Annotated in this window: 33 protein-coding genes and 2 pseudogenes (2 of these 35 running past the window's edge); 15 read left to right on the plus strand and 20 right to left on the minus strand. The window is 43.7% G+C overall.

The features are described from left to right. From ABIX36_RS03080 to ABIX36_RS03100, 5 genes are all read left to right on the plus strand, one after another. A protein-coding gene (locus ABIX36_RS03080) for a Gfo/Idh/MocA family oxidoreductase (RefSeq protein ID WP_348080694.1) crosses the window boundary here: on the plus strand, positions 1–765 show its 3' portion. Its footprint begins 438 nt before the window's first position; 765 of the gene's 1203 nt are visible here — the last part of the coding sequence; its start codon lies off the left edge, out of view; its stop codon occupies positions 763–765. Positions 766–815: 50 nt separating this feature from the next. Further along, positions 816–1718 carry a sugar phosphate isomerase/epimerase gene (locus ABIX36_RS03085; protein WP_348080695.1) on the plus strand — a complete coding sequence of 301 codons (903 nt, stop codon included), beginning with the start codon at positions 816–818 and terminating at the stop codon, positions 1716–1718. Between the two features lie 103 nt (positions 1719–1821). Further along, positions 1822–3453, plus strand: a complete 1632-nt coding sequence (locus tag ABIX36_RS03090) for a GMC family oxidoreductase (RefSeq protein WP_348080743.1) — start codon at positions 1822–1824, stop codon at positions 3451–3453. Positions 3454–3504: 51 nt separating this feature from the next. Further along, on the plus strand, positions 3505–5784 hold the full coding sequence (locus ABIX36_RS03095) for a hypothetical protein (RefSeq protein WP_348080696.1): 2280 nt from the start codon (positions 3505–3507) through the stop codon (positions 5782–5784). 523 nt (positions 5785–6307) lie between these two features. Then, positions 6308–6538 carry a hypothetical protein gene (locus ABIX36_RS03100; RefSeq protein ID WP_348080697.1) on the plus strand — a complete coding sequence of 77 codons (231 nt, stop codon included), beginning with the start codon at positions 6308–6310 and terminating at the stop codon, positions 6536–6538. A gap of 23 nt (positions 6539–6561) precedes the next feature. Here the strand turns inward: ABIX36_RS03100 and ABIX36_RS03105 are convergent, their stop codons facing one another. Then, the gene (locus tag ABIX36_RS03105) at positions 6562–7461 is read right to left on the minus strand and encodes an AraC family transcriptional regulator (RefSeq protein ID WP_348080698.1); all 900 of its coding nucleotides are present in this window, start codon (positions 7459–7461) and stop codon (positions 6562–6564) included. Positions 7462–7780: 319 nt separating this feature from the next. Between ABIX36_RS03105 and ABIX36_RS03110 the strand changes: the two genes are divergently transcribed. The 9 genes from ABIX36_RS03110 to ABIX36_RS03150 all read left to right on the plus strand — a co-directional run bounded on the left by ABIX36_RS03110 (position 7781) and on the right by ABIX36_RS03150 (position 24742). Then, positions 7781–8794 carry a LacI family DNA-binding transcriptional regulator gene (locus ABIX36_RS03110; RefSeq protein ID WP_348080699.1) on the plus strand — a complete coding sequence of 338 codons (1014 nt, stop codon included), beginning with the start codon at positions 7781–7783 and terminating at the stop codon, positions 8792–8794. A gap of 199 nt (positions 8795–8993) precedes the next feature. Beyond that, the gene (locus ABIX36_RS03115) at positions 8994–12077 is read left to right on the plus strand and encodes a TonB-dependent receptor (RefSeq protein WP_348080700.1); all 3084 of its coding nucleotides are present in this window, start codon (positions 8994–8996) and stop codon (positions 12075–12077) included. Positions 12078–12100: 23 nt separating this feature from the next. After that, positions 12101–13804: a RagB/SusD family nutrient uptake outer membrane protein gene (locus ABIX36_RS03120; protein ID WP_348080701.1), complete on the plus strand. Its 1704-nt coding sequence runs from the start codon at positions 12101–12103 to the stop codon at positions 13802–13804. An 81-nt stretch (positions 13805–13885) separates the two neighbouring features. Next, positions 13886–15403: a glycosyl hydrolase family 28 protein gene (locus ABIX36_RS03125; protein WP_348080702.1), complete on the plus strand. Its 1518-nt coding sequence runs from the start codon at positions 13886–13888 to the stop codon at positions 15401–15403. A gap of 143 nt (positions 15404–15546) precedes the next feature. Then, positions 15547–15843 (plus strand): inositol oxygenase family protein, encoded by a 297-nt coding sequence (locus tag ABIX36_RS03130; RefSeq protein ID WP_348080703.1) that lies wholly within the window; start codon positions 15547–15549, stop codon positions 15841–15843. Positions 15844–15851: 8 nt separating this feature from the next. Next, positions 15852–18524, plus strand: coding sequence for a GH92 family glycosyl hydrolase (locus ABIX36_RS03135; RefSeq protein ID WP_348080704.1), 2673 nt, complete (start codon positions 15852–15854; stop codon positions 18522–18524). Between the two features lie 49 nt (positions 18525–18573). Further along, positions 18574–20475: a glycoside hydrolase family 97 catalytic domain-containing protein gene (locus tag ABIX36_RS03140; protein WP_348080705.1), complete on the plus strand. Its 1902-nt coding sequence runs from the start codon at positions 18574–18576 to the stop codon at positions 20473–20475. Positions 20476–20521: 46 nt separating this feature from the next. Continuing rightward, positions 20522–23029 carry a glycosyl hydrolase gene (locus ABIX36_RS03145; protein ID WP_348080706.1) on the plus strand — a complete coding sequence of 836 codons (2508 nt, stop codon included), beginning with the start codon at positions 20522–20524 and terminating at the stop codon, positions 23027–23029. A 15-nt stretch (positions 23030–23044) separates the two neighbouring features. Further along, positions 23045–24742 carry an alpha-L-fucosidase gene (locus ABIX36_RS03150; protein ID WP_348080707.1) on the plus strand — a complete coding sequence of 566 codons (1698 nt, stop codon included), beginning with the start codon at positions 23045–23047 and terminating at the stop codon, positions 24740–24742. A 143-nt stretch (positions 24743–24885) separates the two neighbouring features. Here ABIX36_RS03150 and ABIX36_RS03155 read toward each other — a convergent pair whose 3' ends face one another. From ABIX36_RS03155 to ABIX36_RS03230, 16 genes and pseudogenes are all read right to left on the minus strand, one after another. Next, a complete protein-coding gene (locus tag ABIX36_RS03155) occupies positions 24886–27645 on the minus strand; it encodes a family 78 glycoside hydrolase catalytic domain (protein WP_348080708.1) in 2760 nt (919 codons plus the stop codon). Positions 27646–27725: 80 nt separating this feature from the next. Further along, positions 27726–29195 carry a RagB/SusD family nutrient uptake outer membrane protein gene (locus ABIX36_RS03160; protein WP_348080709.1) on the minus strand — a complete coding sequence of 490 codons (1470 nt, stop codon included), beginning with the start codon at positions 29193–29195 and terminating at the stop codon, positions 27726–27728. Positions 29196–29214: 19 nt separating this feature from the next. Continuing rightward, a complete protein-coding gene (locus ABIX36_RS03165) occupies positions 29215–32355 on the minus strand; it encodes a TonB-dependent receptor (protein ID WP_348080710.1) in 3141 nt (1046 codons plus the stop codon). Positions 32356–32743: 388 nt separating this feature from the next. Next, positions 32744–34174 (minus strand): arabinose isomerase, encoded by a 1431-nt coding sequence (locus ABIX36_RS03170; RefSeq protein ID WP_348080711.1) that lies wholly within the window; start codon positions 34172–34174, stop codon positions 32744–32746. A 60-nt stretch (positions 34175–34234) separates the two neighbouring features. Beyond that, positions 34235–36628 carry an alpha-L-rhamnosidase C-terminal domain-containing protein gene (locus tag ABIX36_RS03175; protein ID WP_348080712.1) on the minus strand — a complete coding sequence of 798 codons (2394 nt, stop codon included), beginning with the start codon at positions 36626–36628 and terminating at the stop codon, positions 34235–34237. 531 nt (positions 36629–37159) lie between these two features. Next, positions 37160–37516: an alpha-L-rhamnosidase C-terminal domain-containing protein gene (locus tag ABIX36_RS03180; protein ID WP_348080713.1), complete on the minus strand. Its 357-nt coding sequence runs from the start codon at positions 37514–37516 to the stop codon at positions 37160–37162. After that, positions 37498–37824, minus strand: a pseudogene (locus ABIX36_RS03185) (hypothetical protein). The gene ABIX36_RS03180 and the pseudogene ABIX36_RS03185 overlap by 19 nt, the downstream one beginning before the upstream one ends. After that, the gene (locus ABIX36_RS03190; RefSeq protein WP_348080714.1) at positions 37797–39893 is read right to left on the minus strand and encodes a family 78 glycoside hydrolase catalytic domain; all 2097 of its coding nucleotides are present in this window, start codon (positions 39891–39893) and stop codon (positions 37797–37799) included. Before ABIX36_RS03190 ends, ABIX36_RS03185 begins: the two are co-directional and overlap by 28 nt. Beyond that, positions 39802–40305, minus strand: a complete 504-nt coding sequence (locus ABIX36_RS03195; RefSeq protein ID WP_348080715.1) for a hypothetical protein — start codon at positions 40303–40305, stop codon at positions 39802–39804. Before ABIX36_RS03195 ends, ABIX36_RS03190 begins: the two co-directional genes overlap by 92 nt. Positions 40306–40513: 208 nt before the next feature. Next, positions 40514–41416, minus strand: a complete 903-nt coding sequence (locus tag ABIX36_RS03200) for a glycoside hydrolase family 43 protein (protein ID WP_348080716.1) — start codon at positions 41414–41416, stop codon at positions 40514–40516. A 173-nt stretch (positions 41417–41589) separates the two neighbouring features. Next, positions 41590–42801 carry a DUF4998 domain-containing protein gene (locus ABIX36_RS03205; RefSeq protein WP_348080717.1) on the minus strand — a complete coding sequence of 404 codons (1212 nt, stop codon included), beginning with the start codon at positions 42799–42801 and terminating at the stop codon, positions 41590–41592. Between the two features lie 40 nt (positions 42802–42841). Next, a complete protein-coding gene (locus ABIX36_RS03210) occupies positions 42842–44020 on the minus strand; it encodes a DUF5000 domain-containing lipoprotein (protein ID WP_348080718.1) in 1179 nt (392 codons plus the stop codon). 16 nt (positions 44021–44036) lie between these two features. After that, positions 44037–45932, minus strand: a complete 1896-nt coding sequence (locus ABIX36_RS03215; protein WP_348080719.1) for a RagB/SusD family nutrient uptake outer membrane protein — start codon at positions 45930–45932, stop codon at positions 44037–44039. A gap of 6 nt (positions 45933–45938) precedes the next feature. Then, positions 45939–49391 (minus strand): TonB-dependent receptor, encoded by a 3453-nt coding sequence (locus tag ABIX36_RS03220; RefSeq protein WP_348080720.1) that lies wholly within the window; start codon positions 49389–49391, stop codon positions 45939–45941. A 185-nt stretch (positions 49392–49576) separates the two neighbouring features. Then, positions 49577–50584, minus strand: a complete 1008-nt coding sequence (locus ABIX36_RS03225; RefSeq protein WP_348080721.1) for a FecR domain-containing protein — start codon at positions 50582–50584, stop codon at positions 49577–49579. A gap of 142 nt (positions 50585–50726) precedes the next feature. Continuing rightward, on the minus strand, positions 50727–51308 hold the full coding sequence (locus ABIX36_RS03230) for an RNA polymerase sigma-70 factor (protein ID WP_348080722.1): 582 nt from the start codon (positions 51306–51308) through the stop codon (positions 50727–50729). Between the two features lie 1621 nt (positions 51309–52929). On the opposite strand from ABIX36_RS03230, the gene ABIX36_RS03235 reads away from it, so the two are divergent. After that, complete coding sequence (locus ABIX36_RS03235) at positions 52930–53640, plus strand: recombinase zinc beta ribbon domain-containing protein (RefSeq protein ID WP_348080723.1); 711 nt, start codon at positions 52930–52932, stop codon at positions 53638–53640. 44 nt (positions 53641–53684) lie between these two features. On the opposite strand, the pseudogene ABIX36_RS03240 reads toward ABIX36_RS03235, so the two are convergent. From ABIX36_RS03240 to ABIX36_RS03250, 3 genes and pseudogenes are all read right to left on the minus strand, one after another. Beyond that, positions 53685–54077, minus strand: a pseudogene (locus ABIX36_RS03240) (glycoside hydrolase family 92 protein); the annotation flags it as partial. A gap of 26 nt (positions 54078–54103) precedes the next feature. Continuing rightward, on the minus strand, positions 54104–55354 hold the full coding sequence (locus ABIX36_RS03245; RefSeq protein ID WP_348080724.1) for a PQQ-dependent sugar dehydrogenase: 1251 nt from the start codon (positions 55352–55354) through the stop codon (positions 54104–54106). A 219-nt stretch (positions 55355–55573) separates the two neighbouring features. Then, positions 55574–57671: the 3' portion of a glycoside hydrolase family 2 TIM barrel-domain containing protein gene (locus ABIX36_RS03250; protein WP_348080725.1), read on the minus strand. Its footprint extends 1115 nt past the window's final position; only the last 2098 of its 3213 coding nucleotides appear in the window; its start codon lies off the right edge, out of view — the gene reads right to left on this strand; its stop codon occupies positions 55574–55576.

Consider the following 57671-nt stretch of genomic DNA (forward strand, 5'->3'; position numbering starts at 1 on the left):
GCAAAATCAAGAGAAGCGCATCCCGGCCCGCACAGCGACTGGTTTTGGGATAAGGAAAAATCGGGCGGTGGCGCTATTATCGACCTGGGCTGCCATTGTATTGAGATCGCCAGGAATTTTATTGGTAAAGGCGTTAAGCCGGTTGAGGTAATGTGCTGGGCAGCTACCCAGGTGCACCCCATAGCCGCCGAAGACCATGCCATCGGGTTAGTGAAATACGCTAATGGTGCAATAGGCCAGTTTGAAGTAAGCTGGTGTTTTCGCGGTGGAATGGATCTGAGAGACGAAGTGATGGGAACGGAAGGCACCATTTGGCTGAACAGCTTTTTACGTACCGGGTTCGAAATGTTCAGCACTGGTAAAGGTACAGGATATGTAGCCGAAAAAGCCGAATCGAATAGCGGCTGGCTTTTTCCGGTAGGCGATGAAGTGCACGAATTAGGCTACAGCCACATGTTTACTGACATGTTTGAAGCTATCGAAAACCACCGCGAACCTTCAGAAACTTTTTATGACGGGTACGTGGTTAATTGCCTTATTGATGCAGCCTACAAATCTGCAGCATCGGGCACCTGGGAGCCTGTTAATTTGCCCGTGTGGCGTGGTACGGAAGCAGAAGCACATTCGATAAGCTACCATAACTATGACGAGCATCATTACCTGATCAAAGAAGAGATATTACCCGACGGAAACATCAGCCGCATCCTCAAGGATAAGGCAACAGGGATTGTCAGCAAAATTAGCATCGTTACTTCAGAAGTTTAACTCCTTTAGCGAATGGCTTTAAGCCTTTCATCAAATTATTAACAAAGTATATGAATCAATCACGTCGCCGCTTTATAAAAAACTCATCCGCCCTGCTTGCTGGTGCGGCATTAACACAAACTGCCTTCGCCGGCAACTTTAAAAGACCTGTGCCTGTTAGCGGCCACCTATGGATTTACGCCAGCAAATATTCGCCTGAGAGCGGCTATGATTGCACACCGGTGCTCGAAACTATTTTCAGCGATTTTAAATATGCAGGTATAGATGGTTTGGAATTGATGGAAGCTATTTTAAGGCATGATGACGCAGTGCAAAAATTGCTCGACCTGAGTGGCAAATACGGCGTGCCGGTAACCGGCAGCAGCTACAACGGAGAAATGTGGAATAAAAACAGGCATACCCAAATACTGGAAGATGTAGACCTTGTAACCCAAAGATTGCATCAGGCCGGCGGCAAAACCTTCGGCATATCAGTGGGTGATGCGCGCCATAAAAAAACCGAAAACGAATTGGATGCCCAGGCCGAAGTTTTAAAAGAAATATGGAAGGTTTGTGATAAAAACAAAATTCAGCCTAACCTGCATAACCATACCTACGAGGTTGAAAATGACATGCATGATTTGAAAGGCACCATAGCACGTATTCCCGGCATAGCGCTGGGGCCCGACCTTAACTGGCTGGTAAGAGCGGGTATTGATCCGGTTAATTTTATTCATACTTACGGCCATCAAATGGTGTATATGCACATTCGCGATCAGAAAGCTGATGGTAAATGGACGGAAACAGTTGGAGACGGCATGATCGACTTCAGGGCTATAGCTGATGCTTTAAAAAAGATAAATTTCAAAGGTAGGGCAGCTATTGAACTTGCCTTCGACGCACCGCCCGTTAACCCCATAAAGGATGACTGGAAGAAAAGCAGGACATATGTAAGAGACACTTTTGGTTGGTAACTGGTATAATCATTAAAAGAAATTGGTCAATAATACTACGCCGAACATTAATAAAAAAGGCACCGAACAACACACCTTTGACGCCATAGTTGTAGGCTCTGGCATGAGTGGAGGCTGGGCTGCAAAGGAACTTTGCGAAAAAGGGCTTAAAACGCTGGTTTTAGAGCGTGGCAGGAATATCGAACACATAAAAGACTATCCTACCGCCACCACGGCACCTTGGGAATTTGAGCATCATAACAATCTTACGCTAAAGGATAAAGAAGAAAACCCCATTGTTTCCAGGTGCTACGCTTATACCGAAGCAACCAGGCATTTTTTTGTAAAAGACAAGGAGCACCCCTACATTCAAATTAAACCTTTCGACTGGATTAAAGCCTACCAGATTGGCGGCAAATCATTGTTGTGGGGCAGATGGACCCAACGCTGGAGCGACCTGGACTTTGAAGCTAATTTGAAAGAAGGCATAGCGATTGACTGGCCCATTAGGTACAAAGATATAGCACCCTGGTACTCTTACGTTGAAAAATTCGTAGGCATTAGCGGCAATCGCGATGGTATACCGCACTTGCCTGATGGAGAATTTCAACCGCCCATGGAAATGAATGTGCTTGAGAAGCATTTTAAGCAAGCTGTGGAAACCAACTATCCTGAAAGGCATGTTATTATCTCAAGAACGGCAAACCTTACAAAAGGGTTGAACGGCAGAGGGCCCTGCCAGTACCGGGATATGTGTTTTAGGGGATGCCCATTTGCGGGTTATTTCAGTAGCGTATCTGCTACTTTGCCGGCTGCAAAAGCCAGCGGTAATTTGATTTTAAGGCCTTTTTCAGTAGTACATTCCATTATTTACGATGAGAAAAAGCAAAAAGCGACAGGGGTAAGAGTAATTGACGCAAATACGCACCAAATGACCGAATATTTTGCGAAGATCATATTCGTAAATGCAGGAACATTGAATACAACCCTGATATTGAAAAACTCAATATCTGCTTCATTTCCAAACGGGTTGGGAAACCATAGCGGTGTATTGGGTCACTTCCTGATGGATCATAATTACCGGGGCAGTGTAACCGCCGAATATGAAGGATTGCAAGATAAATATACTTATGGCAGAAGGCCTACCGGTATATACGTACCGCGCTTTACCAACCTAAACGGTGATAAGCGCGCGGAATATATCCGTGGCTTTGCCTTTGCTGGCAGCGGTTCCAGAGTAACCGGGAATGTGCAGGAACAAAGTATAGGAGCCGGGTACAAAGAAGCGCTCACAGAACCCGGCAACTGGCAGATGCATATGGTGGGCATGGGCGAATGTTTGCCCTATCATGATAATAAAGTAACGCTTAGCGGAGACAAACACGATTCATGGGGTATGCCCTTATTGGAAATTGACTGCTCTTATAAAGAAAACGAGCTTAAAATGCTTCAGGATATCCTAAGCATTGGGCAGGAAATGCTGGCAACAGCAGGTTTCAAAAATATAACTATTAAAGATTCTGAACAGGCACCAGGTTTAGGCATCCACGAAATGGGAACAGCCCGCATGGGCAATGATATAAACACTTCTGTACTGAATGAGCATAACCAGGTTTGGGGTGCCCCCAATGTATTTGTAACGGATGGTGCTTGCATGACTTCCACCGCTTGCCAAAACCCTTCGTTAACCTATATGGCTTTAACTGCGCGGGCGGTTGATTATGCGGTAGCAGAATTAAAAAGAAACAATATTTGATAATGCGCTTACTTGCTTTAGCGGTTTGCATAACTACATAAACCGCAGAAAATGCTTAGAAAAAACATCTTATTCCTTTTAGTTTTTATTGTCTGGTTTTTGCCCGGAAATGCCCTTTTCGCACAGGTTATAGGTTCCTGGTCGTTTACCAAAGCGGGGATGCCGTGCTATGAATTTACAGGCAGATTACCCTTCATAGCTGCTGACAAGAACGGCAAAGATGCCGACCAGCCCGAAGATCCGTTCTTTTTGCTTGGAAATTATCGGATGGCGCTGATCACCCACGCCAGCGGTGTTTATCAGTTTATCACCGCAGAACGTGCCTGGGCCAGGATCAATGGCTCCGGCCAGACAAATTATGGTGCTAACGAGGCTGATGTAACGATCAGTAATTCCGGAGGAGCAAAAAAGATCCGGTTAACCGGCATCAGCTCTATTGCATCGGACAGTGTGCTTACCCATAAATATTTTGGTGTTGGGTTCGCTCGTTACACTTATCAATTGGATGATGGCTTGACCTGCACACGTGTACTATCCGTTAAGCCTTCTCAATATATCAATACCGGCAACCCTTCGTTCGTTATAACCGTTACTTTAAAAAATAATGGTAACGCAGCACAGCGCTTAACCTACCGGGAACGGATGCGGGTAAATTACGTGATGAACGGGTTACAATATACCGATCCGGGAAAATGGCCGATTGTTTACCCAACTGATATGAAGGTTGACCAGGCAGGGCAGATTGGCCTGGCCGTAATAACTGCCAAAAAGAACAGCTTTTTGCCTGTACCCGGCAAAAATGAGCGTTTTATTTATGACGTAGCACCACCGGCAGTTTTCATGTATGCCAGAAATCTCAACAGTTCGTATCATTCTGAAGTAAAAGCCTCGAAAGACACCTTATCTTCGGTGGTAACTACATCCCTCAAACCCGGGGAAAGCAAAATATTCCAGGTAGTAATTGGGTTAGCCGATGGCAAATCCTACGCGGATATAAGTAAACAAGTAAATGAATTGCTGCTTGGCACTGACCAAAAAAATCCGGAAAATGGATTATACGCAAATCAATGGAAAAGCCGGTTGCCTGATTTATCCTTAGAAAAAAACGAAATTTTAAAGCGTGAGATGCTTTGGAATGCCCACATGATGGAAGCTTCGGCTAAATACAACAGCTATTACAAAGAAACGTTTATACCACAGGGGACGGTATATAGTTACTACTTCGGCGATAATATTTCGAACAGGGATCATTTGGCGGCAATATTGCCTCTCTGTTATACCAACCCCGAACTGGCGCGCTCAGCTATACGGTATGTGATGGCGCACACTGAATCGGATGGCGAACTCAAGCGTGGTAATACAGGCTACGGCTATTCACAACCATCTTTTTTTAAAGAAAGCGACGAGCAGCTATACTTTTTTAATACCCTGGCCGAATATCTGCTTATAACCAAAAACTATTCATTTTTAAATGAGCGGGTAACGCTATATCCAGCTGAGACCGGCCATAAAGAAGTAGTGCTTAATGTTGTAAAGAAATACTTCATTTATTTAAGGGACGAGATAGGCCAAGGGCCCAACGGGTTGGTTAGAATGTTGAATTCAGATTGGAGCGATAGCTTTTTTCATAAATATTCGCCAAATGTATACGGTGGGTCTGCCGAATCGCACCTTAACAGTGCGATGCTACTCGCGGTTTTTCCAAAACTAATCGACGCATTGAAACTTTCAGGGAACCCGGCAGCGAAGGATTTGATCATAGCCATGGAAAAGTACCGGCTCACAGTAAGCGAAGCCTTCATGAAGGACCTGGGCAACCGGAAATTTACAGCCAGGGCTTACTTGAGCAGAGATCTGAAATTTGGCCTGGACAACGTGTGTATAGAACCGCAAGGTTATTTACTTCAGATACCCGATTTGTCCGCGGAGCGAAAAAAACAGATTTACGAATATGTAAAAAGTAAATTACTAACACCGGAAAAGATTGGTATAAGAACACGGGAGAAACCACTTTGGAGTGGCAATCCCGACGGAGAAGACGGCGGGATATGGTACTCGCTTGAATACCCTGTTCTATTGGGTGTCGCTACTTTTGATAAAGTGGAAGCCCGGTCTTTGTTATTGAAATTTTCCTTCGACAACTTCGCTAAACAATACCCCAACTACTGGGTAGGGCAATGGACCGCACCCGATGAAATGAACTCAACGTTATACAGGGAAGGTCTATATGCCTTCTGGGTACCCTCACCTGACCGTAAAAGGGCCTTTCAGGGATATTGTTCTCATCCGCATACCTGGCCATTGTTCTGTTATTTTAAGTTGAAAAATTAGCAAATCAACATATGTACAACTGAATGAATTTGGAAAACCTTCGCCTTCGTTCTCAATAACATGGTAATAGCTACCGGTAGTTTTATCAGGAAACTTGAAAAAGTCGGTTGATTACGTTAGCAGTTTTTACTAAAGTAACATTTTTGATCTGGTGCCTGCATGAGGTACGGAATCGAATTCCTAACTTAATAGTAAAGCTGCTAAATTAATCTAATCTTCTGTAAATGAGTTGATAAGTACACATTTGGAAGTACTTAAGTGTGCTCAAAAGCAAGGCAAGGTATATCTCGTGCTTTATCAACACTATGTGAAGAAAATCTTATAGTTTTATAGGAGCTAATTAATCCAAGTGTTAAATTTTCAATTCATTAACTTGTTCATAAAGTAACCAGCACTTTCAAGTTTTCAAAAAAACACTTCGATTTTAGTCCAGCTCTAGCCACCTTGCACGGAGCTCTTAGAGGAATCCACCCTCTTCCTAAGCAACTTGTAAATCGTTCAGAATCTTCAATTGTTCCACCCAATGGTTCGAATTATGTCCAGTCTGGGGAGCGAGAATGGGCAAGCACCAAAAAGTGATTTTTGGGGGTACATCGAACCAATTATAGGTGACACGAGCCATAAAAAACGGCTTGATAAAATCCGAAACTACATTACCAACCGCGTTCCGTTAGAAGAGGTAAGCAGCAATTTTGAAAGCTGGTTAAACCCGGCCAACGGTGTGAAAAGCGATGGTAACAATCGCGAGCAATAATAAAGACCTTATAATATCGCCTATCATGAAATCGCGTCATATTTCTTTAAACCAACATTTCTATATTCTTGCGGTGTTAAGCCGGTTTTAATTTTAAAGAGCTTAGAAAAATAAGGTACCGATTCGAAATTTAAAAGATAGGCAACACTTTTTACGGAATTTTCCGGGATCAACAACAACTCCTTAGAATGTTGAATCTTTAACTGTATGAGGTATTGATTCGGAGCAAGCCCCGTGTATTTTTTAAACTGTTTTCTAAACCAGGAATAACCCACCTGTAACTCGTTAGCAATATGCTCAGGGGTTGCGTTTTGGTTCATGTGATCGCGCAGTAAAAACCGGGCTTTCTCTATGATAAGCTGTATGTTGCTTTCGCCCTCAAATGAAGCCTGGGCCAGTTCTGAATAAATGATCCCTAATAAATGAACCGCTGCGCCCGAAATAAGGGGCTGATAACCGGGCCTTTCACTTTTTGTCTTTTCGATAATATCCGAAAACAGGTTAAGTATTGAATCTTTAAGGCCTATATCAAGCACAGGTTTTTGTACACTAAAAAACTTGTTAGCTATAAAATTATCAAAAATAGGCCCGTTCAGCCCTATCCAATGTTCATGCCAGCCGGTGTTTGCATCAGGCTTATACCGGTGGCGCTCGTTAGGAAATAATATAATTATAGAACCCTCTTTAACGCGCCTTAACTTACAATGTTCCGACTCAAACTCACCTTCGCCCTGGGTAATGTATATAATTTGATATTCGTGCAGCACCCTGCCGTTTTTCCAGGTGAAGTAATAACTTTTAGGATGTTCTCTGCTTGGGTAACTGCTGGATTTTAAAATATGCGTATAGCCGGCATTGAGGATGGTTAAACCCCAAGCTTCATCATCCTGGTTTACAGGCAGGTATTTACAATAATCCCTCATGCTTATAATTGGCTCCAAAAGCAGCAACGCTGGCAGCTGATCTCAGTAAAAATAAAGCTTAATTCTAAGTTTATCAAACAAGTCCTCTTTTATGTCATAAAGTATAATTCATATATCAAAATGGATATTCTCTTTGCAGCGCTTTGTATTAGATTTGATATATAAACTAAAAATGCTTTGAATTTCTGTTCATAGCAAACCTAATTTGATCATATTAAAATTGTTGAAGATTTTGGACCGGGCAATCATCCCGATTAAATTCTCGCTAAAAAAGCATGAATTTATAATTAATAAGTCCTGCATAAAACTCGTTAATTAAATGGGAGAAATTACAATAAGGCACCTGGCAGAAACCCTCAACGTTTCCACAGCCACTATATCAAAAGCTTTAAATGATAGCCATGATATAAGTGACGCTACCAAGGGGCGCGTTTTTGAACTGGCCAGATCATTAAACTATCGTCCGAATCCGTTTGCGAGCGGCTTACGCAAACATAAAAGTAAAACCATCGCCGTAATCTTACCGGAAATAGCTGATAATTTTTTTGCACAGGCCGTAAACGGCATCGAAGAAATAGCCCGGGAAAAGGGTTATCATTTGCTGATCTACCTAAGCCACGATTCGTCTGAAACAGAGGCCTTCTTCATCAATGATCTATTGGGCCGTTGTGTAGATGGGCTACTGATCTCGGTATCTTTTGATGGCATAGATTTTACGCACCTTGATGAAATACAAGGGAAACTGCCAACCGTTTTTTTTGACCGCACCTACAGCGGCAGTTTATTACACGTTACCAACAACGATTTTGAAAGTGCTTACCAGGCAACAAAACATCTGTATGAGTGCGGCTGCCGGCAGATATCTTTTTTATCGATATTACAAGGGCTGGAAGTTGGAAATCAACGATTACAGGGACATTTATGCGCGCTGCAGGACTGCGGCCTTCCGTTCAACCCATCGCTGGTTATCAATTGCAGCAATAACAAGGAGGATAACGAGGCCAAATTGTACCATTTGATGAAGACGGTAAAACCCGATGGTATTGTTTCCTCGGTTGAAAAGTTGGCCAAATTGTGTTATCACACCTGCAACGATCTGGGCATCGCCATCCCGGAAGATGTAAAGATAGTGAGCTTTTCAAACCTCGATAGTGCCTCACTCCTCAACCCATCGTTAACAACCATTACACAACCCGCGTACGACATTGGGAAACAGGCCGCGACCATGCTTTTTAAAGTACTTAAGTACAGCAATTACGAGGCGGAGAGCATGGTAATGAACTCAGAGCTGATAAAAAGGCAATCGACAAATGTATCGGTATCTTCAACTTAAAGCCCCCGTTTCCTGTTTATTTACTTAACCGATTAAGTAAATAAACTCAGGTGTTTTTACAAATCGATATATGATATTATTCAAATTAGCAACTATAAATCAGCACGTTTACGTTCAAAAGTTTAACTGTCAATAAGACAATAAAACCATAAAACTACAACCGCTGTAACCAATTAAATAACCAACCAAATAACCAATTATGAGTAAACTTAGACTAATTTTTCTGAGGGGTAAATTGCTTTGCACTTTTCTCTCATTGCTAACCTTCCTTTGCTTTACCGATGTGCAAGCCCAATCCCCGGTAAACGGGGTTGTAAAGGACGTAAACGGCGCCCCAATTCCCGGTGTAACGGTAGTAATTAAGGGTAGCCAAATAGCCGTAGCTACAAATGTCGATGGCAAGTTTACCATTAACGCAGGTGCCACCGCCACCTTAAAAATCAGCATGATCGGCTTCGAAACCAGGGAAATAACCGTTGGCAACCAACAGCAGATCAACGTTATTTTAAAACAAAGCAGCCAGGGCTTGCAGGAAGTAGTTGTGATAGGATACGGTACCAAAAAGAAGATAGACTTAACTGGAACTGTAAACTCGCTGCAGGCAGACGAAATTGTTAAAGCCAGGGCTACCGGTACACAGGAGGCTATGCAGGGCAGGTTGCCAGGTGTAGATATCAAGAGAACATCAGGAAAACCAGGTTCTGATTTTAATATCGAGATCCGGGGTGCCAACTCCATTACGGGGAGCACGCAGCCTTTGTATGTTATTGATGGAATAGCAGTGGCGCAAAACGGCGGGGCAACCAACCCCGTAAACGACCTGAATCCAGCCGATATCGAACGTATCGACGTGCTTAAGGACGCCTCCTCTACCGCCATTTATGGATCGCGCGGTGCAAACGGCGTAATATTGATAACAACCAAGCGCGGCAGCAAAGGCAATGTTAAAATTACGTATGACGGCTATACCGGCATTGTAAATGCTTACAACCTGCCCCCGGATATGAACGGGCCTGCATTTGTAGATTACGCCCGCGACTTTTATAATGAACTGGCACAGGCCACCGCTTTACGCAATGGTACGCCCTTACCAACAACATCTGTTACCGACGATAAAATATTTTCGGCTACGGAATTGGCCAACATTGCCGCAGGGAAGTATACTGATTGGATCGAACTTATCAAGAAGAACGGCGTATCAAGTAATCATAATTTATCCATATCCGGCGGCGATGAAAAAACAACCTATTTTATAGGTGCCGGTTACCAGCAGTATGACGGTACTATAGAGGGCGCAAGCACCAAAAAGTACACATTGAAAGCGGGTTTAGATAAAAACATCAACAACACCTTTAAAGTTGGAGGATCGGTATACTCAACTTTTGCTCACATTCGCCCGGGTAGCGCAGAAATCTTCAGAAGTGCCTACCGTTTAAGGCCCACCGGTAGCGCCTACAACGCCGACGGCAGTAAACGCTTTTTCACCTACGAAGGCGAAACACAGATAACAAACCCGCTATTTGAGCCCGAAAACGAAATTAGGCAACAGCAATATTTGCATTTGCTGCCTAATGTGTATGCCGAAGCCAACATTATCAAAGGCCTCCGGCTGCGTAGTTCGTTCAGCCCGGATCTTACCTTCCAACGCCAGGGGCAGTACAATGATATGCTCTCTAAACAACAGCTGGGTACACGGCCAAACAGTGCATCTACAGCTTCAAATCAATGGGTTAACTACACCTGGGATAATTTGCTCTCGTACGCTAACGAAATTGGCAAGCACAAATTCGATATAACACTTGGTAATACCTTTGAATACCACCAGCAGGATTTCAGCTCCAATTCAGTTCAGGGTTTACCGTTCCGTTCGTTGTGGTATAATTTACAATCGGCAACTACTGTTAATGGCATAGCGCCTATTATTACAGTAGCCAGCGGCTATAGCAAACAAACTATCGCATCTTATTACGGCAGGGTAAATTACACGTTTAATAACCGCTATTTGCTTACCGGTACCTTACGTACCGATGCCAACTCACTGTTTGCGCCGGGCAATCAAAGGGGTTGGTTCCCTTCAGCCGCTGCCGCATGGATCGTAAGCGAAGAAGAATTTTTAAAGGGCATAAGCGCTATAAACCTGCTGAAATTAAGATTTACCTACGGTAAATCGGGTAACGCAGCCATAAGCCAATTTTTGCAGCCTTATGGCACACAGTCTACCCTAAATCAAACGTTTTATGACTTCAATGGAGCCGGTGCCAATGGCTTCTCTCCAAATTTTGGTAACCAAAATCTGACGTGGGAAAAAACCGACGAGTATAACCTGGGCCTTGATCTGCAAATGTTTGGCGGCCGCATTGGTTTACAGTTAGACCTTTATAACAAAAAATCAAAAGGCAGTATATTATCTCAACAAATTCCTGCTGCCAATGGCTATGGAGCTACCACTACCAATTTAGGCTCGGTGGGCAACAAAGGTATTGAGGTAGGTTTAAACACTATTAACCTGCGTGGCCGGGGCTTTAATTGGACCACCAACGTCAATTTTGCCGTAAACAAAAACCAAATTCTGGAGCTTTATGGTGATGGTAAAGACGACATCGGTAATGCCCGTTTTATTGGCCAAAAAACAAGGGTAATTTACCGTTATAAGATCATCGGCGTTTGGCAAAATGATGAGGCCGACCAGGCGAAAACTTTCAACAGGATCCCGGGGCAATATAAGATCCAGGACTTTAGCGGGCCCGCTGGTAAACCTGATGGTAAAATAGACTCTTATGACAGGCAGATACTGGGTAGCGATATCCCTAACTGGTTTGGCGGCCTTACTAATACCGTTACTTTCTCCAACGTGGATTTTAGCTTTACGCTTTACACCCGTCAGGGGGCCTTTCAAAACAGCGTGTTCTTAGAGCAGGTGATGAATGGCGATCAGGGCCGCGCGCGCTTCGGAGCTTTTGACAGAAGCTACTGGACCCCAACAAACCCCAGCAATACCTGGGCCAATACTGCCCGCGAAACCGATGGCGATGCCAGGGCATCAGCGCAGTTCCAAAATGCTTCTTATACCAAAGTGAGCAATATTACATTGGGTTATACAGTGCCCAAACGATTGTTGAGTAAGGTAAAAATACAAGGGCTTAGGGTTTATGCAAACGCCTTTAATCCATTCATATTTACCAAATTCATTGGTTGGGATCCGGAAAACCCTGATGGCAACTCTTTTCTTAACCAGGACTTTCGCACCCGCACATTTACCCTGGGTGTTAACTTAACCTTATAATTAAATCACTTTAGGACATCAACATGAAATTTTTCAATAAAACATATATTATCATCGGCCTTAGCATGCTACTGGCCGGTGTTACAAGCTGTAAAAAGTTTACCGATGAGTACAATCCCGGTAATCGTACGGCAGAGACTTATTATAACCTCAACGCTGGTTTTCAGGATCTGGCGAAATCAAACTATACAACATTACGCGGGCTGGTCAATTTTCCACAATTCTTTAACATCGGTACAGATGTATACAGCACACCGGGCATAAACGATAACAATGCCCTCAATTTATACAATAGCCAGCTTAATTCCTCTTTGGGGGATGCCGATAGCTTTTATAAGCAATTGTATAACGCTATTAATATTGCCAATAACACCATGTACTGGGCTACCCAGGTAACAGATGGCGATGTAACCGTGATAAACACGCGCGTAGCCGAAGCAAAAGCGCTGCGCGCATGGTATTATTTTTTACTTACCGAAACATTTGGTGATGTGCCGCTGGTAACAACGCGCACTACAAGCGTAACATTAGCTTATACACGTACGCCCGAAAAGGACATTTACGCGCAGGTAATACAGGACTTAAATGATGCTATTAGCGCCTTACCGGCAACTACGCCAGATTTTGGCCGTATTACTAAAGGTTTTGCCCAGCATTTGCTTGCTAAAGTTTATTTAACCCGCGGGTATAAAAGCTATGCCGCTCCAAACGACTTTCAGCAGGCTGCAACCGTGGCAGATGCCGTTATCAGCTCCGGCATGTATGCGCTTAAAGCAAAATATTCCGACTTGTTCGACCCTGCTATAAGCGGCTTTCAGGCCAATAGCGAGGTTATATTTTCTGTACAATATAGCACAAATGCTTTAACTAACGGCTTGGGGAATAGTTTGCACCAGTGGTTTTTATGGGATACGCAAAATACGCCTCTGGTTGGCCGCAGCACCTTCTATGGTAAAACATTGAACGCCATATCGCCCAATCCTTATTTTTTCAGCCTGTTTAACCGCACAAGCGACAGCAGGTTTTCCGCTACTGTGTTTGATGGCGTAATTACACAGGTTGCCGGTTCATTTGCCGGTAAAAACTATGCTGTTGGCGATACACTTATCTATTACCCGGCGGTGGCATTTACAGCCGAGCAAAAAGCAGCGCGTAAATACATCGTTATCAACCCGGATGAGTATCGCAACTCACCATTCCTTGCCGGGGCGCGTAACTATCCCCAATTTAAAAAATTCAGGGATCCGTTTGTAACTACCTATGCAGAGAATGCCGGCGCGAGAGACACCTACGTTTTCCGCCTTGCAGAAACCTATCTTATAGCTGCGGAAGCATACGTTAAGTTAGGCAACCAGGGCTTGGCGCTCACCAGGTTCAATACCATACGTACACGTGCCGCCAAAGCAGGCACCAACCCCGCTACAGGTTTGGCATACAGTGCAGACCTGCTATACGCGGGAACCTTAACGCTTGATGCCATACTGGACGAACGCGCCCGCGAACTGGCAGGTGAGGAGTTTAGATGGTATGAACTTAAACGCGTTTACGAAACAGCTGGCAACGTTGCCAGCAATAAATTACTTACGCGGCCATTGATCTACAATGACGAATTGAAAGCAGCCTCTGCTGGCAAAACTGCTTTAGATGCTAAGTTCCTGTTAAGGCCTATACCACAATCGCAAGTTGATTTAAACAGAGGGCCTTTTGCCCAAAACCCAGGCTATTAAATTGTATTTACCTTCCGGAGACGTTTCTCCGGAAGGTATTATCATTTTACCGAGGTCATCGGCAGCGGCTCAATTATAACTATGAAAAAACACTTCGTGATCATAGCCCTCGGGTTATTAACAGCAACAGTATCGGCGCAGCAAAAAACATATACTATTACTGCTTTTGGTGCTAAAGCGAATAAGAACTTTAAAAACACAATTGCTATACAAGCGGCAATTGATGCCGCGCATAAGGCCGGTGGTGGGCTTGTTTTAATCCCTGATGGTAATTACATAAGCGGCCCGGTTGTTTTGAGATCAAATGTAGAACTCCATCTTACCGACAACGCCATACTCTTGGGTTCATCAAACCGGCTGGACTACCCCACCAAAGGCACCCTTGCCTTAATTTCTGCAACCGGTCAGCAGAATATTGCCATCACTGGTAGTGGCGTTATTGACGGCCAGGGACGGGAACTGGTAGAAAACGTACTTTACCTTTTAAATAAAGGGCTCATTACCGATCCGCAGTGGAAGGTTAAACGGCCAACAGAAAAAAACAGGCCATTGATCCTCTCCTTTGACAATTGCACATCAATCAAAATAACAGGTATTACACTGAAGGACGCCGCAGGATGGGTGCAAAATTATAACAAGTGCAGCAACATATTAATTGATAGTATGCGGGTAGAAAGCACCGCTTACTGGAACAACGACGGCATAGACCTTACCGATTCTAAAGACGTTAGGATAACCAACAGCACATTTAATGTAACCGATGATGCCATCTGCCTAAAATCGGAGGATGAGCATTCGGCATGTGAAAATGTAACGGTAGAAAATTGCGTGCTTCGTTCAAGCGCCAGCGGCTTTAAGTTGGGGACCGGCTCCGTAGGCGGGTTTAAACATATCCGCGTAAATAACCTTACCGTTTACAACACCTACCGCTCTGCAATAGCGCTGGAAAGTGTGGATGGAGCCATACTTGAGGATATTGATATCCGCAATGTAGTAGCAACAAATGTGGGCAACGCCATCTTTTTGCGCTTAGGCCATCGCAACACCAACAATAGATACGGTACACTTAAACATGTTTACATTGGTAACGTTAAGGCCAGTATCCCTTCAGGAAAACCAGATATAGGATATCCCGTGGAAGGCCCTCCCCCAAAGGTTCCGCCGCATAACGTAGTCCCGTCATCAATAACCGGTGTTCCCGGCCACCCTGTTGAGGATGTGATTTTGGAAAATATAGAAATTACCTACGCCGGCGGGGCAAGCAAAGATATTGCCGAGGTAAAAACAGACAATCTCGCTTCTGTTACAGAAAATGCCGCCGGATACCCCGAATTTACCATGTTTGGCGAACTCCCTGCATGGGGTTTTTATGTACGTCATGCTAAAGGCATTATCATTAAAAATCTAAAGCTTACCGTGGCGCAGGATGATTTTAGGCCCGCTATGGTATTTGATAATGTTGCCGGTTTAAAAATGGTGGAGACAGCTATTCCTTCGGTAAATAGAACACCGGCTATCATATTAAACAAGGTTACCAATCATTCAATAGAAAAACTGCTTATACCCGGAGATGTGCCGACGATGGTAAAACAGCAATGATCTATGTAAACGTTTACGTAAAAAAACTGCAGCTATAATTATTATATACGCAGCTTTTTTTTAATTCTAATAAAAATTCTTCGCCCCCAAAAACACGACTCTTATAGTGATTTAACCAATTAACACTACATAAAACATCTGTTATGAAAAACGTAAAACAGGAAGAAATGTCTCCTTTATCAAGCATTGAGGAATGGGAAGATGATGTATCGAAACAAGCTTTGTATATGATCCGTTACCATTGGTTTTATTCGCAACACCGCGAAAACGCATACGATTATTTGCTGAATGCACACGACCATGAGATGTTTAAGTGGGTGGATAAATTTAACCGGTATGATTTGTACTCAAAAAGCCCGAAACCTCCGGTGGTATCCGAGTTAAAGCCTTATTATGAGGATCTGATAGCCAAACAACTACCTCCAACAGTTAAATTATAGATAAATTAATGCTATTAAGACGCCTAATTCTCCTTTTTGCTTTGCTATGCGCAAGCTTTAACACATACGCACAGCAAAGCGATTTGGTAAAATACGTTAACACGCTTGCCGGTACAGCAACAAGCACTACAAATTCGGCATTAAAGCACGGCTCGGTAGAAGCTAACTTCGCTAACACCATACCATCTGTATCTACCCCATTTGCCATGACACAGTGGACGGCGCAAACACAGGCTACCGAGCGTAAATGCATCCCTCCCTATTATTATAAAGATGATCAATTTTCCGGCTTCCGCGGCTCGCATTGGATCAGCGGTTCCTGTATGCAGGATTACGGCAGTTTAACCGTAATGCCCCTTACCGGAAAGCTTGATATAACCACTAAAACAACAACCTTTAGCCATAAAAACGAACTGGCCACTCCCTATTTATACCGTTTAGATTTACCGAAATCAAAATTACAGTCGGCGGTAACTGCTACCCCCCGGTGCAGTATAATGGAATTTACCGTCAATACAGCCGATAGCCTTTATTTGCTGATAACACCCAACAGCGACTTTGGGCAGGGCTACATCAAAGTAGATGAAAAACGCGGCGAGATTTATGGTTACAATCCCGTACACCGCATATACCAGGGCTGGGGCGACCCCGCGGGTTTTGGCGGCTACTTTGTGATAAAAATAAATAGGGCCATCAACAGTTTCGGCACATTCACCGGCAATAAGATCAACACCGGCAATACCGTTTCATCGCAAAAAAACATCGGTGTATATCTTGGCTTTAAAATGCGCAGAAACGAAAAGCTGAACGTGCGCACAGGTACATCTTTTAGCAGTATTGATGGCGCACGAAAAAACCTGGAGGCAGAGATCCCGGGCTTCGACTTTAGCAAAACGGTTTCACAGTGCAAAACTGCATGGCAACAAACCCTAAAACAGGTGGTAGTTAATACCGCCAATGAAAAGGATAAGCGCATTTTTTACACATCTTTTTACCATGTATTACAACATCCGCGCTTGTATAACGATATTGATGGCACCTACCCTTTGTTTGCGTCCAGCAACAGGCTGGGCAAATTAAGCACAGGGAATTATTACGACGATTTTTCGCTGTGGGATATTTACCGGGCGCAAATCCCTTTGTTGGAAATATTGAATCCCAAACTGGTTGATGATTTCGTACAATCATTAATGTTGAAAGGCACACAAGGCGGTTGGTTACCTATTTTCCCTTGCTGGAACAGTTATACCTCCGAAATGATTGGCGATCACACCACTTCCATCATCACATCAGCATACTTAAAGGGCATCAGCACATCTAATCAAACTTTAGCTTACAAGCTGATGCGACAAAATGCCTTTGAGCTGCCTGCGAAAAGGGAAGATTATATAGAAGGAAAAGGCCGCCGCGCGCTGGATAGCTATCTAAAGTACGGTTACGTTCCCCAGGAAGACAGCGTTAAGGATGCCTTCCACAAAGCGGAGCAGGTAAGCCGCACGCTGGAATACGCTTACGATGATTACGCCTTATCCCTGATGGCAAAAAAAATGCAGCACAACTCAGACTACCTGGTGTTGCAAAAACGGGCGAAGAATTATACTAATGTATTTGATTCGTCGGTAAACTCGGTTAGGGCACGCATGAAAAACGGCGACTGGATAAAACCTTTCAATGCCGACCTGAAGCAAAGCTACATTACCGAGGGAACACCCAGGCAATATACCTTTTATGTACCACAGGATATACCGGGCCTTGCCGGGTTAATGGGCGGGCGGGATAAACTGGAACAAGCTTTAGACAGCATATTTCTTAAAAACGAGTACTGGCATGGTAACGAACCTGGGCATCAGATCCCATTTATGTATAACTATACCGGAAACAGCTGGAAAACAACAAAGGAAGTAAGAACTATATTGGCCAACGAATATAGCGATGGCCCCGGCGGATTGGGCGGTAACGACGATGCCGGGCAAATGTCGGCCTGGTATATGTTTGCCACAATGGGGTTCTACCCGCTAAACCCCGTTTCGGGCGAATATTTGCTATCCGCCCCGCTTTTTGATAAGGTTACTATCAACTTACCGGGTGCCAAACAACTGGAAACAACCTGTCATAAACAGTCCTCCAAATCCATATACATTTATAAAGTTACATGGAATGGCAGGCTTTACACCCAAAATTACCTACAGTACAATAACATTGTGCGCGGTGGTAAATTAGATATTTTCCTGCAGGACAAACCTGATAAATTATGGGGAAATTTCCCTTCGGATCAACCCCAGGGCCTCTCTATTGATTTGCCTCCGGGGGAAAAGGCAGGCAAAGTGGGCGAGGTGAAAAACATCTATTTCAGCAATATTAAATGCCAGAGCGAGAATGGGGTATACATCAGCGGCGAATCTTCAGACAAGATCAACGGTATTTATTTTGATAATGTAGACGTACGCATCAATAAAACAACCAACATACCCGGCGGCATTTATGACCAGCGGCCGGCAAATGCCGGCTTTTACCTGGACAACGCCACCAACATTGTAATCAGCAACAGCTCGGTAACGTGGGGAATAAATCGTCCTCCATTTTTTGCGCATGTGTTACAAAGCCACAACGTTATCAATTTAAAAACAGAAAAACTTGAAGGCGAACCCGCGTCCCCTGGCGTATTAAAAATAGCACAATGATAGGCATCTATTTAAATAAGTATCCTATTGAATTTTAACTACAGTAACTATGAGTAAATTTTACACCACACCAATTACCGCTTGTTTTTTTAGGCTGATGACGTTTTGTTTTATTACATCGGCGCTATTTAACACCACATACCTGCATGCGCAGGGAAGTAAAACCACCCTGGTATCAAGCCCGGACGGGCAAATAAAAATAAAGATTTCCGTAGCCAATAAAATGCTCACCTACGCGGTTACTTATAAAAATACGCCGGTCATCCTCCCCTCCGTTATGGGATTGATGGTGAACGGAAAAACTTTTGGCCGCGCCGAACGATTGGGAACAGCAAAAAGCTATGTAATCAACCAAACCTATACCATTAATGGCGTGCATAACACTGCTATTGACCATTGCAATGGCAAAAAAATTCAAATCGTTTCAAGTGAAAAGCCGTTAACACTGGATGTACGGGCCTATAATAACGGCGTGGCTTTTAAATATGCTATTGCTAACAAGGGCGATGCCGTTATCAGTAAAGATATTACGCAATTTAATATCCCTGCCGGTACCGATGTTTGGTCGCAATCAAACATCCAATATTACGAAGGCCTTTACAAGAAGAAAGGAATTGCAGCCTTTAAAGCAGGAGAATTGGCCGGCCCGCCAGCAACGCTGGAACTTGCCGACAGCAAAGGCTATGCAGCGATAACAGAAGGCGGCCTGATCGATTTCGCTGGCATGTCGCTCACAGCCTCGGGCAATAATGGCTTTACGGCCAACCTAACAGGCGACACTAAAAAAACCGGTGCTTTTGATTCGCCATGGAGGATCATCGAAATTGGTGCCGATCTAAACACACTGGTTAACTGCGATATCGTAACCAATGTTTCCAATGCTCCAGATCCAATCTTATTTCCACAGGGTAATCTTACTCCCTGGGTAAAACCAGGCAGAAGCGTTTGGTCATGGCTGGCAGAAAAACAAGCTATCACCCTGGATAATATGAAGCACTTTAGCGACCTGGCCGCTGAATTAGGTTTTGAATATAATTTGGTTGACGAAGGCTGGGGCAATTGGAAAGACGGGGAACGCGATAAGTGGGCCATGATGAAAGATCTGGTAGATTATTCTGCCAAAAAAGGGGTTAAGGTATGGGTTTGGAAAGCCTATCCCGACAGGAATGGCATACCGGGTATTAACACGCCCGAAAAACGCCGCGATTTTTTCAAGAAATGCAAAGAACTGGGCATAGCAGGTTTAAAAGTTGATTTTTTTGATTCCGAAGCGCAGGAGATCATCGCGTTTTACCGGGACGCTCTGCGGGATGCGGCCAAATATGAATTGATGATGGATTTTCACGGCGCCAACAAGCCTACCGGTGAAAACCGTACCTGGCCAAACGAATTAACTCGCGAAGCTATCCGTGGCCTGGAGAACGGAGCACCCTGGGCACCCGGTAACGTAACCCTGCCCTTTACACGTTTGCTAACCGGCCCGGCAGATTTTACTCCTATCCACTTTGGTAACCGCCTGGGCGAGGTTACCTGGGCACACCACGTAGCAACTATGGTGGTATTTACGTCGCCATTAATGTGCCTTGGAGCTGATCCGCAAAGCATTTTAGATAACCCCTGCAAATCAATCATCCAACAGATTCCCCCAACCTGGGACGAAACCATTGTTTTAACGCAAAGTAAAATTGGCGAGCTGGCTTTATTTGCCCGGCGTAAAGGGACAACTTGGTTTGTAGCCGGCTTAAATGGAACAAGTGATGCTAAAAGCTTAAATATCCCCTTATCATTTTTAAAGAAGGGTCGATACACACTTACGATATTGAAAGATGTGCCGGATATACAGGCGAACGTAACAATAGAAAACTCGAAAATAACAGCGGCCCAATCTGTAAGTATTAATATGAATAAAGCAGGCGGTTTTGTAATGAAATTAGAACAGGCCGGCAAATAGTACGGCTGGTTTACACAAGTATTTAAAGATTAATAACCTTATAATTATGAACAATTTTCGTTGGGCATTGACTGCCCTTTGCCTGCTGCTGTTGAACAACGCCGGGGCGCAAACTAAAACAAAGGCCGGGCAAAACCCTACTGCCAACCCTGAAAAAAGCTTCCTTAATCCTCCGCCTGCCGCAAAACCCGGCGTTTTGTGGATGTGGATGGGCGCAAATGTGAGCAAGGCGGGGATCCGGAAGGACCTTGAAGCCCTGAAGAAGGAAGGCTTTAACCGTACCACTATGTTTAGCCTGGCTGATGTAACCACCCCATGGGCCGGGTCGATAGGAAACAGCCCCACCCCGGAGATCATCTCCTGGACAGAGCCGTGGTGGAAAATGGTGCGTTACGCCGCAGAGGAATCAAAACGCCTGGGAATGGATTTTGGCATGTACAACGGCCCGGGTTATGAATCGAGCGGAGGCCCCTGGGTAACGCCTGAGCAATCTATGCAGGAAGTGTGCTGGTCGGCAACACCGGTAAGCGGCAATACACATGTCGCTATTAAGTTGAGCCGCGCCAATGTAAAATTGCGGGGCCACACCCCTTGGCCAATACACAACCCTAAAACAGGCATAGCAGAGATACCCGATGTACCCGCCAGGCAAACCTATTATAAAGATATTACGGTACTGGCTATGCCCGAAAAAGGCACAGTATTAACCAGCCAGGTGATAGATCTATCTAAAAATATGCAGCCCGATGGCAGTTTAAGCTGGGACGCACCGGCAGGTAATTGGATCATCTACCGTTTTGGGCACACCACATCAGGTACAATGATACAGCCCGCGCAATGGCAGGCAACAGGTTTGGAGTGCGATAAAATAAGCCAGCAGGCCATCGATTTTCACCTTGATCATGTAATTGGCGAAATACAAAAACACATCGGCGATCTTATCGGCACCGGTTTTAACCATCTGCACTTCGACAGCTATGAAGCCGGTACACCTACCTGGACACCGCTTATGCCCCAAGAATTTTTAAAACGCCGGGGGTATAGTGTAATGCCCTACCTGGCCACTTTTGCGGGTAGGGTAGTTTGCGATGATAAGTCGGATTCTTTAAAGTTCGTTCGTGATTTTGATGCGACCGTTAAAGACCTATACCGCGATATCTACTTCAAAACCATAGCAAAAAAGGTACACGCAGCAAAATTACAGTTTTTGTGCGAGCCTTATGGCGGCCCATGGCGACAGGACGAAATAATGCCGCTGGTGGATAAAGTAATGACGGAATTTTGGACACATGGCGGCAAGTATTCGCCATACGAGTTGGAGACAACGGTGCAGGCGTTAAGAAAATCAGGCCAGAATATTGTTGAAGCCGAAGCTTTTACAGGTGACCCGAGAGACAGTAAATGGGACGAAACGCCGGCATGGATAAAACCGATGGGAGATGCAGCTTTCTGCGAAGGAGTTAACCGCCTTATACTACACCGCTTTGTACAGCAGCCCTGGGATGCCAAATACTTGCCGGGCTTAACCATGGGGCAATGGGGCACGCACTTCGATCGTACCCAAACCTGGTGGGAACCCGGCAAAGCCCTTGTTGATTACTGGCAGCGCTGCCAGGCATTATTGCAATGGGGACGGATAGCTAAGGCAGATAAAGATGATGTTACAATAACAGGCGCTCAGGCGGGCAGTGTGTTAAAAAATATCCACCGCACGGATGGGAAAACTGATATATATTTTGTGGCGAACACAGCGCATCAGCCAATAACCGCAAGTTGCACTTTTAAAATAGCCGGCATGCAACCCGAACTATGGGACCCGGTAACTAAAACAATGCGCAACCTGCCAAATTTTAACAGCGATATGGGGCGTACCAGCATCACCATAAATTTTGACGACGCCCAAAGCTTTTTTATCGTTTTCCGTAAAAAATCCGTTACGCCGGTTGCTTCCGCGGCAAATTTCCCAACTAAAAAAACATTACAAACCCTCGGTGGCTCCTGGTCTGTCGGTTTCGATGATAAATGGGGTGGTCCGGCACAGCCGGTAACTTTTACTGCGCTCGAGGATTGGACGAAACGCTCCGAACCCGGCATCAAATATTATAGCGGCACGGCAGCGTACACAAAAACGTTCGACCTGGCCGATGTTGCTGCTAAAGAAAAAGCAAATACATACTACCTTGATTTAGGCGAGGTAAAACACCTGGCCCGCGTAAAGGTGAACAATACCGACCTTGGCGTAGTGTGGACAGCGCCATGGGGCGTAAGCATTCCGGCAGGTATCCTCAAATCAAAAAATAACAAATTAACCATTGAGGTGACCAATGTATGGGCTAATCGCTTAATTGGAGACGAACAAGAGCCTGCCGATTGCGAATGGTTGCACGGGCAATGGGGAGGCGATTATTTAAAGGAGTTCCCGGATTGGTTTTTGAAGAATGAACAACGGCCATCCAAGGGCCGGTACTGTTTCACTACCTGGAATTATTTCACAAAAGATTCGCCTTTGATATCTTCCGGTTTAATTGGCCCTGTTAGCCTTAAAAAAGAATAAATTTAATTATAAGAAATGAGAAAAAATTTAACGTTGCTGCTGCTGATCAGTCTATACTGCTTTAACAGCTTATCGGCACAAACGCCAAAATTGCCCACGAACGACCCTAAAATGAAATGGTGGAAAGACGACAAGTTCGGGATGTTTATACATTGGGGTTTGTATTCTGTACCAGCGGGGATGTATCACGATAAACCAGTTAAAGGTATTGGCGAGTGGATAATGAACACCGCTAAAATCCCTGTAGCAGAGTATAAACAATATGCCAAACAGTTTAATCCGGATAAATACGACCCGGAAGCTTGGGTGAAGATTGCTAAAGATGCCGGGATGAAATACATCGTCATCACCTCTAAACATCACGAAGGCTTTGCCATGTTCGATTCTAAAGTAACCGATTGGGACGTAGTAGATTCATCGCCATACGGAAAGGATATTATAGGCCCGCTGATTGCTGCCTGCCACAAAGCAGGGATAAAGGTAGGCCTGTATTATTCGCAGGCGCAGGATTGGAATAACGCAGGTGGTGCAGCAAGCGGCGGCCATTGGGATAAAGCACAGGATGGTAGTTTTGAAGATTATATCGATAAAATTGCTGTTCCGCAGGTAAAAGAGATCCTGAAAAATTATGGCGGGATAGATGTATTGTGGTGGGATACCCCGCAGGATATGACGCGCCAGCGTGCGGAAAAATTTGAAGCCGTCATAAAAAATTACCCGGCGCTGATCACCAATAACCGTTTGGGCGGAGGCTTTGATGGCGATACAGAAACACCCGAGCAATTTGTACCGGCAACTGGCTTCCCCGGCCGCAACTGGGAATCGTGTATGACGATGAACGACACCTGGGGCTATAAATCGTACGATGAGAACTGGAAAAGCACGAAAACACTTATCCGCGACCTGGCCGATGTGGTAAGCAAAGGTGGCAACATGTTACTTAATGTTGGCCCTAATGCGCATGGCGAAATACCGCAACCCAGTATAGAAAGGCTGGCAACAGTGGGCAAATGGATAAAAGTAAACAAGGAATCCATTTACGGTACAAGGGCCAGCCCCTTCCCTTACCTATCGTGGGGACGCGTTACGCGCAAAGGGCAAAAACTGTATCTGCATGTATTTGATTACCCTACAAACGGGCAACTGGTTGTACCCATGAACAACAAAGTAAGTAAGGCCTACCTGTTGGCAGACCCGAATAAAAAGCCTTTAAAGGCATCGGTAAAAAACGGTCGCAATGTTATAAAACTCCCCGCAATAGCAACCGATTCCATCGACATGGTTGTAGTTTTACAATTTGCCGGAGAGCCAAAAGTTGCGCCTTCCCCGGTTTTTGGTAAAAAGGTAACGGCCTCTTCTCAAAAAGACAGCACTACAGCCGCATGCAACCTATTAGATGGCAACCGCTTTACCCGCTGGCAAGCAGCTAAAGGCGAAAAGAAGGCTACGCTGGAAATAGATATGCAAAAGCCCGTGCAAATTTCCACCTTAATATTAGATGAGCCATGGCACCCCTGGGAAAACAAAAAACAAAACGTAGAACTGCAGTATAAACAAGGAGAAAACTGGGTAAGTATCCTTAAAAACACCACGGGAGGCAGCGGCTACATTACCAATTTTAAACCTGTTACAGCCCAATACTTCCGTTTACTGATAGAGAATAAAAATGAGGACCCGTTGCTTTTAGAATGGCAATTATACGGCCCCGAATAACATCCGATATCACCCCGGTTTAGATAAATAACAATGCAAAACGGCCGCCCTTAAAAAGGCAGCCGTTTTTGTTTTAAATGATCCTGGTAATAATTAAGAATTATTACTTACGAGAGATTGCGGAAAGTATTCCATCAGACGGATTAAGGCGTTACTGTGAACTTATAATTGCCAGAACCTGTTTGCACCATTGCTTTACCGTTCTCATAACCCAATAATTTAATATCCTTATTCACTGAAATATCTTTCCCGCTTTCGGCTATTTTACTGTCTTTATTTGCAGGCAAATAAACCACCGCAGTTGCATTTACCGGGATATTTACCATCATTACAAAAAGTCCGTCTCTTTTGTTCCACTCGTTACTAACGGTGCCATAAGGAGATTCGAAACTTGCCTTTGTTTGAGTTACATCACCAACAACCTCGGGCCTGATAATGATCTTTTGGAATGCATTGGCGCTGCTATTTGCGCGTATGCCGCCCAACCCGCTGTAAAACCATTCCATCAGGTGCCCCAGCATAAAATGATTGTTAGACGAAATACGGTTGCCCGCCCACGATTCGGTAAGCGCAGTGGCACCCTGTGCTAACTGATAGCCATAACCCGGCACATCCGAGCGGCTATTCATATCAAAAATAACATCAGAACGGCCTGCATCATCCAATACCCGCAACAGGTACCGATAACCAATATCGCCAGCCGTTATACCATTATTGTGAGCACGGATATCCTTCACCAGCATATCTATCACTTTACTTTTATTCGCGTCCTCAACCAGGCCCATGTAAACAGCCATGGCGTTTGCAGCTTGGCTCCCGGTTCCATACTGGCCCTTCTCTGCATTGTAAAACGTTTTGTTGAAGGATTCCCTAACTTTAATGCCTAAAGCCTCGTATGCTTTTTCATCTTCGGTTTTACCGAGTATGCGGGCAATTTTAGTTAACAGGGTAAGGTCGTAATAATAAATGGCCGTACTGGTAATGCCGACAGGGGTTTGCTGAGAGGGCCCCAGGTCCCGTGGCCCTATATCATACCAATCGCCAAGGCCGAAATACAAAATATGGTTTTTCGATTTTTTTTCGAGATAGGCAGCATAACGCGCCATCATGCTATAGCTCTCTTCCAGCACCTGCTTATCGCCATACCATTGGTAAACATAATAAGGCATAATGATGCTGTTACTGCCCCACTCCGGCGAGTCCCGAAAAGGCCCCCCAAACTGTGTATACTCCGGCGCGATATCTGGGATGAGCCCCTCAGATGTTTGCGAATTCATCATATCCCTGATGATCTTGCGGCACAAACTGGCAATATCATAATTATACCGGATAGAGCTGCCCACTAAATGCGCTTCTTCCAGCCAGCCCAATTTCTCGCGGTGCGGGCAATCGGTAAAAATACTGGAGGTATTGCTCCTGATAGCCCAATCGATCAGCTTAAAGGTTTTGTTAAACAAATCGTTAGAACAACTGAATGAGCCTATAGTGGCAGCACTGTTACGGGTATGCAGGCTCTTGATCTCGGTTATAACAGGTTGCCCATCCTTAACTTCATCAGCAGGGCTCGCTCCTTCTACCTGTATATACCTAAAACCGTAGTACATAAACTGCGGGTGCCACTTCTCTACCCCCTCGCCTTTTAGCGTATAATTAAAATAAACCGGCGCTCCTACAGGTGCCTGTAAAACAAATCCTTTGTCATCTATCAATTCCGCAGGGGTAAGTTTTACTACCGCGCCTCGTTTGCCCTTAACGGCTATCATGGGGATACCCGAAGCATTTTGACCCATATCATACACCCACACACCCGGTTTAGGCTGTGTAACGCTTTTTACGCCAAACCGATCGAAGATTTTCAACGGTTCTTCCTGCTGCGATTCTAAGGAAGGCGGGCCATCAACAATTACCACATTTTTAAACTTGCTATCATCAAAACCGGGTTTATCCCAGCCGGTTTGCGTTAAGTTGGCATCGTAATCTTCGCCGCCGTAAACGCTGGAGAAGGTAACCGGGCCGGGGGCCGTTTTCCAGGTATTATCGCTTACGATGTTTTGCTCGGTGCCATCGGCATATTGTATCAGAGTGCGGCAGATCATTTTAGGAAAGCCATAGGCTCCTTTAAGCTTACGATAGCGCTCGCCGGGTACAAAATAAAACCCATTGCCCAGCATTACGCCTAACACATTACTGCCTTTTTTTAAGTTATTGGTGATATCAAAAGTTACGTATAAGGCATGTTTGCTGTACTGTGTCCATCCCGGGTCTAAAAAATGATCCCCCACTTTTTTGCCGTTGATATTAAGTTCGAACTGGCCAAGCCCGGTTACAAAAATGGTTGCCTTTTTAACATTTTTACCGAGTTTGAATTCTTTGCGCATCAAAGGCAGTATATCCTTTCCGGTATTCCACCTTTTATCGCCGGGGTTATCAGTCGCCGGCACAATGTGCAGCGAATCGGGCATTTTGTCATAGCCTATCCATTGCGCACCTTTCCAGTCAGTTGGTTTCAACAGGCCCATTTGCCATTTCGCTGCTCTACTCCAGGCAGACATCTTGCCGTAATTATCCCATACCATTACCTTCCAATAATAGGTTTTTGCGGCTGCAAGCTTTTTACCGGCATAGCTAATTTGGATGGATTGGGCAGAGTTTACCTTCCTTGTATCCCAAACGTTACCCATGTTTTTAGCGATCAGGGCAGAATCGTCTGCAACAATTACCCTGTAAGCTTTTTGCACACAATTACGCTGAGTTGATTGCAGTATCCACTGCAGTTTAGGCTGCGGATTATCAGTACCTAGTGGTTGCTTGCGATAATCGCACCTTACTTCTTTTACCAGCGTTTGCGCGGAAGAACTGATAGCCGCGAAAACAAGAAAAATAAACATTGTAGCTTTCTGCATTCTTTAAAATTTAATTAACACACAACCCGTTAAACGCAATTGTTTAACGGGTTGCCAGTTAAGGGATTGTTATTTAGTTATTAGTAGCCTGGGTTTTGCTGTAATTGTTTGTTAATATCCAACTCTGACTGCGGGATCGGAAATAGTAGCCTGTTCTGCGTGATATTGGTGTAAGCATTTGTTGGCAAATATGGTTGCTGTGTTTTAATTGTTGCACCAAAAGCAGTCATCACATTGATGGCCTGGCCTGTACGTACCAGATCGAGCCAGCGGTGATTTTCAAACGCCAGTTCAACCCTGCGTTCTTTTGCTATCGCAACGCGCATATCGGTTTGGCTTATGGCTGCAGTTGCCGCCAGCCCGGCGCGTGTTCTCACCTGGTTAATGTACGGAATTGCCTGCCCGGCTTTGCCCTGTTCATTTAAAGCTTCGGCCAGTAAAAGCAACACATCTGCATACCGGTAAATTATCCAATCGTCGCCTGTATTATTAAAATTTGCATACGGCCCGTGCGTGTATTTTTTGCAATAGGTATCATTTACCGTGTTACCGTCGCCATCTACAAAGCTAAAGGCGATAGAAGCATTCTTACGGGTGTCTCCCGCTTCGTAGGCTGCAATCAAATCCGGGGTTGGCTTGTTCCAGCCGCCGGTAGTTTTATTATCGCCGGATGGGCCTAAAATATTTTTGATGTTGGTAATATTAGGCGCAAACTGGAATGCAAAATTACTTTGCTGCCCTTGCGGCCCTTCTAAATACTGCACCTCAAATATAGATTCTGCCGTGTTGCGGCCTACAAATACATTGGCATAATTTGTAACTAAGCTATAGCCAAGTTTAGTTACATCTGTTAATACCGTTTCGGCTTCGGGGTAGCGTTTAAGTGTCATGTAAACATAACCCAGCAATGTTTTTGCCGAACCTTGCGTTACCATACCCAAAGTCGTTTGCTTTGCCGGCAATAAAGTAGCCGCGCTGGTTGCATCCGCTATAATCTGTTTGTACACATCATCGGCAGGTGAGCGTGGCAAAGCTGTTTCGGCTACCGAACTAACCTCTTTTAAATGCAGTGGTACGCCGCCAAAATACTGAACCAGCTCGAAATAATAAAAAGCTCTTAAAAACTGCGCCTGCCCTTTTAAATTGGCTTTTACACCGGCATCAATGGTCGAAGCGTCAATACGATCTAAAATAGCATTGGTACGAGCTATGCCAACGTAGCAACTTGCGTATTTGTTGGTGCCATACATGTTGATCGGTATATCCAAAAAACCCGAGATGTTCCATTTATCACTAAACTGGCCTCCCTGTAAACCGGGGCTGGCAAAATAAGTGGCATTGTCTGACCGCATTTCGCCCATAACGTAAGCGTCGCCGTATATATTTCGCAGCGGTACGTACGATCCTACAACGGCCTGGGTATAATCATTTGCTGTTTTAAAGTAAGTTGCTTCGGTTACTGCCGTTTGGGGCACCAGTTCAATAAAGCTTTTTTTGCAGGCAGATAAGCTTAATGCCAATGCCGCTGCTAATAATATCCTGATTCTCATAATGATATGATTATATGTTTTATTTTAAATTAACATTTACACCAAAACTGATGGTGCGCGGCACTGGATACGAGGTATTGTCGATACCGATGTTTACAACGCTGCTGCCCTCAACTCCGCTTACTTCGGGGTTAGCACCCTTGTATTTGGTAAAAACAATCAACTGCTGCGCGCTGGTGTAAACCCTAACACTTTTAATATAATTATTGCGTCTAAGCGGAATGGCGTAACCTAAGGTTACATTTTTAACTGTAAGAAAGCTACCATCGCTTACCCACCTTGAATTGGTATTTCGGGCCAGGGCAGTACCTACAACAATTCTTGGATGAACCCCATCGCCCTGATCTGTAGGCGACTTCCAGCGGTTGGCAACATCTTTAGTTACGTTAAACACACCATCCAAATTTTGGGTGTACTCTAACGTACGGTTTTGCAAATCGCCGCCATAAGCGCCTGATATGGTAATACCAAAATCGAATTTTTTGTAATACAGGTTATTGGTCATACCGTAAGTAAAATCGGGGTTGGGGTTACCAATAATGGTTTTATCCTTTGCGTCGATTATACCATCGCCATTGATATCAGCATACTTAACTGTACCTATTTGTGAGGGCGAATCGCTGCCGGTATACTTCGGCGAACTGTCAAAATCCTGCTGATCACGGTAAACGCCTATAAATTTATAGCCATAGAACATTCCTAACGGCTGGCCAATCAATTCTATATTAGCTCCATTCGGGTCCCTTGGCAAGTTTGTGCCGTATGGGCCTAAATTCAGGATCTTGCTGCGCACAAAGCTGATGTTGAAATTAGTTGACCATTTCAGGTTGGGGCCAACCAAATTTTGGCTGGTGATGGAAAACTCATGGCCGTGAAACTTCAACTTGGCTACATTATCGGCTATACTGGAGAAACCTGATTCGCGGGGTACGTTGATCTGGTACAACAGCGAAGAAGTGATCTTGTTAAAGTAGTCGTAACTAACGCTTATACGCCCTTTGAGCAAGCTAAAGTCGACTCCGATATCCAATTGCCTGGATTTTTCCCAGCTTAAATTGTTGTTACCAATGTTGGCGATAGATGTACCAGGGGTTAAAGTTCCATTAAAGGTGTAGTTGGTTGTTTGGGTATTAGGTATAAACCCATAATTCTGGATGTTAAAGTTACCGTTAACACCGTAACCAGCCCTCAATTTAAGATCGGATATGATCGGGAATTTCTGCATAAACGATTCCTCAGAAACGTTCCAGCCAACTGATACCGCCGGGAAATTACCGTATTTGGTATTAGGGGCAAAACGTGATGAACCATCCCTCCTGAAAGATGCAGAAACCAGGTATTTGTTTTTATAGTTATAGTTTAAACGCGAAACAAACGATACCAGCGACCATTCCTGAATATTAGTTTGGGGCGTATTAAACTGCGTGGCAGCAGCTAATGATGATATGTTATCATTCGGGAAACCATAACCGGATAGGTAGCTATAATTTTGGTGGTATTTTTGGGCGGTATAACCTACCAGTACATCAAAATTATGATCCCCAAAGCTATGTTTGTAATTCAGGGTGTTTTCTGCAAGCCAGGAATAGTAAATATTGCTGGTTGAACTTGCATTAGCCTGATTTGGCGGTGGCGCAAACAAGCCGCCTGATGTAGAAGGGCTCCAGGTTTGGTTTTGCTGATTTACGTAATCGATGTTTAAGGACGACCTGAAATTCAGATCTTTTATGATCTCAATGTTAGCATAAGCATTGGACAGTAAACGCCCTTTTTGCGTATTGTTCTTATTTTCTGTTGCCACACGGTACCAGTTTGGGTTGCCAAAAAGGCCCGGAGATTGAGAGGTTAAAGGCAAAGAACCATCGGCGTTTTTATAGGGAGATATCGGAGAGCTGGTTATTGCGTTTTGAATAATACCGCCACCAAAAATATTGCCATCGGTATTTCCGTTAGCTTGTTTTTCATAAGTTGGTGCTACGTTTAGCCCCACGGTAATTTTGCTGTTAAACTTATACTCGCTGTTTACGCGTAAAGAATATCTTTTATAGTTTGATGCTATCAGCACACCATCCTGGTTCAATACACCAAGTGTAGCCGTAGTTGTTGATTTTTCGGTGCCGCTGTTTAACGACAGGTTATAGCTTTGAATAGGTGCATTACGTAATAATACATTATACCAATCAGTACCTTTACCTGCGTATTGCGATGGGTTTTGATACTCAACAGGCATAGCTACACCCGTACCGCCGTTTGCACGGTTTATCCTGTCCTGCTCTTTAAACACATCTTGTTCATACTGTGCAAATTCCACTGCGTTCATCACATCGGGCCGGCCTTTTTGTGGTACGGTTTGCACACCATAAAATGCATTAAAGCTTAAGGAGTTTTGCCCTGGTTTAGCATGCTTGGTGGTGATAATAATTACACCATTGGCAGCTCTCGAACCGTACAACGCGGTAGACGATGCATCCTTCAGTACGGTAAAGGTTTCTATTTCGTCCGGGTTAAGGTTGTTGATATCGCTTACCAGTGGCACGCCATCAACCACATATAGCGGCTGGGAACTGCCACTGCCAGAAAATGTTACCGCGCCACGGATACGGATAGACATCCCCTGGCCTGGTATACCCGTTGTTTGATTTACCTGTACACCCGGTGTTCTTCCCTGGATGCTTTGTGTAAACTGGGTCACCGGCTGGTCTCTTACATCATCCGCCTTTATCGTAGTAACGGCTCCTGTTATGTCACCTTTTCTTTGCGTGCCATAGGCCACAACAACAACCTCGTTAAGCGTTCTTTGATCAGCTGCGAGTTTGATATTTAAAGTGCCCATGTTGTTAACAGGTACTTCTTTGGTTTGAAAGCCGATATAACGTACCAATAGTGTTGCGTTACCATCACTCACGACTAATTTAAATTTGCCATTTACATCGGTAGAAACGCCGTTGGTAGTTCCTTTTTCGCTAACGGTTACACCAGCCAGCGCCTCGCCGGTTTCGGAGGTTACCGTTCCGGAAACTTCAAATGCATTGGCCTTTGGCTTATCAGCTGCAATTGCCTGGTGCGACCCGTTGACTATCAGAAGCAGGGAGAGTGAAAAAATATAAAAAATATTCCACCAGGCCCCTTTAACCGGGGCTTTTTTTGTAAAAAAAATCATAATTTTGAATTAGGTTAATTAACAGATTAGCTAATGATTGCATTATCTATTCCAGCAGGCAATACAACTCATTTAATTAAGCAGGTATTAGCTAATACCTGCTTATATTTTTTGATTATTCCTTCCCCATACGTTAAATTATAATTAATAACATGTTGAATGATCAATTAAAATGGTGGCAATAAATTTATTATAACTGGCTTATTATAAAAGTGGCGCTATTGGCAGGGCTAATTCCTTTCTTCAAATTTAGTTGAGTGCACGGGCAAAAGGATATATAAAATGACAATTCTATTGTATAAAATGATATAACTTTTATACTTTTTTAACAATACGGTAATATCCCCTTTGCCTTTCTTCCCCGTTTAAATTGGGCAACCAAGCCGGTTTAACACACTTGCATTACATCAATATTAAGTAGCTGACCAAGTTTGTGCAATTTGCTGCTGATATGCCCAACACCTACGGCACAATGATGGGCAGGCCCGTAACTGTTCCAGGTGTTCACAAATTTGCGGGCTCCGATAGAGAATTTGTAACGGCTGTTGGTGTTACCTATTTCTAATATTGGCCCGGGTACCGATTCACCTTCGGCCACAAGCAGCATGAGTTTGCCACCGGCCTGTTCTACTACAGACAGAAATGTCACCGGCCCGTTTTTTACAGACATTTCCACCGAAAGGCCCTTACCTACTTTACCGTGATAAACCGCTAAGGGCCTTACCTTTGTTTTACCCTCTGCAATGGCAATATGGCCCGGCCCGTCGTGCCCCATTAATACTACATCAGCGGCAAAATCCATAGCATAATACTCTGTGAAAGAGCCACCTGCGCCAAAGCTATCCAGTATCTTCATCGCCTGTGCGTTCTTTATTTCATATTCGCCTGCTACGGGTATTCCCCTGGCGGTAAGTAACGAATTACCCAAAATAATAGAGCTGATCGTATCCTCATTATCCGTATTACCGGTTCCTTTATAGTAATAAGCCAAAGATCCCAGCTGATGAATTTCAACCAGGCGATCAAGCGCCAGAGAAGTGCGGGCTGCGCGCTCAAGCTCTTCCCGGCTGCAACCCTTCGTTATTTCAAACTGATCGCTAAATACTTGCACCCGCTGGCTAATAGCATCATCGCTGATATTTCTGCGCAAAGCGGCAAGTTCATCTACTTCCAGTAACTCAATATGACCTCCAAAGGCTGCATACTGCTGCGTGAGATCGGTATAAATATCCAGCATACCGCTGTAATAATGCCCCATGCAACCCAGACGATTAAAAGCCATTGTATTGGCCACCCGCGCCGCTTCTATGTATTCGGTAACTTCATTCCAGCATTCGGCATCTTCATACAACATACCGGTAACCTGGTAAAATTTTATGCCCGTGCGTTTAAAAACATTCGCCAGTTCCGGAACCGGGCAGGCCGAGCAATATGCCAGCCACTCTCCGGTCATCTGCCGCCGGTCATTCATGCTATTAAAAGCCTCATAATCAATTGCAGCCCCAGGCGAAAGATTTAAGATAATAACAGGCACTTTTGCACGCTGAACTACTGGTAATACCGTAGATGATAGTGCATAAGTGGTTACATACAAAAATATGATATCAACATCTTCCTTTTTAAACGTACGGCCGGCAGCAAAGGCCTTGTCGGGCGTATCTATCAGCCCCAGGTTTATCACAGCGGGATGAACCCGGCTGATTTTTTCTTCCACAACCGCCAAATACCCCTCCAATCGTTTTTTTAACCCATTAAACTGCTCCCAGTAGGCCTCCAGGCCTATTCCAAACAATCCAATTTTTAAAGTGCTCTGCTGCATATATATTATAACTTATTTATCATTTCAAACAATCCCATATCCCGAATCAGCCGGTATCCCCTATTTTTTATAAGTAATAACACCAATCCATTTTCCGCCGTTCAAATCGGTGCTGTACTGGCCAATTACTTTTTTCAGTGTTTTGGCAACACCATTCAGTTTAAAATCAGATACCGGTAATTCACCATTGAGCTTCAGTGCAGCAATCACCCCTTTTGGCACATCAATGGAAAACTTCATCCCATTTTTTGTTTTCTTCCAGGATACTGCGACTTTTCCAAACTCGGTAACCACGTTACCTTCGGCAAAATTCAGCCTACCCAACCTTGGATCAATTACCAGCCTTTTGTTCCATACCGGGCCATCTACTCTTACGCCTAATACACTCGAACTTAAAAAATACGCTGGGAAGATGCCGTAAATGTGAACTTTACTCCCCTCCTCAAAATAATGCTCCCACGAAGTTTGCCATTCGTTATCCAACATCGGTTTCCAACGCTCTTTGATCATGTCTAATATTTTTCCATCTGTGTCAATATTATTTTGGGCGTACATTTGCTTAAAACTGTAGTAATAAGTCATAAAGCAATACGGCTTGTCAAATTTGTCCTTCAAAAACTGATTTACGCTATCCACACGGGCAGCGGGCACTACTTCCTGGTCAACAGCAAAAATTGCGGCCTCAAATGTAGGTTCGGCATATCCGTTTTTAATTTTGATATTGCTGTGCTGCTTCTCAAACATTTTTTTTGCAGCCTCCTCATTGTCCATGTAACCACTATAATAAGTTCCGCTATTTCTATCCCACAGATACTTGTTAATGGCAATTTTCAGCTTGTCGCCAGCAGCACCAAGCATAGCTGCTTCATATTCTTTATTTATTTTTTTACCCAGGTATTCGGCATCTTTAAGCGCTTTATACACAAAGGCATTCAAGCCGGTACCTTCACATACCTGGTAACGTAAGGGGTTGGTAGACACCTCCCATTCCCTGGCTTTAACAAGCCCGCGTTGGGTACGGCGCTCCAAAAACCAGTTTAGTTGTTTAGTTATCGGCAGCCATATCTCTTTTATGAATTTCTTATCGCCGGTGCTTTCATAATATCTCCTGGCACCTTCCACCCAATCGCAGGCTCTATCCTCCATATAACCGTGAATGTCCCACCTGTCTGAGCAGGTGTGTGCTTTTACCCGGCCATCCGGCGTTTGTGTTAAAGCTGTGCGACGTAACATCTCTTTCAACAAGCGGGCATCTGCATACATTTTCTTTCCGTCAACATCCGGGCCTTCCATGCTTGCACGGGTTACGTCAAATCCCGGCGGATCGCAGTCCATCCATTCTACTCTTTCCCGGTCGGCACAGTCATCGTAAGCGTCTTCGCTCAAAATTTGTAACGATCTGGTAAGCCTGTCCCATAACGTATTAAGTACGGGGTCGCTACAATTAAAGCTTCCTGTTCGTTTAAAAGGATACCGCCGTTCAATTATCTTTAATCGGTTTAATTTTATTACGCCATCGGCAGCATAAACAACAAAATGTTTTATTCCATAGGTATCAAAGGTGGTATAGTTTTGTAAACCATTGCGGGTAATATAAGTATTGTTAAGTTCGCCGTCTTTATCAAATAAACGTAGTCGGGCTCCGGCTTCGGCACTGATATCCAAACTTAAATAGGCTTGGTAATAGTCGGGCAGGCTTACCTTTAGCGTATCACCTTTATTTAGTGTTATTGGCAAGTTGCTAATGGATAGTTTGCCGTTAATGGTCAGGTTATTCACCACGGTTTCCTGCTGAAAAGGAAGTTCCTGTTTATGCAGCGGGGCAAAGTTATTTAGATCGGAAATAGGAACAGCATTACCCCATGCTTCATCGTTAAATGTACCGGAAGTATAATCAGCCGGCATTTTACGGGCATCAATATTTTCGCGAATAGATGACCACGCAAACGGGCGTCCCAAATAAGCCAGTTCCGCAGATGCCTTCCAGCTTCGGTCTGTTCTAATTTGCCCGCCTTTTAAATTCTTTAATTCTATCAGCGCAGTAAAGCCGGCCTCGTGAGCCATAATTTGTCCCGTATGATCAAAACGGTGCACCACAACTACAATAGTGTTATTTCCTTTTTTAAGGTAAGCAGATATATTTACACTTGCGTACTCCGGCCCTCTGTTTTCGAAGCGTACTGGGCCCCGCATTAAATATTTCCCATTGATAAAAACAGCGAAACGATTGTAGGCAAAAAGATTAAGCGTTGCCTGAGCGCTACCATCCTTAATCGTAAAGCTTTTTCGGAAAACTACATGCAGATCTCCGCGTTTACTAGTGTCTTTAACATTCCAGATATAACTTTTATCTAAGATCTTTGATATCGGGCCCTGGGCATTTGTAACAAAAGGAAAGATAAGCAGTATTACTAAAATGCTAAAGCATATTGCTTTGGGGTAAGAAGTGTACATCGTTCAATTTTAGGTTAAAACAAATTACCGCCCTTTTTGACTGGGTGATTTATCAAATCTCATGTGAGCCGGTTATAGCGCACCAGGTCCAACGCACATTTATCAATGCGCTTTATATTTAGACAAACCCCTGCTACAGTATGCGTGTATATTAATTGTAAAGCCGGTTGTGCGAAAACCAGATGGCAATTGGTTACGTTACAAAATCAATAAACCAATAGATACAGTAAAAACACATTGTAGCTGCTAAATTAATTTGATTATAGCATCATAGGTTTATAAGAAGTGATGGCAAAACTTTATCAATATGCACAGATATCGGCCATGTCTTAATTTAGTTAACATTATGATCCGGTACTTTTTAAGCTTATAAATACATTGGTTTTTATACTCAAATGTATTTAAATAGCCTGCCAGTGAAATACATATTTTGATAAAACGTTTATACAAAATGACAAAAAATGACGCTTAATACCTGCCGATAAGCACCGATTGCCAAGCAATAACGATTGCATGCGTATTTTCATAATATCAGTAATTAAGAGTAAACAAGTATTTGCCTGATTTTAGCTTGTAAGCAAATTCGCCGGCCGAATTTTCCACCTTGCTTATCCCTTCTGCATCAGCAATTGCCTTTCCTCCCTCAGCTATTTTCCGTTCATCTTTTGCAGGCAGGTAAATGGTTGCCACAGTATTGGGTGGCACGGTAACGGCTATGCTGATATTTGTACCCGACCTTCTCCATTCGCAATTGATATCGCCGCTGATAGACGTATATGCCCCCTTCACCCATTGCAGGTCATTTAACAAAGCAGGTTTTATCACAAACCGTTTAAACCCCGGGCCGGATTCATCCGGGCGGATACCAATTAGATCGTTAAAAACCATTCGTTGATCTGGCCCGACATAAAGTGATTTTGCGAACCAAAATTGCCCACGCCTGCATCCCACTTTTCGGTAAGGCTGGTAGCGCCCACCTTTAACTGCTACCCATAACCCGGCCGGTCTGCTTGGTTATTCATATCATTCACCACGTCCGATCTTCCCTCATCTGCCAGTGCCCTTAATAAAAACCTATAGCCTACTTCGCCTGTAGTAAAACTGTTATTGTGGCTGCGGATATCCTTCACCAGTGAGTTTAATAGTTGTGACCTGTTCTGAGGTTCTACTATGTTAAAAAATAAAGGCATTGCCATGCAGGTTTGTGAGCCGGTTGCATAAACACCTGTTTGTGCATTGTAAAACTTTTATTATAAGCAGCCTTTATTTTTTCTGATGCGGCTTTAAAAGCAAGAGCATCCTCTTTTTTGTTTAATCGCTCTGCAATGCGATACATTATCCAGTTATCGTAATAAAAAACAGCTGTACCTGTAAAAGAAACGGGAGTAAGCTGCGAACCCCAGGGCTCTTTAGGCCCGATATCATACCAATCGCCAAGGCCGGTGGTAATAATATTGTCTTTTGCTTCTGTTGATAAAAAGGCTACGTATGTTTTCATCTTGTCGTAATACCTCTGTAAAAGCAAGATATCCCCCGAAAAAAGGTATTGCTGCCAGGGAACGATAATAAAGGAGCTGCCCCATTCCACAGAATTGCGAAAGCCATTGGTAAGCTCGGGCGAACCGGCAATAAAATACTCGGGTGCAATATTGGGTATCAAGCCATTGCTCAGCTGGGCATCGGCCATGTCATTCATTGTTTTACGAAAAAGCGGTGCCATATCAAAATTATACCGCAACGACGGGCCATTTAAATGGTTCTCTTCCAGCCAGCCCATTTTTTCGCGTTGCGGACAATCGGTCATAAAACTCATCATATTGCTGCGCTGTGCCCAGCGTACTAAGTTGTATGTTTTGTTAAACAGCTCGTTGGAGCTTTCAAAACTACCGACGGCAGTTGACGAGGAATGCACAATAACATCATTTAACCGCTCTATTTTCGGCAGAACGCCATCCGACGATGGGTAAAGCTCTACCTGCAGATACCGGGCACCCTGGTAAAAGAATTTAAGGAACCAGTTTTCGGCACCGTAGCCTGATAAGGTATATTGCCACCAGGCCGGGCGTACCCCATCCTGTGTTGCCGACCGGCGATCGGCCAGGCCATCTTTGCCCAACAACTCCGTCGGTATCATACGCACGTACGAGCCTTTTGGCCCGTTAACTTTAAGTGCGGGCATCATGGATGCATTCTGGCCAAAATCATATATCAAAAGATTGGCCAGTACCTTAGTTATTTTAGCAGATTTTAAAGTATCTATAGCCGTTATAGGTGGCGCAGAGCACGACAGACCCTTTAGTACACCGCCGGGTCCTTTTGTTTCTATCGCTTTACTCCAGGTAGCTGTTGCCTTAAAACCAGGCAGGTTCCATCCTTTAGGTTCTAAATTGGCATTATAATCTTCTCCGCCGTACAAATTGCTATAGGTAACCGGGCCGGGTGTTACCTGCCAGGTTTTGTCGGTATTGATAATCTGAACCGTTTTATCTGCGTACTCCAATCGTAATTGTACGATTGCTTTTGCGGGCCCAAAAGTGTTTATAAACTTTACATACCGTAAAGTATCCGGCTGGATATTGTACATACCATTTCCTAATATAACTCCCAGTGCGTTTAACCCGTTTTTTAAAAGGTCGGTAAGGTCATAGGTATCGTACAATACCGTTTTTTTATAATCCGTCCAGCCGGGGCTGAACAAATTTTTACTTGCTTTTTTACCGTTAACAGTTAATTCAAAAGCAGACAATCCGCTAATGAATGCAACAGCGCTTATTAAACGAGGCTTTACTTTAAAATCTTTACGTAACAGCATGGAGGAATAGTTGGGAAAAGACCTTTCATCCCGAACTCTATCTGTAAGACTGCTTTTCTTAAACCCTTTACTTTCATCGCTATCTGTTGCTTCAACGGGTCTGCCGGATGCGATGTTCTTGCCGTTCGACATCACCATTAGCTGCCTTAATGCATAGCCAAAGCCCTGGCCAATATGGGCCAGCCTGGTTACGGTTAGCCTTATATATCTTGCCTTAACGTTACCTTTGTAAATATGTGCCGGTGCATACCTTGGTGCTTCAAAATCGGCTCCTGTAAAATCTGCAATGTTAGTTGCTTTTTTAAAAGCAGGGTCATCTGCAACAGATACTTTAAACTGCCTTGGGAAGCCGTATCCACCCCTATCGGCATAAAAAAGTGGGTATAATAAAATTTCGGAAATGGGCTGTGTACTCCCCAGGTCTACCTGTACCCGTGTTTTCAGTTGTGGCATCAGCCGATTTATAACCTACCGAAGTCAATGAATATTTATCGGCGCCCCTGGCACTTATCCACTGCGCTTTCCAGTCGGCGGCCTTCAGTATTCCCATCGTAAAGTTGGCTGACCTGCTCAAGGCGGATACCCGGTTATGCTGATCCCAAACACGCACCTTCCACCAATATTTGCGCCCCGATAGTAAACGTTTGCCTGCGTAATTGATGTAAGCCATTTTATCATTGCTCATCTTTTTAGAATCCCACAGGTTGCTGCTGTTTTTAAAATCGGGGGTGCGTGAAACCAGCAACTGGCAGGCCGTTTGCTTAATTCCGCGCAGGTTGTCGTCTGCTTTAATAATGTAGCTGAAACCCGGATTTTCCACATCTATCCCCAAAGGATCGTTACGCAGTTCGCAAGCCAGCTTCACCGGAATTATTTGACTATTGGCTATGGAACAAAACCCACAAAGCAACAGACAGATTAAAAACACTTTTTTAGCTGATAGGACATTTAAATATTGCATAATAGGTTGTACGAGAGGAGGCAAAATTTCATTGATATGAACTGATGTCGGTTCTTTTTACTTTTATAAATATTCTACCGGCAATCTTTTCAGCAGGATAAGTTTATAATGGCTACAGCTTTAATTTTTGTAGCTCGGCCTGTGTTATTTTAATAATTGTACCGTGCCTGATCCCTTTTGGGAGATCGATCTGATCAGAAATGTCCGTCCATTTTTTTAGATCAGTTGAGGTGATGGCACCATATTTATGTTCGGTATATTTATCAAAATAAACGATCCACCTATTGCCAATTCGTAGGGTAGTTGGCCCTTCGGCCCAATATTTACCAGTAATAGGGCCCTGTGGGTTTGAGTAAGACCCGGTTAAATTGTTGGCATAAGCTATTTTAATGTTTTTTTGAACAGGGTGTAACGTTTCGTCTTTAAATACCATTACAAATCTCTTTCCATCGGGCACAATGGTTGCATCAATGCTGCTAAAACCCGGATCGAAGAGCATTTTTGCCGAAGTGTAAATTTTAAAATCCTTAGTGGTGATGTAATATATACGATGGTTATACTTAACTCCGGCGAGGCTATCCGTTACGGGGAACAAGCCATCAACAGAGGTAGCCCAATAGATCATATATAGCTTGGTGGCTGCATCATAGGTAATCTCGGGTGCCCAGCAGTTACGTGCCGCTGGCGTTTGCTCCATAACCGGTAATTGTTGCTGTACCGACCAGTGTTTCAGGTCTGGTGAACTGGCATAGCCAATGCCTTTATCATTCCAGCTATCCGTCCAAACCATGTGGAACAGGCCATCGGCACCGCGGATAATGCAGGGGTCCCGCATCAACTTATCGTTAGATACCATGGGTGTTAAAAACGAATTGTCATTTTTTAAAGCAGACCATTTAAAGCCGTCATCGCTATAAGCCAGGTGCAATCCATCCTCGCCGTTATCTTTAAAATAAGCAAACAAATAAGCCTCTTTTTTTTGCTGAACCTGTGCATGAACAAATGTGGTTAACATTATTAAAAGAATAAAAATACTTTTTTTTGACATCATGGTTAATAAATTAGTTTCGTAATAGTAGGTTTTTATGGTGATAGAACTTCAATGTAAGTAACGGTTTTTATTAATAAAAGGACATACCCATATTCCGGGCATGTCCTTTAGTCGTATATAAATTAGGTTGAGAAATGCTAATTATCCTTATAAAGCCTGAATTGTTTTATCCGCAAGCTGCTTTCGTTTACAAACTGCATGGTACTTACAACCCCTAAGGATACCATCCCCTGTTCTGACATGCTGAAAGACAAGGTTATATCCTTATTATTCATCGAACCATTAGTAAGTTTTACGTTTACTAATGAAGTATTGATATCCGCAACATCCGGTAGGGTACTACCCTTAGCTATACTTAAATATGAATTTTCCAGGTTGTTATTTATGTTAGATATGGTAACTACCAACCTGTACGATCCCGGTAATAAGCTGCCTGTTTGGTAAACCTTGCCATTAATGATCTGTGGCGTTCCCCAAAATTCAAAGGACATGTAATTTTCGGTGCTTGTGTTCAGGTTATCCAGTCCGCCTACGCCACCATGATTCTTCACAGCATCATTGGCTGTCCAGGTAGCCAGATCGCTCCATCGCCCGATAACTTTACCCGGTTTAAAAGGATAGCCCGAGTTTTTAATGTTGATCTCGTTAGGATTCGTCACCGTTTTTAGAGCAGCAACAGCATAAAAAGTATCAATTGCTGCAGAATCTGGCAAAAACATCGTTCTGTAACTTATCGGTACGTTTATATCATAATCAGCCAAGATGGTTGTGGCAACATTTGGGGCAACAATTATTTTATGCGCATTGTGTGCATTATCGCTGTAGGTTAATTCAAGCCCTAAAGATTGTGCATCAGAATTATACCAGGTTATTGCTGTGCTGCCATCAGCATCAAATTGTTTTCCGAAACCTGAGATGGCCCTGTTTAACAACGATTTCTCGAAGTTTTCTCCATAAACTGAACCGGATGTCCTGCTTACAACAGAACGGTTACCATCCTTATCATAATTGAATAATTCGAAATTGTAATTCCCCTCTGCTAAATTACTAATCAATATACTATGCCTCCCGTTGGCAAGCGTAGCGTTATTTAATAACACGTCTGTTGAATCTGTTCGGTTATTCCAAAAGATCCGTGTTTTAACCACCTTGGGGTCTGATGCGTGTAACCAGGATAATTTGATCCGTTTTTTGCCTGAATAGGTTTTTACAGAATCGGCTTTACCTGTATAAAGCACTTCTTTCCCGGCGCTGAATTTTTTATACTCATCCATTTTTGTGCATGCTGCCAATAGGGTGCAGCACGCTGTTAAAATGAACAATAGTTTGTATTTCGTTTCTGATTTCATGTTGTTTGTGTTTGCCGGACAGGTCCGGTTTTTACCTGATCTAATTGTCGCTACCATAAAAAGCCATTTCTGCGATATGCGCCTGCGGGCCGCCAATCCAATTTTCCAATATCACTACCCTTATATACCTTACTTTAGGTGCATCGAGCGGGATATTCCATTCCTCGCCCCTGGCTGCCGCGTCTACATCGGCCTGGCTATTTACGCCCGGTGCCTGCGCGGAAGGTTTTACAGATACGCATGATTTAAGCAGTGTCCAGTTATTAAAACTTCCGTCAAGCGGCGGGTTGGTAGAACCCCATATTTCATAACGTTTAGGATTACCATGATTAAATATGTAGGCGCCGGGCCGTTGCCATAATACAAAACGACTCAATTTTGCTGTAACGCCAAGTTCAAAAGTGATATGCATAGGTGTACCTGCATCTCCCCTGGAGTGCCACATATTTGAATTTGCATTTATCACATTATCCCAAAGGTTAGAAATCACCAACCCACTACCATAATCGCCTATGTCCGTTGGCAGAATCACGGTTCTAAACTTCGATTTATCGAGTTGCTTCTCAAAAAACGGGGTAAGCGTTTTAAACACCGTATCGGTGCGGTTATTCCAACGATCTCTTACGTATACGCCAAACACGGTGGATTTAGAAGAAAACCCGCGGGAAGTAAAAGAACCTTGTTTAGATTTAGTGTAGATGGTTTCATTATTCACAAAATATCCTAAAGAATCCTTATAGGAAACTACGATAGCTATATCAGCCTCATTAGGGTTTGAATAGCTCACATTAACGCCACCAAAGTCTTCCGCCAGCACCAGGCTCGATTTTATGCCGAACACAGGGGGAGCTAATGCCTTAACATCCAGTACAACCGGTGCCGATTTGTTTTCGCTCCTGTCTACCGCATACACCGACATTTTATGCACTGCCGAATCGGCAAAGCCTTGTATAACCAAAGAATCGGTATAATACGATGCCTTTGCTTGTATTACCTTCCCGTATTTATCGGTATACTCGGCTAATACGTAAAGCAAATCCTGATCGGACGGCAAAGTATATGTAAGCTTTACTGTACCCGGCCTGCTTAGGGTTTTGATGTTAGACACCGTACCCGGGGCAGACTTATCTGTTTCAACAGGTTTAAGCTGATCTGGTTTACAACTGCACAACACGGCTGTGACCAGGCTTATAAAAAATAGTGTTTTAAATATTTTCATGATCTTTATTTATAGGTTACCAACCAATGTTTTGAACAAGATTTCTGTTTACTACAATATCACCCTCGCTAATAGGCCAGAAGTTATCTCGCGGAGACACAAATTTTTGATTGAAAAGGAGTTTTCTTCTGTAGTAAGTTGCAGCATCCGCCTGTTCGATATCCCAGCCATACACCCCGGAGTTTAACACCTGCGCTCCTTTTTTCCACCTGCGGATATCCCAGAAATTATGCCCTTCAAAAGCCAGTTCAATTGATCTTTCCTGTTGAATTATATCTCTGAAACCATCCTGTGTAGTAAACTTGGCGGGGTTAATAGCGTAAGTACCCCACGATTCCTGCACCGTAGGAAGCCCTGCACGGCTTCTAACCAAATTTATATAGTTATATGTCTCTGCAGACGGGCCATTTTGTTCGTTAAGTGCTTCGGCATACAACAGGTAAAGATCTGCAAGCCTCATCATTGGCCACGCGTACACCTCCTGGGTAAAACCAAACCCTGGCAGAATTACAAAATTCCAGTTTACCAGCTTTTTAGTGAAATACCCCGTTGTAGAATAGCCGTTTGCGCCCTTTCTGGATTGCGTTTGCCCAAGTTTGGCTTGTATTTTCCAGGTTCCGTTTTGCATATACCATACAGAGCCATCAAATGCCATATCCGCGTAAAAACGGGGTTCGCGATTAAAATGAAGCCCAACCGTGGTGTAACCGTTCTGTATATAATCCTGGTCGGATGCGTTTGCGGTACGGAGGTTGTTTCTATTAGCAAAATCCCAGGTTTTGTCTTCCGAGATAGGAACACCTTTATCAGTGTAAAATGTTTCCGCCATGGCAATTGTTGGGGAAAGCTCTCCTTTTATAGCATCATTTTCCAATTTAGCAGGATCGAGTCTTGGCACAGCCCATCCCTGTATAAATGAAGCCCCACCATTGGAAAAACCCCAGATCAGTTCACTGCTCCATTTCTCGGCCATACTGTTGCGAATGGTCATTTCCTGTCTCAAACGCGGCGAAATACTGACAAGCCCGTTAAACTGGTAAAGCGCAATCCCTACGGCCTCGCAACTTTGTATTGCCTCTTTACAAGCTTTTGCAGCACGATCCCATTTTGCAGGATCTTTTGTAGTGTTGAAAAGCGCTGTACCATCATGATTTTTTAACTGCGCGTAGTCGGTATTTCCGTTAAACAGCGGACTGGCCGCAGTTACCAGGACCCGTGCTTTGATGCTAAGCGCAACCGGCTTTGTTATGCGGCCCAATTCTGATGAGCGGTTTTGGATGGTAAGCGGCAGATTAACCGCTGCGGAATCCAGCGTTTTTACAATAAAATCAACAACTTTATCAACTGGCTCACGCGTTACCCTAACCTCTTCCGTTGAAGCGGAAATTGGCAAATTTTTATCAACAATTGGAATGGGACCGTACATCCTGAGCAAATAAAAATGATAATACGCTTTTAGGAACATTGCTTCTCCAGTCCACCTGTCGCGCAGTGAAGGATCAAGATCCGGCACCTTCCTAACGTTATCTAAAAAGATGTTACAATCTCTAATCGCCTTCCACAATGGCTTTCCATTATTGGTGCCATTCCAAAAATTCAAGTAAGGGTTACTAACGTTTTGGTTGCCCCTGGCAATTTGCTGAGGAATTGAAGGCAGGGGATTACCGCCCACAATTGGCCAGTATGTCCAAAACTCATCTCCTGCCAAAAATGCCGGGTTACTGTTAATATCACTCTCCTGCGGGAGGTAGGAGTAACAGGTAAACAAATATTTTTCGGCCTCATTACGGCTGGTAAATGAATTATCAATTGTTGCCACATTATCCGGCACCACATCCAAAAAATCTTTCTTACAGCCTATGGTAAGGACACATAAAAACAGGACATAATATTTTTGTATATTTCTCATCATCGTAAATTAAAATCCTAATTGAATACCTACGTTAAACACTTTTTGAATAGGATAGCCCAATCCGTTACCCCCCATTTCAATATCCCATAGCTTGAAGCCGCTTACGGTAAGCAAATTTGTTCCGCTTATATAAAACCTTGCCCTATCCAGGTGCAGGCGGCTGATCGTCCTTTTGGGCAGAGCGTAACCAAGCTCAACCGACTTTAATCTTAAAAAAGCTCCGCTGCGCATAAACCAACTGCTGGTTTGCATGTTGTTGGCGCTGGCTACGCTGTTTAACCTTGGCCACAACGCATAGGAGTCCCGGTTGTCTTCAGACCAATGATTTTCTGCATACGCCTGTAACAATGCATTTTGATTTACAAACGGGGCGGTAGCGCCTGCATCTATCCAGAAGGAAGAACGTGCCGAGCCCTGGAAGAAACTGGAGAAGTCGAAATTTTTGTATCCGGCAGAAAAGCCGAAGCCGTATATAATTTCAGGCACCTCGGGGTAACCGAGGGGAACCTGGTCCAGGTCCGTAATCTGCCCATCTCCATTCACGTCGCGATATTTGATATCGCCTGCCATATATTCGCCATAGGTCTGTTTCGGCGAATTTGCCACCTCCGCTTCGTCTACAAAAAGCCGTTCGGCAATCAGGCCAAATCGTTGGTTGAGCGATTGGCCAACATGGGTTTTATAATATTCGGCATATTGTGGTTCTTCATAGGCTGTAAATTCGCTGTGCGCATAAGTGAAATTTCCGTGTAATTGAAGCCATAGCGAGTTGCTAAAGTTTTTATTATAATCGGCAGAGATATCTATGCCGTGCGCTTTTGCTTTACCAACGTTTGCCCTAATGCCGGCAGATAAGCCCATGGTTGCCGGGATAGAAGCCCTATCCATTAAAATATTATCTCTTTTTTCGGTAAAGTAATCAGCCTGTACTTCCAGGTCTCCAAAAAGCCCAAGCTCAAAACCTACGTTTAACTTACGTGCTGTTTCCCAGGTAATATCGCGGTTATCATAACGGTTAACCGTTACGCCCGGCCTGTAGTAATTAGCATTTTCGCCAAAAACAAAGCCCTTATTAGGATCGTTAATATTTACTTCCGAAAGGTAGAAGAAGCGATCGTCGGCGCTGCCTATTGCATCGTTTCCAACAAGGCCGTAAGTGCCTTTCAGCTTAAATTTGGTAACTGTGTTTTTAATGGGCTCCCAAAACTTTTCATTGGATATAAGCCACCCCAAACCGGCGGCCGGGAAAAATCCATATCGCTGCGTCCGGTAAAAACGCTCCGAGCCGTTATACCCGAAATTCGCTTCGGCCAGGAACCTGTTATCGAAAGCATAGGTTAGCCTTCCGGATACCCCCTGGTTACGATAAGGTAACGATTTTTGCAGCGTTCCCTGGTTGGCGAAGATCTGATTCCTTCGTTGGTACACCACTAAGGCCGTAATATCATTTTTTTTGGCGAGCGTAACATGGTAGTTTACGGCAGCTTCTACATAGGTTGATGAATTGATATCCTTAGCGCCCTCATTATAATTCAAATACTCTGTGGCAGTAGTTTCATTGAGGGCACTTATCGAATAACTATCGTTTTGCCTGTTATATCCTGATGCGCTATAGAAAAAAGGGTTGTAGTTACGCACAATATCGAAATACGAATACCGCTGCGTATTAAACATGCCGCGGGCAGAAAGGCCAGGTACCAGGAAGGCCAGATCTTGCTTGAGCTCGAACTGAGCATTCAGCGTAGACCTTGAATAATCCTTGTAGCCCTTAATCATATCTGCGTAAGGGTTGATCAGGAAACTGCCGGTAGAATTATCATTACCAAATAAAATATGATTGGTATTAGGTTTCAGGTCGGCAGGATAAAATGCCGGGAATAATACCGGGTTAGATCGCATAATTTTCGAATACACACCGCTTCCGCCGTCAATAGGGCCCGTGTAATCATCAAAACTGCCTGATAATCTTACGATAACTTCTGTTGTTTTGGTCATATTGATGTTGATATTCGAGCGAAGCTGGTAAGATTTAAGATTAACATTGCTGTTAAAATTATTCCGTTTATCAACATTTAAGATCCCGTTATCCTGATTTATACTTCCCGCTATGTAATATCTCGCTACCGTACCTCCTCCATTTGCATTGAAGTTGAGGCGTTGGTTATTTGTATTTCTCTTTATCAATTGATCTAACCAGTTATTGGCCGGGTATACGTATGGGTTAAGCCCGGCAACGGTGTTGTCTATCTTGTTTTGCGAATACGGCAGTATCCCTAAAGGATTTCTGGTTAATACGGCTTCATTACCTAAGGTCATGTAAGTAATAGGGTCTGCCAGTTGTATCTGCCGGGTATTTGACGAGTTTGAATTTTCAAACCGGACGGATATTTTAGCAGGACCCTCCTTTCCAGATTTGGTAGTGATCAAAATTACCCCGTTTGCTCCCCGTGCGCCATATAATGAAGTTGCGGGTGCATCCTTCATGATAGAAAAACTGGCAATATCATCCGGTTGAAGCCTGGCCAGATCAGTAGGCGTTACCTCAATTCCGTCAATCATCAGCAATGGGTCTTTTTTGTAGCCAAAAGTGGTTACCCCACGAATAAAAAAAGCAGCATTGTCCTGGCCCGGCTCGCCACTGCGCTGATAGGCTATTACACCTGCAAGCCTGCCCGCCAAAGCGGTTGTAAGGTTGCTGGAGGGTACTTTCAGATCTTTAGGGCTTATTGTGGTTATCGAACTCACCATGCTCGATTTTTTCTGGGTTCCGAATGCCACCACAGCAACCTCATTTAATTTATTATCCATTGGTACAAGGTCTATGTTGATAACACCTTCCCCGTTTATCTGGATCTCCCTCGGCTCATAGCCTACCATGCTAAAAACCAGTACCCCGTTAGCCGGTACTTTAATGGTGTATTTGCCCGTAACCGATGTTTGAACACCCCGTCGGGGGTCGCTTTTGAGGCTTACGTTAACACCCGGCAATACGCTGATCTGATCTTTTACCACACCTGTTACAGTTATATCCTCTGAAGCGGTCTTCGGGGATGGGGCGCGGTCTTTTTTTGGTGAAATAACGATGTACTTGTCGTCAACCGAATAACTAAGGTTGGTTTTTGCAAGTAGCATATCAATTAATGATGCAACCGTACGGGACCCGCCGGGTACATTTATATTGGTGTACTGACTTATTTCTGCCGCTTTATATGCAAAGCGGAACGGCGACTGACTTTCTATTTTTTTCAGCGCGGCTTCCAGGCTTCCGCTTGCAGGGCCTATCTCCACTTTTACCTCTTTAATATCCTGAGCTTTTAGCGGGCTGGTTATTAAAAGATTAGTGCATGCAAAAATAAATAAGGCGATAAAACAGGTACGGATATTAAGTAGTGATTTAGGTTTTATCGGTATGAAGTTCCCTGGTTCTGTATTTGAGCTTTTATAAGTAAAAAAATCCATAAATTTGCGTTAATTTTAAGTAATAAAGTGTTTAGAATTTATGTGATCAAACGGCAACTAACTGCTGATCATCATTTAAAAGCTATCATGATGGCGATCATGATGGCTTTTTTTATTCAACTCATACCGGTGGTGGTGTAAATGGTATCATAATTTTTCTTTAATTCTTTATCGGTTATTTAGCATCACTCACACCCATTTCCTGATATTATTACCTGCTGTTTATTTATCTGGTATTGGAAATTGTTTAGCTTACTTAATACTTTCAAAACCTGGTTTAACCGCACGTTTGCAGGGAAAGAGGCCACAAAACGACACTTTTTCAACTTTGGGTTGGCCAGATTAATGTTGACATTAAACCGCCTGGAAATAATGACGGATGCCTCTTCCAAGCTGGTGTTGTTTAACAACAATTCGTCCTTCGTCCATGAAACATAATTTTCGGCATCTACTACATGTTCAACTGTAGTTTTACTGTTGGTATGATATTCCAGCTGTTGATTTGGTTTGAGTAACCCCAATTGCTTCTGCTTTGTATGCACACTTACCAGCCCCCGTAAAACCGTTATTTCGATTGTTTCTTTTCGGTAAGATGATATATCAAAAGCTGTCCCCAGCACTTGGGTACATACATAGCCGGTATAAACTTTAAAAGGTCTATTTACATCATGAACAACATCAAAAAAGGCTTCGCCCACCAGTTGAATATCCCTGCTTTTACCATCAAATTTTGTTGGGAAACGAATATTGCTTTCGGCATTAAGCCAAACTTTAGAGCCATCGGGAAGGCGGATATACAAGTGCTTGCCTGCCGGCGTTTTATACTCTGTATAAGCAATTAAATCGGCTTTATTAAAAAATGCAAACTTGCCTGCAATGGCCAGCATACAAACCAGTAATACAGATGCAGCTACTTTAGCCCAATAAAAACTCCGTTTGCCTAAAACGTTATCGTTCTTCGATGCTGTTTGAATTCGCTGATCGTCGATGATCTTTTTATAAAGCTCACCGGCATGTAATCTGGTAAATCTCACATCGCCAGCGGGGAATTCCCATAGGCTATCCATAAATTTTTCAATTATAGGCCCAGCTTCCGGATCAAGAAACACCTGCTGTATTTGCAGGTACTCCTCGTCAGAACAGTTATTGTCTGCAAACCTTTTTAAAAGGCCGGTTACATAGCGTTCGTCCACTAATGCGTTTATTAATTGGTAAAAAATAGTAAAGTTTAATTCGCCAGAAAGCAAATAATTGGTTATTATAATGGTAATACACGCCAAAAACGGTTAGCCACTAATGCTTTATAAAATTTACTTATTATTACCAGTAAGTGCCCTAACAGAAATAGATGAGCAGTAGGAAAAATATATCAGATCTTTTAAATTGGAGGCGCAGGCTTTTTAACGCGGCACCTATGTGGTTCTGAATGGTGTTTTCAGAGAGTTTCATCCGTTCGGCAATTTCTTTGTGCGATAGCCCCTGGTAGCGGCTTAACCGGAATACTTCCTGCTGTTTGTTAGGCAGCTTTGTTACCATGGTTTCTGCTACGCAAGAAAGATCATTAAAAATAACGCCGTCTTCCGTTTCGTTGTGGCAAAACAATGCAGATTGTATCACCTTATTAAAAGCAACTTGAGAGGTTGCCTGTTTACGAAGTATATTAAGCGAAAGCCTTCGCGTTATCATATATAAGTAAGACCCTAACGGATATTTTTCATCAAGGCGATCTTTGTTCAACCATAACGAGATCATTGTTTCCTGGATAACTTCTTCGCATAATTCATCGCTTTTAAGAAAACGGTAGGCAAAGTGGTACAAACGGGAATTGTAGGTATTATAAACTTTTCGGAAAGCACTTTCGCTTCCATTACGCAAGGCAATAATCACAGACGCATCAACTTCTTTAACTATTTTCATATCCCCGTCAAAATTTATTGTACTTTCTTACTGAAACAGATGGTGTTGCCCATTTGCCGCCCGGAGGATAAACTCCCGGGTTCAGATACACAGCGCACATGATCAGGAAAAAATCCATATGTAAAGGAAATCTGTAAGAATGTTTAGCTGTCATGTTCGTAATGATTAAAAGGGGAGATTACTCAACAGAGAATGATCGGTTATTACCCGGCCCGGGCTGCTAATGATAAACAAGGAGTACAGCTCTAAAGCTATACTCCAACCAACTATTGACCATTATTAACCAATTATCAGTTACCGGACAACCTTTTACAACACTGGCTTTTAGCCGGTGTAAAGGAGCCTGTTATATCAGCTTTTAGTTACTTTCTGTAACCAAAACCACATTTCTTGAAAGGATTGGGAATCGCTTGCTGATCGGCTATTTAACACAGATGTGTTGTTAACGACAATCTCGCTTCTCACACATCCAGCGTATCGCGCAACTAAAACAACACTTGTACTGCTCACTACACTAAGTTGAAAGTAAATCGGCAGCAACACCCGGCAGATACTTTGCGGTCATAGCTATGCCAACTAAGGTTTGTCGGTAACCTCACAGATATTAAAAAGTGTTTAATTATTTGCAGCAAAAGCTGTATTGAATCCGCTACCTGCATGAGAATTAAATCAGCATCAAAAAACAGAAAAGCGATGCCCGTCTCCTTAAAAAGGAGGATAGATTTGTAAAAAAGTCATAGTTTTGAGTTAGTTAATTAATTGATTGACTAAATGATTGCATTATCTATTCCACCAGGCAATAAAATCATTTAACTAAGCGGGGTATTTCTAAAATATCCTGCTTATGTTTTTTCTTTTTTTAGTATCTAACGACAAACAACGTAGCGCAATAAACTATTATTGATTATTCGCGTAGCTAAATACGGCTAATAGGTTAAAAAATAAATTTATTCTAATTGGTTTATAAGACGATTGTGAGAAAGAAGCTCTAAAATCATCTTCATCAAATTTATAGCAGAATATATCTTGAAGGGTATATAAAATGACATTTCGCTTATCTAATTTGATATAAAAAAAATAAGGATAAAAATATTCCCGTACGAGCTCTTGCCTTCGGCTTAAACAAAATATTTCGTATCATTTTTTTCGGTAGTACAATGTAATATGCTGACCATAACTTTTCCTTTTTAGAGACCTATCATAGACCTAAAAAGAATGAATTCGGTTTAGGTATTTGAAATCAAACCATTCGCGTCGATCCGGGTTATTTCTGACCTGATCGAAAGTTTGGTAGTTATAAAGTTCTTCTGACCTGCCGATATAACAGTTGTTGCCTTTCCGACGGGCAACACTAAGCGATTCCCCGATCTCGCCCTGTAGACAAGGACTTTTATCCCATGCCGTAGGCACATTTAAAGAATTCGATCTCCGGGCTATCTAACTGGTAACCCTGGGACTTGCCATACCAGAATATAGCCTGCAACGAGTCAAAATAAACAACGGTTAAAGCCAGTTGCTGCCCCAGCTTACCTTTAGGTTTTTACTGAATGTATTAAGCGGATTAGGATAGCAAAAAAGTGAAGTCTACCGGCCAGGTAGCAGTCAAGCTAAGGAAAAAGGATTGCCGTGTAGTAAAAACAACTTTTGGCATGCTTTACGTAACCCCGTGTATATAGGTAAGATCGTTATCCCTAAATTAAAGGATGAAGAAAGCTATACTGTGGAAGGATTGCATGATCCGCTTATCCGGCCAAGTGTCTTTTACGACGTTCAGGACGTATTAGAAGGGCGTAAAAGAAAATTGGGTACAAAGATCGTAACTCAGGATATGCTAGCCTTAAACGGTTTTGTTATTTGCCCTAAATGCGGAAAGGTGTTAACAGGCAGCGCATCGAAAGGGCGTACCGCCCATTATCATTATTACCATTGCAACGCCACCTGCGGTTACAGGACACGCGCAGAAGAGGCCAACACCATCTTTGAAGAGCATTTAAAAGACTTTGTTTTAAATGCGGATGCCGCAATGCTCTTTAAATCGGTTATAATGGACGTGTTCAAAGATCAGCACTCAGTGACCAGCGGCAGCCGGAAACAGTACATAGACCGTATAACTGTACTTAACAACAAGGTTAATAAAGCCAGGGAATTGTTACTGAATGATGATATTGAAGCTGCCGATTTTCGTGCGGTAAAAATGGAGGCAGAACGGGAAATTACGGTGCTTGAAAGCAAGGTCAGCGATCTGCGAAGTAGCGGGATGAGTGCATCCGAGGTAGAGAAAACGCTGGATGCTGCCTTGTTAAAGCTTACAGCTATCGATGTAATCTCATAATCATCCAAATAAACCTGGTAAAAGCCGGGGGCGGAACTTTCCTTTTTGTGCGTAAAATGAGAGCCGAACTTGTAGTGTGTACCAGATACCGGCAGGATAGGAATATTGCATAAGTTCCAATGGCCTTTATTGGTGTGCGTAAACCCGAATATCACCGAATCTTCGTACTGGTAACCCGCGCCCGATCCATATGCTGTAACCGGGCTCAACTGCACCATTGCATTAGGCAAAGAACTGCCAGGAAAGGTTAACCCGGCCCATGACCGCCATCCCTTAGGCAGTTCGTAGCCGAGTATTTTGGGGTCGTTTAGCGGCGCGGTGCCAATAAAAGTATTTACATACTTTGTGTAAGCCGTTTTTGTTTGGCCCTTTACTGCTGCCGACGCGAGTATAATTAACACCACGAAACCTAAACATTTTTTAACCAGGCTATTCATACTTATGGAACAATTACAATGGGATATTAGTTTTTTGACAGCTTATAAATGCTTCCCTTGGGGTTGGCGGGCCCTATATCAGCATTGGTGAGTATATAAATCTCACCGGCAAGGTCTTCACCGAACGCAAGCACTTTTAAGTTCGGCGGCATATTTTGCAGGGTGACGTTCCCGCGTTGCCAAGTGTTACCTGTTTTTTTCAAATAATATACCTGCCCTATCCACTCGGCAAACAGGTACTTACTTTTCAATTCGGGCAGTTGGGTACCATTGTAAACATAGCCGCCTATTACACTTACTCCCTCTTTGTGGCTATACTCGGTTATTGGCGGAGTGATGCCTTTAATATCGCAGCCTGTTGCCGGACTGTAGCAATGCGTACCCTCAACTACTTTCCAGCCGTAGTTGGCGCCTTTTTTAATAATATTAACCTCTTCCCAAAGGTCCTGCCCAACATCGCCGGCAAACAATTGCCCGGTTAGTTTATCGAAAGAGAACCTATACGGGTTGCGAAAACCATACGCCCATATCTCTGGCTTCTTGCCGATTTCTCCAACGAAGGGGTTATTTTTTGGAACCAAATAGCCCATTTTGGTATTAATATCTACCCGAAGTATTTTACCCAGCCAGGTATCCATATTTTGACCGTTTCCAAATTCGCCATGCTTATCGCCCTGGCCGCCGCCATCGCCTGATGAAATGTACAGATAGCCATCGTGCCCAAATTGGATGCAGCCACCATTGTGGTTGCCCTCGGGTTCGTCAATGCTCAGGATAACCCGCCCGCTGTTGGGATCAACCGCGCCTTTAGCGGTTAATTTATATTCGGCCACAACACCTTTATGGTCTAACCCCGGGGCGGCTGGCGCACTGTAAAAAACGTAGAACTTTTTGTTGGATTTAAACTTGGGGTGCAGCGCTATGCTCAGCAAACCCCGTTCCTCATAACCACCATTCACCTTAATCATTTTACTCCTAAGATCCAGCAAGGGTTCGGTGAGTAGTTTGCCGTTTTTTATTACCCTTATGAACCCGGTTTGCTCGGTTACCCAAACATTGCCGTTACCCGGGAAGGTAATCGCTGTTGGCGAATGCAAGCCATCGGCGATGAGTTGCACTTTTACCGGTATGGGCGATAAGCCTGTCGCTTGCACGGTTTTATCATTTACATAAGAGGGCAGCAGCAACATTGCAGCCACCAGGCAAAATAAAATAAGTACACAGCCAAAAACGGATAGCAATTTGGCGGGAACGGTACGCCGAAGGGACTTTTTCATTTTTATAAATTGGTATTGTTTATGTTTATAATTCAATTGGCAGGGCAAAAATACGCTGCACTGGATTTTTGTGCACGCAACAAGGTAACCACTCTTATCAATTAATAAAGCATTCGTTAATTTAATTCGTGAACAAAGCCGTGAAAAGGGGCAACAGGCCTAAAAACCTGCTTACGCCCCCTATCCGGCTTCTTTTGAACCAATTTATTACCAACTAAATTATTTTCTATTGCCTTTCACAAGCTGAACCTGGTAGCAAAAGGTTGTGTTTTTTGCATGCACCATGTACGGTTCCAGGGGCCTTGGCCCGCAACCGTTAGATCCAACGCCCAGCGTTTTACTACTAATGCACAACACCGTACCCTTGCTTTTTGGCAGGTCTATTTTGTATTCCACCGGGGTCATCTCTTCATCGCTGTATGGCAAGGCTCCTACCTGGATCAATGAATCAACCTTTTTAACACAGATACCTAAACCGGTAGCTGAGGTTACATTTGCCCATCGTACATCTTCATGATTGCCGCATTCCATTGGTTTCTCGTACGGGGTTAACTGCTGTGCTATGGTGCTGGCATAATGCCCCACATCAAAACCGCTTTTACGGTCGGCATAGTTTTCCATTGGGCCCCGGCCCAGGTAGTCAAACTGATCCAGGTCCTTGTTAAGGAACATGCGTACACCAATACGGGCCAGTACCAGTTTCGGGTCGGCATCGCTAAAGGTGATATCGTTAACGGCGGTTATTAAGCCATTACTATTGATGGTATAAACTGCTTTGTGTTGCACTTTAAAGTTTTGTTTGCCCGTGCCTGTTAAGTTTACACTGATCTCTACCACATTAGTGGCAACTTGCGTGCTTTTTACATCAGTAGCAACCCAGTTAATGTTTTGCAAGCCATATTTGTCCCAATTTTCGGAGGCCCACATATCATCTTTTTGATGTGGTGCACGCCATAAATGCAGCTTTGGACCACCATCGCCACGCAGAATATTATTACCGCTCTCTTCTATTTTTGAGAAGGTGCCTTTTTCCTTGTCAAATTCAAGGCTGAAATCTACTCCTTTTACCTTGATAACATCTTTTGAATCGCTCAGCGCCAAGTTGCCGCCCTGCGAGGAGTTAACCACAGCAGGCACAGGTATTTTTAACTCAAACTGTTGCGAAGCCACCTCGAAACCTTTTGCGGCCCATAATTTATCCGTGCTTAATTGGAATGACACGCGCACAAAATATTCGGCACCAGCCTTAGGTATTATTTTATACGGAACCTTTACATCCTTTTCAGTACCCGGAGCAACGGCGCCCACAACCAGGCTGCCCGATGAGATGGTTGTTCCGTTTTCGCTTAATTCCCACTTGGCGGTAAAACCGCTTAGGTTGATGAATTGGTAGCGATTTTTGATGCTGAATGTTTGGCTCTTCAGATCCTTTGCTTTGATGCTGATCCATTGGTAAGCATGTTTTAGCTCGGGAAAATGTGGTTTGGGCGATCTATCCGAAAAAACTACGCCTTTGTGGATAAAGAAACGGTCGTTAGGGTACTCACCAAAACCACCACCAAATGCGGTAATAGGGTGTTTAGGATCGCGATTGTTGTAGATACCCTGATCTTGCCACTCCCATATCGCACCGCCCAATAAGGCCGGGTATTTATCAAACAATTCGTTATAAATATCTACCGAACCCATGGAATTGAACATGGCGTGCGCGTACTCGCATAGGTAAAACGGCTTGGTTAGTTTAGGGTCGTTAGCAGCATTTTCCAGGCTTACCACGTTGGTATACATCTGGCTGTCCATATCGGCCGGGTTGCGGTTATCACCGGTGCCAAAGCCCTCGTAATGGGTAGGCCGGGTAGGATCTATTTCTTTTATGGTTTTCAGCGCGGCCCTGAAGTTGCCGCCGCCGCTGCCATTCTCGTTACCTAATGACCATATCACCACCGATGGATGGTTTTTAAAGTTTTCGGTATTGGCGACATTTCGGTCTATGATAGCCGCTTTAATGCGTGGCTCATCGTTAAACTCGTTCATAGCGCCGTGGCATTCTACGTTTGCTTCGGCAACAAGGTAAATGCCGTACAGGTCGCATAAGTCATACCAGCGCGGATCATCAGAGTAGTGGCAGGTACGTATGTGGTTGCTATTGGTTTGTTTGATCAATATCAGATCGCGGATCATCTGCGCCTCGGTAACGGCATGGCCATCATCCGGCCAGTTCTCGTGGCGGTTTACGCCTTTAAGTTTTATGGGCACACCGTTAACCAAAAACAATCTTCCTTTAATCTCTATCTCGCGGAAACCGGTACGGGACGAA

It is taken from the genome of Mucilaginibacter sp. (genome assembly GCF_039925265.1).
Lineage (GTDB): Bacteria > Bacteroidota > Bacteroidia > Sphingobacteriales > Sphingobacteriaceae > Mucilaginibacter.

Bases quoted from the DNA above. Each gene is read 5' to 3' on its own strand.
- ABIX36_RS03205 (WP_348080717.1), bottom strand. From the start codon at position 42,801: ATGAAATCAGAAACGAAATACAAACTATTGTTCATTTTAACAGCGTGC.
- ABIX36_RS03165 (WP_348080710.1), bottom strand. From the start codon at position 32,355: ATGATTTTTTTTACAAAAAAAGCCCCGGTTAAAGGGGCCTGGTGGAAT.
- ABIX36_RS03150 (WP_348080707.1), top strand. From the start codon at position 23,045: ATGAGAAAAAATTTAACGTTGCTGCTGCTGATCAGTCTATACTGCTTT.
- ABIX36_RS03110 (WP_348080699.1), top strand. From the start codon at position 7,781: ATGGGAGAAATTACAATAAGGCACCTGGCAGAAACCCTCAACGTTTCC.
- ABIX36_RS03230 (WP_348080722.1), bottom strand. From the start codon at position 51,308: ATGAAAATAGTTAAAGAAGTTGATGCGTCTGTGATTATTGCCTTGCGT.
- ABIX36_RS03145 (WP_348080706.1), top strand. From the start codon at position 20,522: ATGAACAATTTTCGTTGGGCATTGACTGCCCTTTGCCTGCTGCTGTTG.
- ABIX36_RS03170 (WP_348080711.1), bottom strand. From the start codon at position 34,174: ATGCAGCAGAGCACTTTAAAAATTGGATTGTTTGGAATAGGCCTGGAG.
- ABIX36_RS03105 (WP_348080698.1), bottom strand. From the start codon at position 7,461: ATGAGGGATTATTGTAAATACCTGCCTGTAAACCAGGATGATGAAGCT.
- ABIX36_RS03190 (WP_348080714.1), bottom strand. From the start codon at position 39,893: ATGCCACAACTGAAAACACGGGTACAGGTAGACCTGGGGAGTACACAG.
- ABIX36_RS03085 (WP_348080695.1), top strand. From the start codon at position 816: ATGAATCAATCACGTCGCCGCTTTATAAAAAACTCATCCGCCCTGCTT.
- ABIX36_RS03140 (WP_348080705.1), top strand. From the start codon at position 18,574: ATGAGTAAATTTTACACCACACCAATTACCGCTTGTTTTTTTAGGCTG.
- ABIX36_RS03210 (WP_348080718.1), bottom strand. From the start codon at position 44,020: ATGAAAATATTTAAAACACTATTTTTTATAAGCCTGGTCACAGCCGTG.
- ABIX36_RS03175 (WP_348080712.1), bottom strand. From the start codon at position 36,628: ATGTACACTTCTTACCCCAAAGCAATATGCTTTAGCATTTTAGTAATA.
- ABIX36_RS03090 (WP_348080743.1), top strand. From the start codon at position 1,822: ATGAGTGGAGGCTGGGCTGCAAAGGAACTTTGCGAAAAAGGGCTTAAA.
- ABIX36_RS03220 (WP_348080720.1), bottom strand. From the start codon at position 49,391: ATGGATTTTTTTACTTATAAAAGCTCAAATACAGAACCAGGGAACTTC.
- ABIX36_RS03245 (WP_348080724.1), bottom strand. From the start codon at position 55,354: ATGAAAAAGTCCCTTCGGCGTACCGTTCCCGCCAAATTGCTATCCGTT.
- ABIX36_RS03200 (WP_348080716.1), bottom strand. From the start codon at position 41,416: ATGTTAACCACATTTGTTCATGCACAGGTTCAGCAAAAAAAAGAGGCT.
- ABIX36_RS03120 (WP_348080701.1), top strand. From the start codon at position 12,101: ATGAAATTTTTCAATAAAACATATATTATCATCGGCCTTAGCATGCTA.
- ABIX36_RS03155 (WP_348080708.1), bottom strand. From the start codon at position 27,645: ATGCAGAAAGCTACAATGTTTATTTTTCTTGTTTTCGCGGCTATCAGT.
- ABIX36_RS03180 (WP_348080713.1), bottom strand. From the start codon at position 37,516: ATGGTTTTTAACGATCTAATTGGTATCCGCCCGGATGAATCCGGCCCG.
- ABIX36_RS03115 (WP_348080700.1), top strand. From the start codon at position 8,994: ATGAGTAAACTTAGACTAATTTTTCTGAGGGGTAAATTGCTTTGCACT.
- ABIX36_RS03095 (WP_348080696.1), top strand. From the start codon at position 3,505: ATGCTTAGAAAAAACATCTTATTCCTTTTAGTTTTTATTGTCTGGTTT.
- ABIX36_RS03135 (WP_348080704.1), top strand. From the start codon at position 15,852: ATGCTATTAAGACGCCTAATTCTCCTTTTTGCTTTGCTATGCGCAAGC.
- ABIX36_RS03160 (WP_348080709.1), bottom strand. From the start codon at position 29,195: ATGAGAATCAGGATATTATTAGCAGCGGCATTGGCATTAAGCTTATCT.
- ABIX36_RS03130 (WP_348080703.1), top strand. From the start codon at position 15,547: ATGAAAAACGTAAAACAGGAAGAAATGTCTCCTTTATCAAGCATTGAG.
- ABIX36_RS03125 (WP_348080702.1), top strand. From the start codon at position 13,886: ATGAAAAAACACTTCGTGATCATAGCCCTCGGGTTATTAACAGCAACA.
- ABIX36_RS03100 (WP_348080697.1), top strand. From the start codon at position 6,308: ATGGTTCGAATTATGTCCAGTCTGGGGAGCGAGAATGGGCAAGCACCA.
- ABIX36_RS03215 (WP_348080719.1), bottom strand. From the start codon at position 45,932: ATGATGAGAAATATACAAAAATATTATGTCCTGTTTTTATGTGTCCTT.